The 57,671-nt window shown below is 55.5% G+C and carries 48 protein-coding genes and 1 riboswitch (1 of these 49 only partly in view); of the genes, 26 read left to right on the top strand and 22 right to left on the bottom strand.

Annotated features, from left to right (window positions below):
* The 7 genes from ON16_RS02135 to ON16_RS02105 all read right to left on the bottom strand — a co-directional run.
* A protein-coding gene (locus ON16_RS02135) for an InlB B-repeat-containing protein (protein ID WP_040658998.1) crosses the window boundary here: on the bottom strand, positions 1-112 show its 5' end (the start). 974 nt of this gene lie to the left of the window's left edge; the window shows 112 of its 1,086 coding nt (coding positions 1-112); the start codon lies at positions 110-112; its stop codon lies beyond the left edge, outside the window.
* A 22-nt stretch (positions 113-134) separates the two neighbouring features.
* Positions 135-578, bottom strand: a complete 444-nt coding sequence (locus ON16_RS02130; RefSeq protein WP_040658997.1) for a single-stranded DNA-binding protein — start codon at positions 576-578, stop codon at positions 135-137.
* Between the two features lie 395 nt (positions 579-973).
* Entirely contained in the window at positions 974-2,668 is a 1,695-nt protein-coding gene (locus tag ON16_RS02125; protein WP_144032026.1) for a DUF8193 domain-containing protein, read from the bottom strand.
* Positions 2,669-2,783: 115 nt separating this feature from the next.
* Complete coding sequence (locus ON16_RS14850) at positions 2,784-3,581, bottom strand: hypothetical protein (RefSeq protein WP_051131472.1); 798 nt, start codon at positions 3,579-3,581, stop codon at positions 2,784-2,786.
* A gap of 38 nt (positions 3,582-3,619) precedes the next feature.
* Positions 3,620-3,832, bottom strand: coding sequence for a hypothetical protein (locus tag ON16_RS02115; RefSeq protein ID WP_040658993.1), 213 nt, complete (start codon positions 3,830-3,832; stop codon positions 3,620-3,622).
* A 3-nt stretch (positions 3,833-3,835) separates the two neighbouring features.
* Positions 3,836-4,501 (bottom strand): hypothetical protein, encoded by a 666-nt coding sequence (locus ON16_RS02110; RefSeq protein ID WP_040658991.1) that lies wholly within the window; start codon positions 4,499-4,501, stop codon positions 3,836-3,838.
* Positions 4,502-4,522: 21 nt separating this feature from the next.
* Positions 4,523-5,389, bottom strand: coding sequence for a hypothetical protein (locus tag ON16_RS02105; RefSeq protein WP_144032025.1), 867 nt, complete (start codon positions 5,387-5,389; stop codon positions 4,523-4,525).
* Between the two features lie 659 nt (positions 5,390-6,048).
* On the opposite strand from ON16_RS02105, the gene ON16_RS02100 reads away from it, so the two are divergent.
* The 3 genes from ON16_RS02100 (at position 6,049) to ON16_RS02095 (ending at position 8,951) form a co-directional block, all read left to right on the top strand.
* Positions 6,049-6,471 (top strand): RNA polymerase sigma factor, encoded by a 423-nt coding sequence (locus ON16_RS02100; protein ID WP_040658987.1) that lies wholly within the window; start codon positions 6,049-6,051, stop codon positions 6,469-6,471.
* A gap of 613 nt (positions 6,472-7,084) precedes the next feature.
* Complete coding sequence (locus ON16_RS15895; RefSeq protein ID WP_162829292.1) at positions 7,085-7,246, top strand: hypothetical protein; 162 nt, start codon at positions 7,085-7,087, stop codon at positions 7,244-7,246.
* 55 nt (positions 7,247-7,301) lie between these two features.
* A complete protein-coding gene (locus ON16_RS02095; RefSeq protein ID WP_040658986.1) occupies positions 7,302-8,951 on the top strand; it encodes a recombinase family protein in 1,650 nt (549 codons plus the stop codon).
* Here the strand turns inward: ON16_RS02095 and rlmD are convergent.
* The 3 genes from rlmD to ON16_RS02080 form a co-directional block, all read right to left on the bottom strand.
* Positions 8,888-10,261, bottom strand: a complete 1,374-nt coding sequence (gene rlmD / locus ON16_RS02090) for a 23S rRNA (uracil(1939)-C(5))-methyltransferase RlmD (protein ID WP_051131471.1) — start codon at positions 10,259-10,261, stop codon at positions 8,888-8,890. The two genes, ON16_RS02095 and rlmD, sit on opposite strands and share 64 nt — an antisense overlap.
* A 106-nt stretch (positions 10,262-10,367) precedes the next feature.
* A complete protein-coding gene (locus tag ON16_RS02085; protein WP_040658983.1) occupies positions 10,368-11,969 on the bottom strand; it encodes an MBL fold metallo-hydrolase RNA specificity domain-containing protein in 1,602 nt (533 codons plus the stop codon).
* Positions 11,970-12,047: 78 nt separating this feature from the next.
* Complete coding sequence (locus tag ON16_RS02080) at positions 12,048-12,578, bottom strand: cysteine hydrolase family protein (protein ID WP_040658981.1); 531 nt, start codon at positions 12,576-12,578, stop codon at positions 12,048-12,050.
* A gap of 326 nt (positions 12,579-12,904) precedes the next feature.
* Here ON16_RS02080 and ON16_RS02075 point away from each other — a divergent pair, with 326 nt between their 5' ends.
* From ON16_RS02075 to ON16_RS02050, 6 genes are all read left to right on the top strand, one after another.
* Complete coding sequence (locus ON16_RS02075; protein WP_040658979.1) at positions 12,905-14,044, top strand: BMP family ABC transporter substrate-binding protein; 1,140 nt, start codon at positions 12,905-12,907, stop codon at positions 14,042-14,044.
* A 169-nt stretch (positions 14,045-14,213) separates the two neighbouring features.
* Entirely contained in the window at positions 14,214-15,773 is a 1,560-nt protein-coding gene (locus tag ON16_RS02070; RefSeq protein WP_040658978.1) for an ABC transporter ATP-binding protein, read from the top strand.
* Entirely contained in the window at positions 15,766-16,926 is a 1,161-nt protein-coding gene (locus ON16_RS02065) for an ABC transporter permease (RefSeq protein WP_040658976.1), read from the top strand. The genes ON16_RS02070 and ON16_RS02065 overlap by 8 nt, the downstream gene beginning before the upstream one ends.
* A gap of 1 nt (position 16,927) precedes the next feature.
* The gene (locus ON16_RS02060) at positions 16,928-17,896 is read left to right on the top strand and encodes an ABC transporter permease (protein WP_040658974.1); all 969 of its coding nucleotides are present in this window, start codon (positions 16,928-16,930) and stop codon (positions 17,894-17,896) included.
* 34 nt (positions 17,897-17,930) lie between these two features.
* Positions 17,931-18,887 (top strand): nucleoside hydrolase, encoded by a 957-nt coding sequence (locus ON16_RS02055; protein WP_040658972.1) that lies wholly within the window; start codon positions 17,931-17,933, stop codon positions 18,885-18,887.
* Positions 18,884-19,813 carry a nucleoside hydrolase gene (locus tag ON16_RS02050; protein ID WP_051131470.1) on the top strand — a complete coding sequence of 310 codons (930 nt, stop codon included), beginning with the start codon at positions 18,884-18,886 and terminating at the stop codon, positions 19,811-19,813. The genes ON16_RS02055 and ON16_RS02050 overlap by 4 nt, the downstream gene beginning before the upstream one ends.
* A gap of 107 nt (positions 19,814-19,920) precedes the next feature.
* Here the strand turns inward: ON16_RS02050 and ON16_RS02045 are convergent, their stop codons facing one another.
* Positions 19,921-20,598 carry a TetR/AcrR family transcriptional regulator gene (locus tag ON16_RS02045; RefSeq protein WP_040658970.1) on the bottom strand — a complete coding sequence of 226 codons (678 nt, stop codon included), beginning with the start codon at positions 20,596-20,598 and terminating at the stop codon, positions 19,921-19,923.
* A 196-nt stretch (positions 20,599-20,794) separates the two neighbouring features.
* Between ON16_RS02045 and ON16_RS02040 the strand changes: the two genes are divergently transcribed.
* A complete protein-coding gene (locus ON16_RS02040; RefSeq protein WP_051131469.1) occupies positions 20,795-21,673 on the top strand; it encodes a DMT family transporter in 879 nt (292 codons plus the stop codon).
* A gap of 209 nt (positions 21,674-21,882) precedes the next feature.
* Here ON16_RS02040 and ON16_RS02035 read toward each other — a convergent pair whose 3' ends face one another.
* Both ON16_RS02035 and pepD read right to left on the bottom strand, forming a co-directional pair.
* Entirely contained in the window at positions 21,883-23,298 is a 1,416-nt protein-coding gene (locus ON16_RS02035) for a YfcC family protein (RefSeq protein ID WP_040658968.1), read from the bottom strand.
* Between the two features lie 95 nt (positions 23,299-23,393).
* Positions 23,394-24,848 carry a beta-Ala-His dipeptidase gene (gene pepD, locus ON16_RS02030; protein WP_040658966.1) on the bottom strand — a complete coding sequence of 485 codons (1,455 nt, stop codon included), beginning with the start codon at positions 24,846-24,848 and terminating at the stop codon, positions 23,394-23,396.
* Between the two features lie 385 nt (positions 24,849-25,233).
* On the opposite strand from pepD, the gene ON16_RS02025 reads away from it, so the two are divergent.
* Positions 25,234-25,965, top strand: coding sequence for a MerR family transcriptional regulator (locus tag ON16_RS02025; RefSeq protein WP_040658964.1), 732 nt, complete (start codon positions 25,234-25,236; stop codon positions 25,963-25,965).
* Positions 25,966-26,035: 70 nt separating this feature from the next.
* Here ON16_RS02025 and ON16_RS02020 read toward each other — a convergent pair whose 3' ends face one another.
* Positions 26,036-26,797 (bottom strand): EFR1 family ferrodoxin, encoded by a 762-nt coding sequence (locus tag ON16_RS02020; RefSeq protein WP_040659809.1) that lies wholly within the window; start codon positions 26,795-26,797, stop codon positions 26,036-26,038.
* 97 nt (positions 26,798-26,894) lie between these two features.
* On the bottom strand, positions 26,895-27,533 hold the full coding sequence (locus ON16_RS02015; RefSeq protein WP_040658962.1) for a TetR/AcrR family transcriptional regulator: 639 nt from the start codon (positions 27,531-27,533) through the stop codon (positions 26,895-26,897).
* Positions 27,534-27,909: 376 nt separating this feature from the next.
* On the opposite strand from ON16_RS02015, the gene ftcD (ON16_RS02010) reads away from it, so the two are divergent.
* The 8 genes from ftcD (ON16_RS02010) to ON16_RS01975 all read left to right on the top strand — a co-directional run bounded on the left by ftcD (ON16_RS02010) (position 27,910) and on the right by ON16_RS01975 (position 38,137).
* Positions 27,910-28,821 (top strand): glutamate formimidoyltransferase, encoded by a 912-nt coding sequence (ftcD, locus tag ON16_RS02010; RefSeq protein WP_040658960.1) that lies wholly within the window; start codon positions 27,910-27,912, stop codon positions 28,819-28,821.
* A gap of 10 nt (positions 28,822-28,831) precedes the next feature.
* Positions 28,832-29,458 (top strand): cyclodeaminase/cyclohydrolase family protein, encoded by a 627-nt coding sequence (locus tag ON16_RS02005; RefSeq protein ID WP_040658958.1) that lies wholly within the window; start codon positions 28,832-28,834, stop codon positions 29,456-29,458.
* Positions 29,459-29,501: 43 nt separating this feature from the next.
* Complete coding sequence (locus ON16_RS02000; protein WP_051131468.1) at positions 29,502-30,104, top strand: HutD/Ves family protein; 603 nt, start codon at positions 29,502-29,504, stop codon at positions 30,102-30,104.
* 27 nt (positions 30,105-30,131) lie between these two features.
* Positions 30,132-31,802, top strand: a complete 1,671-nt coding sequence (locus tag ON16_RS01995; protein WP_040658956.1) for a formate--tetrahydrofolate ligase — start codon at positions 30,132-30,134, stop codon at positions 31,800-31,802.
* A gap of 122 nt (positions 31,803-31,924) precedes the next feature.
* The gene (locus tag ON16_RS01990; RefSeq protein WP_040658954.1) at positions 31,925-32,734 is read left to right on the top strand and encodes a formate/nitrite transporter family protein; all 810 of its coding nucleotides are present in this window, start codon (positions 31,925-31,927) and stop codon (positions 32,732-32,734) included.
* Positions 32,735-32,878: 144 nt separating this feature from the next.
* Positions 32,879-32,975, top strand: a riboswitch (THF riboswitch).
* Between the two features lie 96 nt (positions 32,976-33,071).
* Positions 33,072-33,584 carry a folate family ECF transporter S component gene (locus ON16_RS01985; protein WP_040658952.1) on the top strand — a complete coding sequence of 171 codons (513 nt, stop codon included), beginning with the start codon at positions 33,072-33,074 and terminating at the stop codon, positions 33,582-33,584.
* A complete protein-coding gene (locus tag ON16_RS01980; protein ID WP_040658950.1) occupies positions 33,581-34,855 on the top strand; it encodes a bifunctional folylpolyglutamate synthase/dihydrofolate synthase in 1,275 nt (424 codons plus the stop codon). Before ON16_RS01985 ends, ON16_RS01980 begins: the two co-directional genes overlap by 4 nt.
* Positions 34,856-35,059: 204 nt before the next feature.
* Positions 35,060-38,137, top strand: coding sequence for an ATP-binding protein (locus tag ON16_RS01975; RefSeq protein ID WP_040658948.1), 3,078 nt, complete (start codon positions 35,060-35,062; stop codon positions 38,135-38,137).
* Positions 38,138-38,225: 88 nt separating this feature from the next.
* On the opposite strand, the gene hutI is transcribed toward ON16_RS01975, so the two are convergent.
* Positions 38,226-39,464, bottom strand: coding sequence for an imidazolonepropionase (gene hutI / locus ON16_RS01970; protein ID WP_040658946.1), 1,239 nt, complete (start codon positions 39,462-39,464; stop codon positions 38,226-38,228).
* Positions 39,465-39,540: 76 nt separating this feature from the next.
* Positions 39,541-41,568, bottom strand: a complete 2,028-nt coding sequence (gene hutU, locus ON16_RS01965) for a urocanate hydratase (protein ID WP_040658945.1) — start codon at positions 41,566-41,568, stop codon at positions 39,541-39,543.
* Between the two features lie 438 nt (positions 41,569-42,006).
* Between hutU and ftcD (ON16_RS01960) the strand changes: the two genes are divergently transcribed.
* From ftcD (ON16_RS01960) to ON16_RS01950, 3 genes are all read left to right on the top strand, one after another.
* Positions 42,007-42,897, top strand: coding sequence for a glutamate formimidoyltransferase (gene ftcD / locus ON16_RS01960; protein WP_040658943.1), 891 nt, complete (start codon positions 42,007-42,009; stop codon positions 42,895-42,897).
* A 90-nt stretch (positions 42,898-42,987) separates the two neighbouring features.
* Entirely contained in the window at positions 42,988-43,932 is a 945-nt protein-coding gene (locus tag ON16_RS01955) for an agmatinase (RefSeq protein ID WP_040658941.1), read from the top strand.
* Between the two features lie 352 nt (positions 43,933-44,284).
* Positions 44,285-44,860: an ECF transporter S component gene (locus tag ON16_RS01950; RefSeq protein ID WP_040658939.1), complete on the top strand. Its 576-nt coding sequence runs from the start codon at positions 44,285-44,287 to the stop codon at positions 44,858-44,860.
* A gap of 135 nt (positions 44,861-44,995) precedes the next feature.
* Here the strand turns inward: ON16_RS01950 and ON16_RS01945 are convergent, their stop codons facing one another.
* From ON16_RS01945 to ON16_RS01930, 4 genes are read right to left on the bottom strand one after another with little or no spacing between them, the layout of a single operon-like run.
* On the bottom strand, positions 44,996-45,589 hold the full coding sequence (locus tag ON16_RS01945; protein WP_040658937.1) for a TetR/AcrR family transcriptional regulator: 594 nt from the start codon (positions 45,587-45,589) through the stop codon (positions 44,996-44,998).
* A complete protein-coding gene (locus ON16_RS01940) occupies positions 45,573-48,704 on the bottom strand; it encodes an efflux RND transporter permease subunit (RefSeq protein ID WP_040658935.1) in 3,132 nt (1,043 codons plus the stop codon). Before ON16_RS01940 ends, ON16_RS01945 begins: the two co-directional genes overlap by 17 nt.
* Positions 48,701-49,942 carry an efflux RND transporter periplasmic adaptor subunit gene (locus ON16_RS01935; protein WP_040658933.1) on the bottom strand — a complete coding sequence of 414 codons (1,242 nt, stop codon included), beginning with the start codon at positions 49,940-49,942 and terminating at the stop codon, positions 48,701-48,703. The genes ON16_RS01940 and ON16_RS01935 overlap by 4 nt, the downstream gene beginning before the upstream one ends.
* A gap of 26 nt (positions 49,943-49,968) precedes the next feature.
* Entirely contained in the window at positions 49,969-51,318 is a 1,350-nt protein-coding gene (locus ON16_RS01930; protein WP_040658931.1) for a TolC family protein, read from the bottom strand.
* A gap of 556 nt (positions 51,319-51,874) precedes the next feature.
* On the opposite strand from ON16_RS01930, the gene ON16_RS01925 reads away from it, so the two are divergent.
* From ON16_RS01925 to ON16_RS01910, 4 genes are all read left to right on the top strand, one after another.
* Positions 51,875-52,663 carry an ABC transporter permease gene (locus ON16_RS01925; protein WP_040658929.1) on the top strand — a complete coding sequence of 263 codons (789 nt, stop codon included), beginning with the start codon at positions 51,875-51,877 and terminating at the stop codon, positions 52,661-52,663.
* A 2-nt stretch (positions 52,664-52,665) separates the two neighbouring features.
* A complete protein-coding gene (locus ON16_RS01920) occupies positions 52,666-53,457 on the top strand; it encodes an ABC transporter ATP-binding protein (RefSeq protein WP_040659807.1) in 792 nt (263 codons plus the stop codon).
* A 44-nt stretch (positions 53,458-53,501) separates the two neighbouring features.
* The gene (locus ON16_RS01915) at positions 53,502-54,503 is read left to right on the top strand and encodes an ABC transporter substrate-binding protein (RefSeq protein ID WP_051131467.1); all 1,002 of its coding nucleotides are present in this window, start codon (positions 53,502-53,504) and stop codon (positions 54,501-54,503) included.
* 186 nt (positions 54,504-54,689) lie between these two features.
* Positions 54,690-55,775: a DUF4397 domain-containing protein gene (locus ON16_RS01910; protein ID WP_051131466.1), complete on the top strand. Its 1,086-nt coding sequence runs from the start codon at positions 54,690-54,692 to the stop codon at positions 55,773-55,775.
* 273 nt (positions 55,776-56,048) lie between these two features.
* Here ON16_RS01910 and ON16_RS01905 read toward each other — a convergent pair whose 3' ends face one another.
* Positions 56,049-56,909, bottom strand: a complete 861-nt coding sequence (locus ON16_RS01905) for a hypothetical protein (protein WP_040658927.1) — start codon at positions 56,907-56,909, stop codon at positions 56,049-56,051.
* Positions 56,910-57,671 lie beyond the last annotated feature (762 nt).

The raw sequence follows: 57,671 nt of genomic DNA, 5'->3' as shown, positions 1-57,671 counted from the left end.
CGGCTGCATCCGGCATGGTAAAACTGCCATCAGCGATGGTCGCGTCGGAGGTTGACCAGCCGTCAAAATCATAACCGGGCAGTGTGGGCGCGTCGGCTAACACAATAATCACTATAATCTCTCCTTGTCTATTATTAAAATGGTAGCTCTCCATCTCCTTCCTCAATTTCTGCGAACTCGGAATGCGCGTCAACGGGGGTTGGGCTGCCAACTTGGGTAGCACCATATGCAGGAGCGGAAGAATGCCCGTCGCCATCCCGTTTGGAATCTCCGAAGTAGACGTTGTCGGCCACGACCTCCGCCGAGCGGCGCTTCCCGCCATCTTTATCCGTCCAGTCGCGGATCTGTAAACGGCCTTCCACAATGGCCATGCGGCCCTTGGTAAAGTATTTGCTGACAAATTCGGCTGTGGTGCGCCAAGCAACAATGTCGATAAAGTCCGTCTCCTTCTCGCCGCTCTGGGACTTGAAGTCCCGGTCAACGGCTAGGCTAAATGATGTGACTGCCGTGCCGCTGCCAGTGCGGCGCAATTCCGGGTCGCGAGTGAGACGACCCATGAGAATGATCTTGTTGAGCATGGTTCTAACTCCTCTCCAAAATAAAAGCCGCCTTGACAAAGGCGGCAGATTCGCTATAATGGATATAGAAAGGGCGCTGTTGCATGACGGTTAGCCCATACCTCTCAACTAACTTACGCTAGCCGTTCGGGGACCAGCCGAGCGGCTAGCACGCTTTTATGGTCAGTATGTACAGCATCACTGCCACGCACACGAAGATTCGCAGGGCTTTCGCCCAGAACCCGTTTCCCACAATTGCATCACCCCCTTTCTCAAGGGAGTGGCTAACCGCCATTTTTACAACAGCGCCCGCCCTTTTCAGGGCGGTTTTTATTTTACCCTATCTACTATGTCCTGTCAATCTGTGCCGAAAGCTCGGAGCCATCCGAATTTGCTAGCCGCTCGAATGCTCCCCGCTAATCTGTTACATGGATATACCAATCATCCAGCACATCGCCAAAGATATTCAACGTGTCGGTGATGGTGGCGTAGAGCTGCCCGCCGGGTGTCCAAGCGTCAAAGACGCATACCGGCACGGTATAGTCCCCGTCCGGGAACCAGATGGGCGTGTAGTGAATGCGATTTGAGTAGTACGAGTAGGGATTCTGCTTGAAGGACCAGCGCCGCGCGTCTACCTTCTCCAGCAGCCGGTCATACTCCTGATAACTGAACTCCGGGAATGTGGCCACCGCGTTTTGAACCGGCGTCACATCATAGCTTGACACACCGCCGCCATACTGCACCAACGGCTCCACACTGACTTCCACACCATAGCCGGATCGCATGGTGGTCTGTCCATTGCCGATGCGGTAATCCGTCTTGCAGCGCTCGTCCGGCTTCAGGGTGTACTTGTGGATCACCAGCGACGCGCTGTAGGTCACGTACTTCCACCTCCAGCCGATTAAAGCCGGTTCTGCGATCCACTCGCCCCATGTGGTGCTGAGGTTGCTGCCGTAGTCCGGCGCTGGCGGCGGGGTAAAGCCATCGTTGCGGTCATAATAGGTCGGATCGGGTGGTGTTTTTTCTTCCAGCTTCACCACATTGATTCGCAGCGTCACAGAAGAATCCCCACCAAAGGCGGACGCGGTCAGCGTCTGCGGTTCTTTGGGGGTGTGCCATTGCACCCACACAAGCTGCGTGCCGCCTTCTGGGCAGATGAAACTTTTGCGGAAGGTTTTTCCGCCGATAGACATCGTCGCATACGCATTGTTATCCGGCGTGATCGCCTCCCGCGCAGACAACGGAAAGCTGATAATCACATCCGTGTCCGTGCGGAATTCGTAATCATACTCGCCGGGTGTTACCACCGGTGGTTTGGCCTTGAAGGAGACAATGCCCATGCCGAGAAAGTGGATGATGTCGGCGTTGGTCTGCTTGCCACTCTTCGAGCCTGTCCACTTATCCAAGTGCAACTCCTCGTCGGTCTTCTCCAAAAACATGCTCAGAGGAAGATTCTGATGGGTCAGAGACTTCATCCATGCCCGGAGCTGGCCTTTGACCTGCACGTCATACATAGCGGCTTCGGTCGCCGTCATGGCCCACTTGACGCCTTTAAACGTGAAGTAGGCGATTGGTTCCAAAAGTAACCGATACTCGCCGCCGATCAGGTCGTCATAGGGAATGCCAACACCATTGGAAATGGCACGAATAGTATCTTCTTTCGTGAAATATCGCCGGATGGCGGCAATGTTGTTGCCGCCCGCACCACCTACAATCGTGTCCATTTCTAGGGTTTTTGGAAGAACGGTGCTTTTATAGCTGTTGTTGCCGCTGATTATACTCAGACCTGCCCCATGCAAGTAATCCAGCTTGTTTTTGGGAGCAAACGACCTTTTCACGCTGGCGGCTTCCGGCTGATTAGTCCAGTCCATTTGATAGACCTTGCTGTTGTTTTTCAGGATGGTAATGCGGCAGCCGTCCTCGTTGTTCCAATAATTTTGCTTACTGCCTGTCCCCATGCCAGAACCGCCGCTGCCGCTGCCGCTCCCACCTCCGCCAGTGCCGCTGTCAATATTGCCGTCGCCCACGGGGTCTGCCTTGGCCGGTACCGCCAGCAGTGACAGTGCCATGACAGCCGCCAGCAGTCCCGCTGCAATTCTCTTTTTTTGCAAAAAAACACATCCTTTCCAAAAATAAAAACTCCCTGCGTCCATTGGTACGCAAGGAGTTTCCTTTGCTATTCAGTTTTGCCGGTTGGCCGGGACAGATCTTAGCCCATGATAAGAATTAACCAAACACGGCGTTTTCACATGGCCTGTCCCATCTCTCCCAATCCTCGGGTGTGCCAATTGCATCCATGTCGATATAGTCCGTGCCGCCAATGTTGTTGGTGATGTCTACCCAGCCGAAACCGTCCACATATTCTTGCTGTTTGCCATTTTCAGTGCGAATATCACCATCCTGCGGCGTAGAGCTGCCAGAGTTGGAGCCGCCAGAGGGCTTTTCTGTGGTAGAACCGCCCGTGCTGGGCGTGGTCGGCTTCGTGGTCGTCCCGGTGGAGGGCTTGTTCTCCGTGCCGGTGCTGGGCTTGGAAGTGGTGTCGCCGGTGGAGGGCTTTGTGGTAGTTGTGCCGGAACTGCCGGTGGACGGTGTGGTTGTTGCTGCCTGCTCCCCATGATAAGCCCCGTCCGTGCCGGTAATCTTGCCGCCTCCGCTGCCGATGTTGGCGGTAGGCGCGCCGGGAGCCGCCGTGGAAGTGTCCAACTCGCTGGGATCAATATGATCCCACTTCCGGTCAATGGTCACATTGCCATCGGCATCCGTGGTGACCTTGATGCTGTCATCGGCGGTGTTCGTGCCGTTGCCGGAGGAGAGAGCCGTGGGCTGCGTTTCATTGATGTCGAAATTGTATTCCTTGGGCGTTACCACTTCGGCGGCATCCTGTGCGGCCAGCTGCTCCGCAGCAGCTTGACGCTTATCCGGCAGATAGATGTGGTTCACATAGTAGATTGCGCCGAAGACAGCGCCGAACGCCACCACGGTGGCGGTAATGCCTTTCCAGTTCCTTTTCAGAGTCTCTTTCATTTCAAATACCTCCTTGAAAAAGTGTATTCTACTTCTAATTACATGATAGCACAAACGACTGCAAAATGCAATACAAAGTAGCGAAAAGCGTTCATTTTGTGGAAAAGTGCAAAACTTTTTGCTTCAAATTGTTTTTGGTTCTCGTTGGAAGCTGATTTTTCTCTTTTGTGGAAAATTTCAATCCCAAGATGCCGAGGTATAGTCACGCCATGAAAAAATACCAGCCTTTTCAGGCTGGTATTTTTCGGCATGGTTCACAATTCGGCTTCCTCCAAATTCCGAAATGATTTTTCTGATAAATCAGGGCTGAACCTATGCCGAGTTCCTTCTCTGTCCGGGTCTTGTCTCGTCAATTGTGCCTGCAGATTTTTGTTTTCTGTTTTCAATTGCTGATTTTCAGTAAGCAGTTCTTCCCAAAGTCGTGGTATAGCATCCAAACGCCGAATTACATTGACAACTTCACGCTGACTGTCTTTCATTAAATCGTATCCTGCATCTGCACGGGAAGATTGTCTGATAAACTCCACTTTAATAAGTTCCACATCATTTCGGATTAGATCATGCTCTTTTGATAACTGCGCCGTGTTTGGATTCAGAGCTGCCATTTCCGCATTGTGGTTCGTTGTCTCATGGGATAGCCGGTCATTAAGAAGTTGGTTGATTCTACGCTCATTTTCTTCAGGTATGTGTCTCAAAAACTTGAAATATACTGTCACCGTTAAAGCAATGGTTACACCAATACTGGAAAAGACGTTGATCCCAAGGCTGATCCAAGGATTATCAAAAAACGACATATTAGCTTCCTCCAAAACACCCAGAGCATCCATAGAGAATACGATTGACAGGAGTATACCAAAAGTAGCAAATGCCGTCAACTCATGATCACTTACGTGGATTAGCGTGTCTGTTTTTCTTCTCATCGTCGATTCACCTCCTGCATTCTAAAACTCCATTGACCAGCTGCCTTCCTGCTGACGTTTTTTCTTCAAATCGCGCTTTGCCGTCTCGGAGAGGTTTCGATACTTCTCACGCTGGAAGTCTCGTTGGCTATGCAATTGATTCTTGCTCTGACTGCCGCTTCGGAACAGCCGCAGCAGCGCCATTACGACCATGTCCTGCTGCTCCTGCTCCTCATAGCCTTTTTCCTGCCGAACGGTTTCCAGTACCAGCGTGTGCATGGCGCGATAGAGATTTCCGTATTCCTCCTTCCGAATATTCCGGTAACTGTCCGAATCTGCGCCGTGCGCGGCAGCATAGCCCTCTATTAATGTCCTCATGCGCAGGTCGCCAGTCAGCTCACCCATAATCTGCTCCAACTGTTCCTGATACTTTTCCTGCCGCAGCGGCGATTGACGGAGCGGACTTGCCTTCGGCAGCTCATCCATAAGCTGTTGAAAACTTTTGTTTTCCCGGAGAATCTGTGCAGCCAGACGCCGTACTGTCTCATTCAGCTCGTGCGAATCCATCAGGTCACCCGATTCCTGCCGGCTGCCAACCAGCGGTTCCCCGATGGTGTGTCCAATCTCGTCCAAAATGGCTGCGCGCGCTGACTGGTACATTGCGCGGTAGGCCGCAGAACGGTCAGCTTTCGATGCCTGAGATTTTGTCTGCGCGAGAAATCCAACTGTTTTACTGCGGATGCGGATATCCTCCGCCAGCCGCTGTGTAAGTGCATCTACCTTCGTTTTGATCTTCTCATCCTTTAATAATTCAATGGATGGCGTTCCCCATTTGGGGAGCATGTGCAGCAGTTCTTCAAGGGTGGGATCTTCTCGCAATATCCGCCCGGCGGTCCGCCACGTCGCCAAACGCAGCCGCTGCACATCGGCAGGCGGCTCTTTATCTTGATTTTATTTGTTATTGTTATAAAAATAATAGAACCTTTTCTAAAAGGATTTTTTCGTACAGACAATTAAAAGAACTGAGAAAAAGGCATGGAATATCAAATTATCAGACCTCTGCAATAGCGTATGAGGAATGGATAATATTATTTAAGTGCTTTTTACAGTATGTCAGTGACGAAAAGAAATCGCAAGTGATAGGTTCATACAGACAGTATTTGATACAGGAATCACTTCTGAAAAAACAATTTAGGGGAAGAAAATAGACTTGTAATATGAAACTCGCATTTAACGCAAGGCCGCCGTTTTCCTTTTGAAAAATTGGACAAACGGAGGGTGTTGCCCTTTTTTGTAGACACGGCGGTATCAAGGAGGTATCGCTGTGTTTATTTTTAACTCTCATACTCCACCTAATTTCTATTCATCAAAAAAAGCCTACACCCACCAGCGGGAAATTACGGCTTTCAATATGAACACACACATCACCAAGTAAAGGTTAATATTTCCACTTATGCCCGACTGTATTTTCAGTCGGGCATTTTTGCGTTTATAGAGCCTCGCTGCCGTTCTCCACCGCTGTCCTTTCGACTTCAGTAAACCCAAAAATCGAAAGGATGGTAAAAACCATGAAAACAATTAATCTGAAAGATTATTACCCTTACTACACACAAGACACCTTTGTAGAAGTGCCAGATGAGCTATTTGCTATCTTTGAGGAATCTGCAAGAGCTGAAGCGGCATATGAGAGAAAGAAATACCGCTACAAAGCACACTACTCTCTTAACCGTGGGGATGGAATTGAACATGACATCTTGTTTGCTTCTCTCTCACCCGATGAAATCTACGAACGTAAGCTTACAAGCCAGCAACTTCACGCTGCCATTACTTCTCTGCCGGACAAGCAGGCAAAGCGGATCTATGCTCATTATTTTATGGGTATGAGTAAAACAGCCATTGCCAAAGCAGAAGGGGTAAGTGAAAAAGCTGTCCGCATTGGTATAGAAAGAGGTTTACATACCATAGAAAAATATCTAAAAAGTTTTTTCTAAATCATGTTCCGTTCCCTAAGGAAAAAAGTCAGGGTATATAGAGGGAGGTAAAATCCTTTTCTATGTTCCTTGACAACTGAATATACGATATTTTGAGTACGAAACTTATGTGGCTGAAAAGCAAAGCGACATAATGGGCATCGCCATGATGACCGTTGTAACACCCTTGACAAAAAGGAAACCAAATAATTGACGAGAGCCTTTATGAGCATGGGTATTACAGCCGTTGGAGCGATAAATGCAGCCATTAGACCGAACGGTAGCACGTTCGTCGCCATAACACACATAAGGGATAATGATACTTTCTCACGACCTCCCACAGACTTGAGGGGGAGTTCCTGCGGTATGCGTGGCTTTTGGGAGAAGCACATACGGTATTGCGGGACTATGATGCCAAAAGCATATATGCTTTCGCTAACGGCAGCTCAAAATATCCCCTTGCCGGGGTGCGTGGCAAATACGGCAAACTGTTAAAACTAACCGCACCGCATTTTTGTTTTATCAAAATTTGCGGTGTGCTTGGTTTTACTATAAATGAGACAGTGACAAACTTTTCATAAACCGTCGATACGCTTATACTTTATGTAAGCAAGACACTTGGAGGTGATTGCGAATGGAAAATATCAAAAATGCACCTGTTCCTACTGCTACGGCTGCTGCACCGCCTAATTCTTATGAGAAAACCAAAGCATATCAGGATTTTATCAATGTACTTTCTCGGATTATAGAAAAGCATGGTGCAGAGGTTTTAGATGAAATCAATCGTGATGTCTAATAGAGCAGTGCTTATGGATTGATGTTTTCCAATCATTGATTGGAGGTCAACTAATATGAATCGGAGTGGAAAAAAATGTGTACTTTACCCTCGTGTAAGTACCGAAATGCAGGTTGATGGGTTCAGCTTGGATGGGCAGAAAAACAGCTTAAGACGTTTTGCAGACAGAGAAGAAATGGAAATTGTAGATATTTACGAAGATGCTGGTAAATCCGGCAAATCCATAGAAGGCAGACCCGCTTTTAAACAAATGCTGTGTGATATTGAAAATGGGTTAGAGATTGACTACATCTTAGTCTATAAGCTCTCCCGCTTTGGCAGAAATGCAGCCGATATTTTAAATTCTTTGGAACACGTTCAATCCTTTGGTGTAAACTTAATTTGCATTGAGGAAGGAATTGATTCCTCGCAAACAAGCGGAAAGCTTTTGATTTCAGTGTTGTCTGCCGTTGCAGAAATAGAGCGTGAAAATATCATAGAGCAGACAATGAACGGACGAAAAGAAAAAGCTCGTCAAGGTGGATGGAATGGTGGGTTTGCTCCCTATGGTTACTACCTCAAAGACAAACAGCTCTATATCCAAGAAAATGAAGCCGAAGCGATACGAATTATTTTTGACAAATATGTAAACGGCAATATGGGATTTTATAAAATTGCTAACTATCTTAATTTGCAGGGTATCCCAAAAATTAAACGTGCCAACGGTACTCTTTCACAATGGAGTACGCATTTTGTCAGAATGATAATCGACAATCCTGTGTACACTGGAAAAATTGCCTTTGGCAGACGAACAAGAGAAAAGGTCAAGGGCACAAAAAACGAATACCGCCAAGTACACCAGGATGAATACATTATTGCAGACGGTCAGCACGAAGCTATCATAGATGAGACGCTCTGGAATAAGGCACATGTAAAACGAGAATTAACAGGCATTAAATCCCCGTCTAAAATTGGTCGGGACAGAGCGCACTTATTAAGTGGTATTTTAAAATGCCCGAAATGCGGTGGCCCGATGTACACCAACAAACACGCTTGGACAAACAAAGACGGTACATATAAAGAGATTTACTATTATGTGTGCAGTAAGGCTCGCACCGCACGGGGAAAAAGCTGCGACTATAAAGCTATGCTCAAGAAAACTGACATAGAGCCGCTTGTTATTGAGGCAATCAGAGAGTTGATTAAAAATCAAGATTTTGCAACAGAAATCAAATCAAGGATAGGTAAGGAAATTGATACTTCCACTTTAAACAGAGAACTAAGCAATTATGAATCCAAGCTACGGGAGGTTGAGCTTAATAAAACCCGTCTTGAAAATGAAATAGACAGTCTGCCGGAAGATACTCGTTTTAGAGAACGCAAGCTCCACGATATGACCCTTCGCCTTGATGGACTATATGACACCATTGTAGAGCTGGAAGAAAAAATTGAGGATGTAAAGCTGCGCCGCAAAGCTGTGGAGCAAGATGCTATCACACTGGAAAACATCTACACTCTACTGGCAAACTTTGATAAAGTGTATGACAAAATCAGTGATGAAGAGAAAAAATCTCTGATTTCTTCGCTAATCAAAGAAATAGAGATTTTCCCATGTGATGAATCAGAGCTACCTCTGAAGTCCATTTTATTCAATTTTCCTGTTTATAAAGATGGTGGAGATGTTTGTGGGTTTTTGTGGGATAAAAGTACGCACGTCTCCACATGATACGTTCCCGGAAACAGATCCACCGCCACAGCGCGGTGCGCCTGATACCCCAGTTTCCCAAAGTGTTTCAAATCCCGGGCCAGCGTGGCAGGGTCACAGGAGACGTACACCACCCGCTTCGGCTTCATGGCGGCGACAGTTCCAATCACCTCCGGGGCCAAGCCCTTCCGGGGCGGATCAACGGTAATTACATCGGGCCGCAGGCCCTCCCGCTCCAGCTTAGCGGCAATTTCCGACGCATCACCACAGAAAAACTCCGCATTTTGGACGCCGTTGCGCGCGGCGTTCTCCCTTGCGTTTTCAACGGCCTCGGGGACGATCTCCGCACCGATCACCCTTTTTGCCTTTCCGGCCATGGTCAGCGTGATGGTTCCAGCGCCGCAGTATAAATCAAGGACTGTCTCCTCCCCGGTCAATCCGGCGAACTCCACAGCCCTGCCGTACAGTACCTCGGCCTGCTCCCGGTTCACCTGATAAAACGACGGCACCGACAGCTTGAACATCAGGCCGCACAGCTCGTCCATCAAGAAATCCTGTCCCCAGAGTGTTCGATACCGATTCCCCAGAATCACGTTACCCGGACGGGTGTTGCCGTTGAGCACCACGCCAACGGTCTGGGGCGCGGCGACCAAAATCATGGCGGCCAGCTCCGGCTCCCGGGGCGCATTTTTACCGTTGAGCACCACGCAGCAAAGGCTCTCGCCTTTTTTGTTGGTGCGCACGTAAACATGGCGCACCAGTCCCTTCCCCGTCCGCTCATCATAAGCCGGAACACCGTACTTCCGCATCCACGCGGCCACGGCCCCGGCGGTGGCGTCGGCGGCGGGAGCGCAGATTTGGCAGCGCTCCACGGGGATAACCTCGTGGCTCCGCTGGCGGTAAAAGCCAACAGCATTGCCGCCTCCCACCGGGTATTGGGCCTTGTTGCGGTAGTGGAGCGGGTCGTCCGCGCCCAAAATCTCCTCCACCCGCAGATCAAGGCCCCCAATGCGCTCCAGCGCATCCTGCACCTTCTGCTTTTTGGCCCGCAATTCTTCGGCGTAACTCATGTGCCGGTAGACACAGCCGCCGCACTGGCCAAAATACGGGCAGTCCGATTCCACCCGCTCCGGCGAGGCGGTCAAAAGCTCCGCGATCTCCCCCGCGTAGCAGGTTTTCATAACCTTTGTGATGCGGATTTTAACGCGCTCGCCGCGGACGGCGCGGGGTACGAATACCACCGCGCCGTCGATCCGGACGATGCCAAGGCCCTCGCTGGAGTAGCCCTCCACCGTGCCGGTATAGGAATTGTTCAACAACAGACGTTCCATACATGTTTCCTTATTGAAAAAATTGGGCCGAAGACGGCACGGGAAATTTCGCAGGGCTTGTGGAATCGCGTCACCTGCAGCAGAAGACCGAGCCTGTGGGGGCGATTTACGCCTCCCACTTCTCCAGCACCTTTTTCAGCTGATCCGCAAAATTGGCCAGACTTTTGTTGTCCCGGCCCTTGGCGCGCTTGATGGCTTCGACCACCATCTGGCCCACGGACACCAGCCGCTCGTACGCCGGGGAAATCTTGCTTCCTTCCACGGTCTTGACCTTGCGCTCAGGCAGATAGCCCGGCTCCAGCTGAACGTCCGCCGCCAGATCGTAAACCTCGGTGTACTGGGGCGCGTGGGCGGTAAAACCCATGCCCTGAATCGTCTGGGCAAAGAAGGGGGCCACCTCCCTGTCGCCGTGGACCACGAAGACATGCTGCGGCTTTGGCTCCTTGATATCCGCAATCCAGCTGAGCAGATGATCCCGGTCGGCATGGGAAGAAAGGCCGGTGTAGTTCACGATCTGCGCCCGAACATTGATTTCCTCACCGAACATCTTGACGCTTTCCGCGCCGTTGAGCAGGAGCCGCCCCAGCGTTCCCTCCCCCTGATAGCCCACGAAAGCAACGGTACACTCCGGGCGCCATAGATTGTGCTTAAGATGGTGGCGAATGCGGCCCGCGTCGCACATGCCGGAGGCGGAGATGATGACCTTGGGCGTGCGGTCTTCGTTCAGCGCCCGGGATTCGTCCACCGTCTCGGTCATGTGCAGGTTGGAAAAGCTGAACATATGGGTACCGTCCGCCACTAACTCCAGCGCCTGTTCGTCCAGATATCCACGGAGGTCGCCGGTGAAAATCTGGGTGGCCTGCTTGGCAAGGGGAGAGTCGATGTACACAGGAAAGTCCGGATTGGACTTCACCATGTTCTTATCCTTGATCTCCCGGATGAAATACAACAACTCCTGTGTGCGGCCCACGGCAAAGGAGGGGATCACCACGTTGCCGCCCCGGGCCATCGTCTCGTCGATGATTTTCGCCAGATCGTCCGTATAGCTCCACACCTCAGTGTGATTCCGGTCACCGTAGGTGGATTCCATCACCACATAGTCCGCCCCTGTGAAATGAACCGGGTCACGAATGATGGGCTGGTCCACATTGCCGATATCTCCGGAGAAGATGATGGTCTTCTCCACCCCGTTTTCCCGCAGCGTCATCAAAATAGAGGCGGAACCCAGCAGATGGCCCGCATCCGCAAACTGAACGGTCACGCCTTCGCACAGGTCCACCGTTTCCTGATATTCGCAGGTCTGCAAAAACTCGCCCACCTTCTGAGCGTCCTCAATCGTATACAGCGGCTCCACCGGCGCGCGGCCGGCGCGCTCACCCTTGCGGTTTTTCCACTCGGCGTCCTGCTCCTGAATATGGGCAGAGTCCAGCAGCATGATGCGCATCAGGTCCGCGGTGAGGCGGGTGGTGAGAATCTCCCCGTGGAAGCCCTGCCGGATCAGCATGGGAATGCGGCCGGAGTGGTCAATGTGGGCGTGGGTCACCAGCACATAATCCACATTCGCGGGGTTAAATGGAAACTCCCCGTTGGAGACTTCATCCCGCCCCTGCTGCAAACCGCAGTCTATCAGGATGGTTTTACCGTTGATCTCCAGGCAATGGCAGCTGCCGGTGACGCACTGATCGGCGCCGAAAAAGCTGAGTTTCATGGAATATCCTCCCTGTATTGATCATAATTCCGCCCCCGCAGGCTACCCCGCCGGAACGGTTGATTTTTTAATTTTGCATCAGCGGTTCAAAATCTCCGCCTGCAATCCCGCCAGCACATCCAGTGTCTTTTCATGGAGCACCGGGTCAAAACTGTCGGTGAGCCGCGCATCCACGGCGATGCGGGCCTGCGGATAGCGGCTCTGAAGCACCGCCGCGTTGCTGATCAGGCAGATGTTGGAGACCAGTCCGCACAGTTCGATGCGCTCCGCCTCCTTTGGCAAAACAGCCAGCACCGCCGGGTCGCCGAGGTCCATGCCGAAGGCCGCCTTGTCGATGCCCACCGCCCTCACTTCCTCCAGCGCCTTGGCAGTCTCGCCGTAATTTTCCCAGCCGGGCGTACCCTTTACGCAGTGAATCACCGGAAGAAGTTTTCCCTCTCTGGTGTTCAAATAATCCGCAGTGTGGGTATCCCGGGTAAACCAGACGCGGCCCGGACCGTATTCCCGAATCCGCGCGGCGATCCCCCTGTCCAGCTTTTCGGCGCCGGAAAAGCCCAGCGCCCCGTCCACGAAATCCTTTTGATAATCGATGACAAATAAGCAGTCCATGTCGCTCCCCGTCCCTTTCCATCTTCCCGCCTCGGCGGGGCCAATGTGCTCTGATCCTTTATAATTGTACCATTAAATCCCCCAATGTACAATTGAAAAATCCCTCTCCGGCGGGCCGGACGGGAGCGGATATCCCGCTTCTTTTCCGCAAACGATTGCGTTGCCGGAAATACCTGACTTTTTTTGTGAAAAACAGATAAATTTTCTGGTCCAAATTGACATTTGCATGGGGAGTCGCTACAATTATTTCATCTCAAAGTTCCGAACAGCACATGGTTTCATGGTTTCGAGGAACTTTGGGATAAAATATTTTGGAGGTTCTTTACATGAAAAAGTTGTTTGCGCTTGCTCTTGCACTGGCCATGACATTCTCGCTGGCCGCTTGCGGAAGCACCCCCGCCGCGTCCGGCTCGGGTGCTGCTTCCGGTTCCGGTGCGGCTTCCGGCTCCACCGAAGGCGGTAAGGTGTACAATGTGGCATATCTTGTCAACGGCAACCTTGGCGACAAGTCCTTCTTTGACTCGGCAGAGTCGGGCCTTGAGCAGCTGCGCGATGCGGGCCGCATCACCCTGAACACCATTGAGATGGGCGGCTCGGACGAAGACCAGCCCACTTGGCTGTCCACCCTGTACGAGGTATCCGACGCGGGCGAATATGATCTGGTGGTCTGCGGCACCTATCAGATGCCTGAATATCTGAACGAAGTCGCCGCCAAGTATCCCGACCAGCACTATCTGATTTTTGACTCTGAGTCCAGCCAGCCCAACGTGGTCAACATCAACTACAAGCAGAATGATCTGGGCTATCTCATGGGCGTGTTTGCCGCCTGCATGACTACCGACACCAGCGTTGCCAACATTAATGAAGACGCGGTTCTGGGCTTTGTCGGCGGTATGGACAGCCCCGTTATCAACGACTTCCTGTACGGCTTTATTCTGGGCGCACAGAGCATCAACCCCGACGTGAAAATTGATACCCGTTATACCAACGACTACGTGGACACCGCCATCGCCAAGGAATACGGCCTGTCCATGATCAACGACAACAAGTGCGACATCATCTGGGGCGTGGCCGGCAACTCCGGCAACGGCGCCGCCGAGGCCGCTCTGGAAACCGGCAAAGCATGGTTCCTGGGCGTGGACTCCGATCAGGAGCTGACCTTCTCCTCTGACCTTGCCGCCATCACCCTGACCTCCGGCCTGAAGAACATTGGCAACTCTCTGGTTTGGTTCTTCGACCAGTGGGACGCCGGCGAAGATCTGTTCGGCCAGAACATCCTGCTGGGCATTCCCGAGGGCGGCGTTGGCATCGTCACCGACAAGAACTTCACTACATACGCCTCCGACGAGACGAAGGCCGCTCTGGAAGCGGCACAGCAGAGCATTATCGACGGCTCTGTGGTTGTGCCCTCCGCCATCGACGACAACGACGGGGCCATCGCCCTGCGTGAATCCGTCCGTCCGTAAACTTCCCGCTTTGCCGCAAAGAGGGGGCTTTTGCCCCCTCTTTGTCGCTCCCGCCCATGCAGATGGAGAGTGGCGTGCCGCTCCCCATCTGCGTGGACAGGAGAGCGTTTTACCGCAATCCGTCCTAAAAAACCGCACACAGAAAATCACAGGAGGGGGAATCCCGCATATGACAGAGGAATACGTGGTCCAAATGAAAGGGATCACCAAGGTCTACCCCAACGGCATCGCCGCCAATCAGGGCGTGGACCTGAACGTCCGAAAGGGAGAGATTCACGCGCTGATGGGAGAAAACGGCGCTGGAAAATCCACACTTATGAAAATGCTGTTTGGTCTGGAGCAGCCCACAAGCGGCGAAATCTGGGTCAACGGCGAAAAGGTCAACCTGACCTCTCCCACCGTGGCCATAGCCAAGGGCGTGGGCATGGTCCATCAGCACTTTATGCTGGTGCCCAGCCTCACCGTGGCAGAGAACATGGTGCTGGGGATGGTCCCTAAGAAATCCGGACTGTTTATTGACAGCGGCAAGGCCATTGAGATCACAAAGGAATACGCGGAGAAGTTCAATCTCCATGTGGACCCCACCGCCCGGGTCTGCGACATTCCGGTTGGAATGAAGCAGAAGGTGGAAATTTTGAAGGCACTGGTACGGGGTGCGAAAATTTTGATTCTGGACGAGCCTACCGCCGTTTTGACCACACAGGAAACCACAGAGCTTTTCAAAGAGCTGATGAGTCTGAAGGAACAGGGCTACACGATTATTTTCATCTCCCACAAGCTGGCGGAGATCATGCAGATCACCGACCGCATGACCATTCTCCGGGGTGGACGATCCATGGGTGTGTATGAGACGAAAGACGAAAGCCCCGAAAAAATCTCCCGTCTGATGGTGGGCCGGGACGTGGTGCTCAAGGTGGAAAAGGGCAAGGCCCAGCCCGGCGAATCCGTGCTGCGGGTCCGGGACTTGGAGTACATCAACGAGTGGGGCAAAAAAATGCTGGACAAGGTGTCCTTCGATCTCCGTCAGGGCGAGATTTTGGGCATTGCCGGCGTAGAGGGCAACGGGCAGAAAGAGCTGGTGGACATGCTGTTCCACCTGAACACGCCCAACGCCGGGTCTGTGGAGGTAAACGGAGCCAGCGTTCTGGGGCAGTCCCAGCGCAAAATTCGCGAGATGGGCGTATCTCTTGTGCCGGAGGATCGGATGCTCTATGGCATTGCGGATAGCGGCACCATTGAAGAAAACCTGATCTCCGACCGGTGCGGAACAAAACGGCTGAATAAAGGCCCCCTGTTTGACATGAAGGCCATTCATAATGAATGTGACCAGTTGATTGAGGACTATACCGTGCTGTGCAAATCCGGCGCGCAGCAGGTGAAGATGCTCTCCGGCGGCAACATCCAAAAGGTGGTGGTGGCCCGGGAATTTTCCAACAATCCCAAACTCATCATCGCCGATCAGCCCACCCGCGGCATCGACGTGGGCGCCACGGAGTTCATCCGCCGCAAGCTGGTGGAGCTGAGCCGCTCGGGCGTTGCGGTGCTGCTGGTATCCGCCGACCTCAACGAGGTCATGGAGCTGTCCGACAGCTTGATCGTCATGTACGGCGGGCGCATTTCCGCCTATTTTGAAGATACGTCCGACCTGAGCGACGAGGTGATGGGCGAATACATGCTGGGCCTGAAGCAGCAGGCCCCCGAAGAGGTTGGGAGGGTCTGTCATGAATAAGAAGCAAAGCATGCTCTTCGGTCTTGTTCGCGGCGCGGCGGCAATTTTGATCGCCCTGCTGGTAACAACGCTGTTGATCTTTATCTGCGCCGACACACCGGACGGCGCGTCCTTCGGCGCGGCCTTTTCCGCAAAGCTCACCCAAACCGGCGGCGCGCTGCGCCAGCTGCTGATTGGCCCGGCTTTCCGGTCCAATGGCAGCATCAGCACCAAGAATCTCTCCGACGTGCTGGCGTCCATGATCCCCACGATCTTTACCGGCCTTGCCACCTGCGTGATGTTCTCCGCCAACCAGTTCAATCTGGGTGCCGAGGGCGGCATCATGCTGGGCGCTTTTGCGGGCGCGCTGGGCGCCATCTATCTGGATCTGCCCGCCGGAATTCTGCCGGTGGTCTGCGTGCTGATCGCGGCGGCGGCGGTGGGAGCCATGATGCTCATCCCCGCCGTGCTGAAGGCAAAACTGGGGGTCAGCGAGATGGTGAACTCTCTGATGCTGAACTATGTGGTCATGTATCTCATCAAATATCTGCTGAACACCCATCTGGCGGACAAATCCAAGGGTCAGGTTCAGTCCTATCCCTTTCAGGCGGACGCCGCCATTCCCCAGCTGATCGACAACGGTTCCAAGCTCTCTTGGGGCTTTATCGTGGCGCTGGTCTTCGTGGTGCTGACCACGCTGTTCATGTACCGCACCCGCTGGGGCTACGCCATCCGCATGATCGGCATCAATCAGGATTTTGCCATGTATTCCGGTATGAAGGTGGGCGGCATCGTGATTTTGTCGCAGGTACTGGGCGGCGTTCTGGCCGGTATGGGCGGCGGCATTGAGATGCTGGGCCGCTACACCGCGTTTTCTTGGAGCGCTCTGCCCGGATACGGCTGGACGGGCATCACGGTCGCCATCCTCGCCGGAAACAACCCGGCGTTTGTTCCCTTTGCGGCCTTCTTTATGGCATATCTGGACAAGGGCTGCAACCTGATGAGCACCTACTCCGGCGTTCCCGCCCAGCTGATTGATATCATTCAGGCGCTGATCTTCCTGTTCTTCGCGGCGGAGCAGTTCCTGTCCCGCTACCGCCAGCATCTGGTGGTTCGGAACACACAGGAGGAGTTGGCCCAAAAAGCCGCTCAAGCAGAAGGGAGCGTGAAGTAACATGCTGCTGGAACGTATTTTCACCACAGACTTCTTCTTCTCCGTTCTCCGCATCACCGCCCCCATCCTGTTTGCCACGCTGGGCGCGGTCATCGGGGAAAAGGCCGGCATTTCCAACATCGGCCTTGAGGGCATCATGATGATCTCCGCCCTGTTCGGCTCGCTCACCGCCTATTGGACCGGAAGCTGGGCCACGGGCGTTCTGCTGGCTTTGCTGGTGGGCGTCATCGTGGCGCTGTTGATGGGATTTTTCTCCTTCAACCTGAAAACCGACATCATTCTCACCGGCGTCGCGGTCAATATGATCGGCTCCGGCGGCACGCTGTTTTTGGTCAAGGTCATCACGCAGGCGACGGAGGGTTCCGCACTGGCCTCCACCACCTCGCTCATCACGAAAAACCTTCAGGTTCCCGCCGTCAACATTCCGCTGTTGAAGGACATCCCCATTCTGGGCGATATTCTCTCCGGCCACAGCGTTTTGACCTATCTGGCCTTTTTTCTGGTGTTTATAACTTGGGTGCTGCTGTACAAAACCCCTCTGGGACTGAACATCCGCTCCGTGGGCGAAAACCCCAACGCCGCGGCCTCTGTGGGCGTCAGCGTTCTGCGGGTGAAGTACATTGCCATCGGCCTCTCCGGGGCTATGGCGGGCCTTGGCGGGGCATACATGTCCATGTATTACGCCATGGGTTGGTCTTTAGACATGGTGGCGGGCCGCGGCTTCATCGCTTTGGCGGCGCAGGCCATGGGCGCGGGCGAGCCTTTCGGGTCTATGGTGGCGGCGCTGATCTTCGGTCTTGCGCAGGCGCTGGGCATTAAAGTCTCGTCTCTTGGCGCGGACTCCAACCTCGTCTCCCCCATCCCCTATCTTGTGACGATTCTGGGTCTGGTGGTCTTCGCTCTGGTGGGGCGCAGCCGCGCAAAGCAGCGGCACTCCGCCGCCGCTCTGCAAGCCGCTGCGGCGAAATGAACCACCGCAATTTTATCCGGAAAGGAAACCGCGTATGACAACTCTATCCAAACTGCCCGTGATTCTGGATGGCGACCCCGGCCATGACGACGCGATGGCGTGGATGCTGGCAAACGCCAGCCCCATGCTGGACATTCTGGCCGTCACCTCCGTGGCAGGAAATCAGACCATCGAAAAAACCACCTATAACGCAAGGCGCGTGTGCGCCCTGCTGGGCATCGACGCCCCCATTGCCATGGGCCGTCCCGGGCCTCTTCTCTCCGACCCCATCACCGCCGGAAACATCCACGGGCAGACGGGGCTGGACGGCCCCGCCCTCCCTGAGCCGAATGGCCCCCTGTCCCCCATGGGGGCGGTGGAGCTGATGGCAAAAACGCTGCGGGAAAGCCCCGATCCGGTGATCATTATTGCCACCGGGCCGGAGACAAACGTGGCTGCGCTCCTGCTGGCCCATCCGGAACTGAAATCCAAAATCGCGCAAATCTCCGTCATGGGCGGCGGCATCGCCTTCGGTAACTGGACGCCGGCGGCGGAATTCAACATTCTGGTGGACCCGGAGGCGGCACAGCTCGTCTTCTCTTCCGGTATTCCGCTGACCATGTCCGGACTGGACGTAACGGAGCAGGCATTGATCTTCCCGGAGGATTTTGAACGCATCCGCAAGGTGGGCAATCAGGTGGCCGGTGTGGTGGCCGACTGGCTGGAATTTTTCTTCAAGTTCCACCGGGATTTGGGCTATGCCGGCGCGCCGGTTCACGACGCGGTGGCGGTGGCCGCTCTGCTGCGGCCAGAGCTTTTTACCATACAGGAGTTGTACGTGCAAATTGAAACCGCAGGCGAATACTGCCGGGGCGCCACGGTGGGCGACCTCCACGGAAAGCTGGGCCGCGCTCCCAACGCCCGGTGCGTTCTGGGTCTGGATCGAACGGGCTTCGTGGACCTGATGGCGGAAGCGGTGAAAGCCTATGACGGATGGGAGGTGCGGGTATGAACAAAATCCCCATTTGGTTTGACACCGACCTCGGGGTGGACGACGCGGTGGCGCTGCTGTCCATCGGCAAGCTCCCCCAGCTGGAGCTTTTGGGTATCTCCGCCGTAGCGGGCAACGCGGAGCTGCACCATACCTTTGAAAACGCCCGAAACGTCTGCCGTCTGGCGGGCCTGAACGTTCCCGTCTACCCCGGCGCGGAGTACCCGCTGTTTGTCCCCCTGCGCACCGCGCCGCTGGTTCACGGGGAAAACGGCGTGGGCGAGGTGGAGCTTTCCCCGTCCGAAGCGCCCCGGGAAACGACCCTTGCGTGGGACGCGCTCTATAAGGCGGCAAAGGCCGCCAGGGGCGAATTGCAGGTGATTGCCGTGGGGCCCCTGACCAATCTCGCCACCGCGCTGGGAAAGTATCCCGACTTGAAAACGCTGCTCAAGCGCATCCTCCTCATGGGCGGCGCGGCGCAGGGCGGCAACGTCACTCCGGCGGCGGAGTTTAATATCTACGGCGACCCCCACGCCGCGCAGATGGTGTTCAAATCCGGTGTTCCAGTGGTAATGTGCGGATTGGATGTGACCTTGAAAGCCTATCTCACTCCCGAGGAAGTGGATGAGATCGGGAGCCACGATACGCCGGTCTGCCGCTTCGTCCACCAGAGCAATCAGCTGGCATTGGCCTTTAACGAGCGAATCTCGGCCCCCGGTCTTTGCTGCCATGACACCTGCCCCGTTTTGTTTCTGGCCTGTCCGGAGCTGTTTTCCGGTGAGGAGGCAGGGGTCTATGTGGAAACCCGTGGAGAAGTGACGCTGGGCAAAACCGTTACCGATCTCTGGAGCGACAAGCAGTTTGCCGACCGGCACGTCTTCGTGGTTTTGAATGTGGATCGGGAGAAGTTTATCGCAAAGGTACGGGAGCTTCTGCTGTCTTACTGAGTGCAGGCTCATTTCTTAAACAGAAAAATCTTCAAATACCTCAGCCTTATTAAACAGGCTGTGAAAAGCGGCGGTTCGGAAAGCCTTCCGAACCGCCGCTTTTGGTCTTATTTTGCCTGAGCCAAAATGTATTCCAGCATTTCACTGAATTTTTGCTTGTGCGCCTCGCAATCCAGACTGTCCCCGTGAATGCACGCCTCGTAAATAAAGTTCTGGTGTACGGCAACAATCAGCCGCAAGGTGATGTCGGCCTTTTCCGGGGCTACAAAGCCCTCTACCACCATGTCCTGCATCGTGACGCGGTCGCGCTCCAGCATACTGCCGGACAGCATCATCTGCCGCAGCGGGGCGCTGAACCCGGCCAGCTCTTCCGGAAAAAGATCGCTGTAATAAATGTGCAGCACTTCCCCCATCATCTCACTGTGGCGGCCAAAGAACATGTTGTGGAAAATGTCCGGGTGCTGAAATGCAATCTCATTAAAGCACCGATAGATCGTCCGAAACCGGTCCAGCGAGGACATTTCCGGCTTCAGCGATTTGGATAAGGCGATTACGTAATCCCGCAAGTAGCACACGGACCCAAACAGTGTCAAATGCTCCAGATCCCGAAAGTAGTTGTAAATGGTGGCGCTGTTGTAACCAGCCTCATTGGCAATTTTTCGAATAGACAGCCCGTCCACCCCATCGGTCCGGATCAGTTTTTGCGTCGCCTCGATAAAATAAATCATAATCCGCTTCCGCTTTACCGTCAGTGCGCAAGTCTCGTTTCGCTCCTGTTCCGCCATGATGTTCTTTCCTCCTAATTACCGATTGGCCGAGAATGACCGCTCGCCTTAAGTGTATTCCGATTCCCCCAAAAAAGCAAGAGAACGCGGTATTGACAAATGAGGCGGGCTAAATTATAATGATTATATTTCAATCGCGATTATATATAAATCAAGATTATATTTTGGGGTCTAACGCGCGGTGGGAGGGTCTTCAATGCCGAAATTTTGGATGTCCGGCGGGTTTTTTGTCTTTTTAGGGGCTCTGTTTTGGAGTTTAAATGCACCAATTGTAAAATTTCTGACGCTTGATTCCTTTTTGATCTGCGGGCTGCGCTCCATCGTTGCGGCAATTGCCCTGTGCGCCTTCATCCGTCCGAAGCGGCTGAACTGGAACCGGTGGATGCTGCTGTATGTATGTTCTTACGCCGCACTGTGTCTCAGCATTATTTTGGCTCTGACGAAGACATCGGCCCCCGTGGCAATCGGGATGCAGTATACCGCAACGATCTGGCTGTTTCTGGTACATCTGATCCAAACCAAGCGATTCAAACTCAACGCGTTTATTCCGGTCTGTGTGATCTCTGTGGGCGTTCTTTTCTTCATGAGTTCCGGTTCAGACAGCGCCAGCAGCACCGGAAATCTGATTGCGCTGTGCGAGGGTGTGTTTTTTGCCTGTATGACAGTCAGCGCCAAGAAGGCCGCAGGGACAAATCCACTTGGGCTGACGGCCGTGGCAAATATTTTTACAGGTCTGCTGGTTTTTCTGCTGGCTCCCTCTTCCGCGTCAAAAATACCCGCGATGAGCGGTCTGGATTGGGGGATCATGCTGATCTTGGGCGTGGTTCAGGTGGGGCTTGGGTATGCGTTTTACAATCTGGGCGTTCAAAAGATTTCGGCACAGAAGGCCTCCATCATCGCGCTGTGGGAGATGATTCTGGGGCCGGTATGGGTGGCGCTGTTCTTAACGGAATATCCGTCGCTCCCGGTTTTAATCGGATTTGTCATTATCATATTGGGAATGCTGCTGGACGTGAAGCTCTCCGCCGCGCCAAAGGAACCAGCCGACAATCTGCTGGAGAACACAACTTTATAATAATTCCTGCGGATGACGGCCCGCTTCCAATTTGAAGATTGGAAGCGGGCCGTTTCCCGGCCTGAAAGACTGTTTCCCGCCCCCCTTTTCCGGCGAAGCGCTTTCCCCGCCGGCGTTTGATCCGGCAGAGGAGAAAAGCCGACACCCCGCAGAGGCGGCGTCGGCTTTTTCCAAGGAAAGAGGTGTGGGGTATCAGCAATTTGGGTGATTTAGAAGGGGCCGTAGCCGATTTGAACGGCAATGGAGAGGAACACGAACGCAACCACCCACCATGCGATAAACAAAGGAAGCAGATACTTCATCCACTTTTTAAAGGGAACGCCGCCGCACATGGCCAGTGCCGCCAGAATTTCGCCGCCGGTGGGCGCCATCACGTTGGTGAACGCATCGCCCATCTGGAACGCCAGAACCGAGGTCTGCCGGGTGATATTCAGCATATCCGCCAAAGGCGCCATAATGGGCATGGTGATCGCCGCTTGACCGGAGCCAGAGGGAACCAGCACATTGAATAGATCCTGCACCACAAACATGCCGCAGGCGGCCATCGTGGGAGGCAAACCATTCAGCAAACCGGACAGATAGTGGATGATCGGGTCCATGATGCTGGCTTCCTGCAAAAGGATGATTACCGCGTTGGCCAAGCCCACCATAAGGCAGGGGAACAGCATGTTGACGCATCCTTTTTCAAAGTGGTCGCAGATCTCGCTGGGGCGCAGGCCGCCGATCACACCGCCGATGATTCCGATGGCCAAAAAGATGGCGGCCAGCTCATCAATGTAATACCCTTGGGTGACAATGCCCCAAACGGTAAAAGCGATTCCTGCAATGAACACCACAAGGACCAGCTTCTGCCGCCCATTCAGCCGCTCCACGTTGTCCACGTCCAGCGCAACATTCTGTGCGGTAATCCGGTCAATCTCGTAAGTAGAGCTGAGATGGGGATCTCTCTTCACTCGCCGCGCGTGCCACATGACATACGTGATGCTCACGGCCAACAACACCACGAACACAGCCACCCGCAGGCCCATTCCCGAGAACATGGGAAGACCTGCGATGCTTTGTGCCACGCCGGTGGTGAACGCGTTTGTAACCGCACCCGCATAGCCGGACGCAGCGGCGCAGAAGATAATTCCCACCGCCGTCAGCGAGTCAAAACCCATGGTCAGGCAGCAGGCCAAAACCAGCGGCACAAATGCCAGAAATTCCTCAAAGTTGGCGCAGAAGGCGGAGCCGCAGCCAAAAACAACCATACACACAGGAATCATCAGCAGCTCTTTTCCCCTCATCGCCCGCACCACATTGGACATTCCGGCGTTGATCGCGCCGGTGCCGTTTAAAATGGCGAACATGCCGCCGATAATCAGCAGGAAGAAAATGATATACGCGGCGTTTTGCATACCCAGCGTCACGGACATGAGCAGGCTGAAGATGGAGATTGGGTTTTTATCCACCAGATGATAACTGCCCGGGTCCACCACACTGCGATCCGCCACCGCATCGTAAACACGGTCATAAGACCCGGCAGGAACAATATAGGATGCAATTGCGACGATCACGATGATCGCCACCAAAAACAGCATGGGATTGATCGCTTTGAGTTCTCTCTTTTCTTTGATCCTATCCATAAATGACTCCCTTATATTTAGTTTTTTCCCTCCTGCGTCATGCGCTGCAAGAACCTGTATTTACAATTGAGACGACGTACATGCAGGTTCTATATTCAGCCCATGGAAGCAAGCGCACTGCACAGGCAGCTGTAAACATTCTTCACAGACGAGATGCGAAGAGACTCTGTGGGCGAATGAAAGTCCCAACAGTCCGGGCCGATGGAAATGGCATCAAGCAGCGGCTTTGTTTGGAAGAAATATCCGACCTCCAGTCCCGCGTGGACGGTGAGGAAGGTTGGCGCGTTCCCACGCAGCGCCGTGTAGGCGTCCGCATAAATTTGGCGGAGCTTGGACGCGGGACGGAAATCCCAGCTGGGATAGACAACGCTCCACCGGCAGCTCCCTCCCAATGTATGAGCCAGCCGCTCCATCCGCCGGAACAGATACTCCCCCAGGCTCGTTTGCGCGGACCGGATTTCCAGCACCAGATGGAGCTCTTCCCGGTTCAAGTCTAAATACACCTCGCCCAGATTGTCCGAGGTGTCCACCAAGCCGGTGAGGACTTCGTTCATCTGCTGAATCCCATCCGGTATTAAAACCAAAGCAGTGATGATTCCGTCCGGCTTGGCTCCAAGACGAACAGCCGAAGCGGCGGTTAACTCCACCTTCACAAGCTCGGCAGTGGCGGGCAGTTCGGCGCGAAACGCCGCTTCCAAGGCAGCAAACCGTGTCTGTACCTCGGCAAGACGGGATGCGTCCAGCCAGAGAACCGCTTCGGCATCCCGGGGAATGGCCAGCCGGAAGCTGCCGCCCCGAATGCTGGTCAGATAGAATGCGCAGCATTCTTCCGCCGCCATCAGCAGCCGCGCCAGCAGAATGTTGGCGTTTCCGCGGCCGCGGTGAATGTCTTCGCCGGAATGTCCGCCCTGCAGCCCGGATACGCACAGGCGATAAGCGCTCCAGCCTGCGGGTACTTGTTCGGCTTTGACAGGAAGATGAAAGTCCACCTGCATCCCCCCGCAGCTGCCGCACACGATCACCGATTCGTCCGTGTTGTCAAGGTTAATCAAGCGGGACGCCTCCATGCGGGCGGTGTCAAACCCCTCCGCGCCGGAAAAATCCGCCTCCTCGCAGGAGGTAAACAGCACCTCCAGCGCGGGATGCCGCAAATCCGCATCCTCTAAAACCGCCATGGCCAGCGCCACGCCGATGCCATCGTCAGCCCCCAGCGTGGTTTTTCCGCCGGTAGAGAGAACGTCGCCCTCGATCACCCAGTTAATGGGGTCCTTCAAAAAGTCGTGCGTGACTCCCTCCGCTTTTTCGCAGACCATGTCCAGATGCGCCTGCAGCATCACGGTGGGCGCGCCTTCAAACCCAGACGTGGCCGCCTTGCGGATCAGCACGTTGCGGTGAACGTCCTGCTCCGCGTCCAGTCCCAGCCCATTGGCCCAGCCAAGAATATAATCGCTCAGTTCCTTCTCGTTTCCGCTTCCGCGCGGAATGTCGCAGATTTGCTTGAAATGGTAAAAAACCCGGTGTTTGCACAGGGTTTTTATTCCGTTGCTCACAATTCCCCTCCTCACTTCGCGAAGCCTGATTCTCTTTTTCTTATTTCGGCAGAGCGTGCTATGCAATCGCGATTTTAATATAATCATGATTATAATATCAATTGGAAAATGTGTCAATCCGCAATTTAATTTACACGTTATTTTTGGAAATTTACACGATATTTACACAGGGCTTTTGACATTTCTGCGGGTTAAGCACCTGAATGCAGGCGATTGCGGTGAATATAGTTGCTCGCTGAAAGAACAAAGCACCGTCTACTCTTGGTGGAAATTTTTGCATGGCAGCAAACACAAAAAAGATTTGATTTTTGCTTGACTCTGACATAACGTAATAGTGTAAATTCATTCTTGTGGTCCAAAGGGCACAGGAAAGGAGGCTGTATCCATGAAAATCAACGAGGTGGCAAAGCGCACCGGTATTACCGTGCGGACACTGCATTATTACGATCAAATCGGATTGCTGAAGCCCAGCCGGATCACCGAGGCGGGCTATCGCCTCTACGACCGGGAGTCGCTGGCGGTGTTGCAGCAGATTTTGTTTTTCCGGGAGCTGGACTTTCCGCTTCAGGAAATTCGGGAGATCATGGAAAAACCCGGCTATAACCGGCAGGAGGCTCTGGAAAAGCACCGGGAGCTGCTTGTAAAAAAACGGGAGCGTTTGAACGGGCTGATCGGACTGGTGGACAAAACCTTAAAAGGAGAAAGTGAAATGAGTTTTCAGGAATTTGATAAAACGGAAATTGAGACGATGCGCGAGCAGTATACGAAAGAGGTTCGGGAGCGCTGGGGAGATACCCCGGCCTTTCGAGAGGAGCAGAAAAAGACGGCCCGGTATGACGGCGCCAAGTGGAACGCCGTCAACGACGAGGGCGCGGCACTGATGCGGGCATTTGCGGAGCATCGGGACGAATCGCCGTCCGGCGACGCCGCGCAGGAATTGGTTCGGCAGTGGAGAGAGTATATCACAGAAAACTTTTACCACTGCACCGATGAAATTCTGGCAGGACTTGGCGCGATGTATGTGAGCGACCCGCGCTTTACGGAGAACATCGACAAAAACGGCCCGGGAACCGCGGCGTTCATGGCAAAGGCTATTGAGGCCCACTGCCGCAAGTGAACGGCGGGCAAACTTTCCCAAGCGTAAAAAGAACCGCGCGGTACAGTTCAACTGTGCCGCGCGGCTTTCTCTATACCCGATAGGATTCAAAGCGGCACTGCTCAACCACCGCTTTCCCCAGCAGCGTGATTGCCTTTTGGGGGCAGGAACTGACGCAGCGGTAGCACATGGTGCAGTGACCACCGGGGACGGGCCGTCCCCTCTCCATGCGCAGATTCCCCATGGGACACTGCTTGGCGCACAGACCACAGCCGATACAGCTGTCGTGAATGTTCAGCTGCCGTGAATAGTGAAGGGTCTTCCCGTAAAACCAGAGCCGCTGACCCAGAAGCCCCGCGAGATGGTCGACCAGCCGCAGCCCCTCCTGCGGATAGACGCCTTTTTTTATGCTTTCGGCGGCGGCTTCTATTTTCCCATCCGCCATTGCCACAATCTCACGGTTCTCCGCCAAGCTCTTTTTCAGCGCCTTGCTATCGCAGACCGCGTCCGGCATCCGAATTTGAAGCCCGCCAACCACGTCCGCTCCTCTTTTTTTCAAGAGCCTTGCCGTGCAGCCGGTGCCGTCTCCACTGAAAAGCCCCATGGTGGTCAGGCAGAAAACCTTTTTCCCCTGCCACAGGGCAGCATGGGTCTTGATAAAATCCCGAACGAAGATCGGCGCGTTGGAAAACTGAGTGGGATAGGCCAGCAGAATCCATTCCTCCCCTTGAATCGCCTCCACCGCCGACGGGCTCTCCAATGGGACGGCCCGGGCGCTTTCATCCAGCAGGGACAGCAGCTTTTTCACGCAGTGCCGGGTGTTCCCCGTGCCGCTGAGATAAACGCCTGTCATATGACATCGCTCCTTTTTGCAGTATCCCCGGACAGGCCCGCCATCCAGAGAATTTTTATTGCTGAAAAACACCCACGGCTCAAAACGATCCTCACGCTCAGGCCTCCTTTTTCACAGAGGCAAGCATCATCTGAAAGCCGTACTGCAAAAATTCCTCCCGGCTCAGGCCCATTTGCTCCGCAAGATACGCTTCCTTGCTCCCTGCCATTTCAATGAGGCTCCCGAGAGCGGCCCAGAGCGTAAAGACAGTGGGTCCGACCGAAAGTCCCCGGCGGAGCACTCCTTCGTCCATTCCCCGCTGAAACAGAAGCGCCATGGCAGCATTGATCTCCTCGCCAACGTCGTAAATGCGCCGCAAAATCTCGCTCTCCGCCAAGGCCTGCGCATCAACGGGGATTTTTCCTGTGATACTGGAAAAATACAGCGGGTAGCGGTCGTAAAGCTCCGTCAGGCTCCGGCAGATGGAAAAATAGCAGGCGGTGAAGTCCACCGTTGTCTCCAGGCAGGAATTCGCGGCGTCCCGCAGGGTGCACATATGGGTGTAAATAATCCAATCGTAAATCTCGTCTTTGCTCTTGAAGTAGACATAGACGGTGGACTTACTATAATCCGCCGCTTTTGCGATGTCGTCCATAGTGGTCTGCCGAACGCCTTTTTCCGCAAACAGCCGCTCCGCCGCCTCTAAAATGTTCTGACGATTGAACCGGACCAGCCGGTTCTCTTTTTTTTGCGCCATAGATACCTCCCGAAACCCAACTCTAATTATAAACATCGTACTACTAGTTCGATAATAAGTCAATGGGTTTGAAATGCTTTCGCAGTCAAAAAGTTAGACGCTTTTTTTGCAACCTTCCTCATTTGATCTATTGCATTTTTTCAAAAGTTTGGCACAAGTTTAAACTTTTTCAAGTTTTTTGACGCTGTGTCGAAAATTAGACGTGTTTTGGATGGAGGCTTGCTATACTGACAGCGTGATCGGGCGAGGCCCGTTTGAAATGTCTGTGCGGAATTTCTCAAAAGGGAAAATGCCGCTGTTTCCACCCTTGCAATGGATACATATCTCTGCATCATTCCGTCATCTACAAAATTAAAACAATCAGGAGGAAATTGAAATGGCAAAGCTCGTAGAGTGCATCCCCAATTTCAGCGTCAGCAAAGAAAAGGACGAGGTTGTTTTCCAAGGTCTGGTTGACGTGGCCAACTCTGTTCCCGGCTGCACGGTGATGGACGTTCAGTCCGACGGCACCCACAACCGCTGCGTGTTCACGTTGGTCGGCTCTCCGGCCGGCATTGAGGAAGTGGCTTTCCAGCTGTGCAAAAAGGCCACTGAGACTATTGACCTGACCAAGCACGAGGGCGCGCATCCCCGCATGGGCGCCACAGACGTGATCCCCTTCGTCCCCACCATGGACATCACGGTGGACGAGTGCATCGAGATCAGCAAGCGCGTCGCCCAGCGCATCTGGGAAGAACTGAAGGTTCCCAGTTTCCTGTATGAGGACTCCGCCTCTTCCCCCGACCGGGTGAATCTGGCAAAGGTCCGCAAGGGCCAGTTCGAGGGTATGCCCGAAAAGCTGCTGCAGCCCGAGTGGGCTCCCGACTTCGGCGAGCGGAAGATTCATCCCACCGCCGGTATCACCGCCATCGGCGCCCGGATGCCTCTGGTTGCCTTCAACGTGAATCTGGACACCGACAATGTGGAAGTGGCCAAGGCGATCGCCAAGGCGATCCGCGGCTCTTCCGGCGGCTTCAAGTACTGCAAGGCCATCGGCCTGCTGCTGGAAGACCGGAACATTGCGCAGGTTTCCATGAACATGGTGAACTACGAGGGCACTCCCCTGTACTTCACCTATGAGATGGTCCGCGCGCTGGCCGACCGCTGGGGCGTGAAGATTCTCGGCACCGAAGTCGTGGGCCTGACCCCCGCCAAGGCACTGATCGACTGCGCCGAGTATTACCTGAAGATCGAAAACTTCGACTGCCGCAAGCAGGTGATGGAATATCACCTGATCGACATGGAATAAGGAGGCCGACATGAAACTGGCTGACCAGACCGTTACATCCTTTGTGGACCTGATGGGTTCCGACGCGCCGGCCCCCGGCGGCGGCTCCGCCGCTGCGCTGGAGGGTGCGCTGGGCGCAGCTTTGACCGCCATGGTCTGCGCGCTGACGCAGGGCAAGAAAAAGTACGCCGAGTTCGCGGAGTTGACCGCCGGCGTGGGTGAAAAGGCGCAGGCGCTGAAAGCCCAGTATGTAGATGTGATCGACCGGGATACCGAGGCGTTCAACGCCGTCTCCGCCGTGTTTTCCATGCCCAAGGAAACCGACGAGGAGAAGGCTGCCCGTTCCGCCGCCATGCAGGAGGCGTTGAAGGGCTGCACCAAGACTCCGTTTGAGATGATGGAGCTGGCCGTGAAGGCTCTGGAGCTGACCGACAGCATCGTGGGCAAGTCCAACACCAGCGCTGCCAGCGATTTGGGCTGTGCGGCTCTAAGCCTGAAGGCCGCCATTCAGGGCGCATGGCTGAACGTACTCATTAACATCGGCGGGCTGAAGGATCAGGCTTTTGCCGACCAGTATCGCAAGAATGGCGAGGCTCTGCTGGCAAAGGCCCTGCCTCTGGCCGATTCGATTTACGAAAAAGTTTTAGCATCCCTGTAAAAGAGTTAGATATCAGATTGAATGCACGGAAAAGTGTGATATAATGAATGCTACTATTCGGCAAATCGTCTCCGCAGACTATGACACCACCCGCTGGAGCGGCGGAACCACCACGCAGATCGCCATTTCCCCTGCCGGAGCGTGCTATCCGGACCGGGACTTTCTCTGGCGCGTCAGCTCCGCCACTGTGGAGCTGGACGCCTCGGACTTCACCCCGCTTCCGGACTATGAGCGCTTTTTGTCCACGCTGCAAGGTTCGATTCTTGTCTCCCATGACGGCGGAACGCCTTTGACGCTCACGCCGGGGAACATCCACCGGTTCGACGGCGGCGCGGCCACCCGTTCGGAAGGGATCTGCACGGACTTCAACCTGATGCTTCGCAAGGGGAAGTGCAGCGGAGAAATGCGCTGCCTGCACCTTGGCGAACACGGCGCGGCGAAATTGAGCCGCACCGTGGCGCTGGAGCGCGAACGGTATTCCTTCCTCGTTTACTGCGTGGAAGGAGACGGCGAACTCTCCTTGGACGGCGAGACGGTTCGCTTTTCCAAGGGCGAGGCCGTTCTGGCGCAAAAGGGTGAACCGCTGCTGCGCAGCGGCGGAGCGTCTGTATTTATGCTGTGCGAGATGACGGAGACGGAAAGCTGAACAATTATTTTAAGGAGGAGATCACTCATGGGTTTGAAAAGCGATATCGAGATTGCCCAGGAATCCACTATGCTGCCTATCGAAGAGATTGCCGCAAAGCTGGGTGTGGGTCAGGAAACTCTGGAGCCCTATGGTCACTATAAGGCGAAGCTGGATATCCACGCACTGAAGGACCTGCCCCGCAAGGCCAAGCTGGTGCTGGTGACGGCCATCAGCCCCACCCCCGCCGGTGAGGGCAAGACCACCACGTCCGTCGGCCTTGCCGACGCACTGAACCGCTTGGGCAAAAAGACGGTCGTCTGCCTGCGGGAGCCCTCTCTCGGCCCCGTGTTCGGCGTCAAGGGCGGCGCGGCTGGCGGCGGCTATGCACAGGTGGTTCCCATGGAGGACATCAACCTCCACTTCACCGGCGATTTCCACGCCATCGGCGCGGCCAACAACCTGATGTCCGCTCTGATTGACAACCACATCCAGCAGGGCAACGCGCTGGATATCGACGTGCGTAAGATCGTTTGGAAGCGCGTGGTGGACATGAACGACCGCCAGCTGCGCCACATTGTCTGCGGCATGGGCGGCAAAGCCAGCGGCGTTCCCCGTGAGGATGGGTTCGACATCACCGTGGCCTCTGAGATCATGGCGGTTTTGTGCCTTTCCAGCGACCTTGCGGACATGAAGGCCCGCCTCGCCCGCATGGTGGTGGCTTACAGCCGGGACGACAAGCCCGTCACTGCCCATGACCTGCACGCCGAGGGCGCCATGACCGCCCTTTTGAAGGACGCCATTAAGCCCAACTTGGTTCAAACGCTGGAGCATACGCCCGCTCTGATCCACGGCGGCCCCTTCGCCAACATTGCTCACGGCTGCAACTCCATTCAGGCTACGGAAACCGCTTTGAAGCTCAGTGACTACACCGTGACGGAGGCCGGCTTCGCCGCCGACCTTGGCGCGGAGAAGTTCTTGGACATCAAGTGCCGTGCCGGCGGATTCCATCCCGACGCGGTGGTGGTGGTCGCCACGGTCCGCGCGCTGAAGTATCATGGCGGCGTCGCCAAGGCCGACTTGAACAACGAAAATCTGGAGGCTCTGGAAAAGGGTCTGCCCAACCTGCTCCAGCATGTGGAAAACGTGACGAAGGTTTACGGTCTGCCCTGCGTGGTGGCTGTCAACGCCTTCCCCACCGACACCGCCGCAGAGTTGAAGCTGGTGGAGGACAAGTGCAAGGATCTGGGCGTCAACGTGGCTCTTTCCGAAGTTTGGGCCAAGGGCGGCGAAGGCGGTCAGGCGCTGGCCGAAGAAGTTCTGCGCCTGTGCGAGCAGCCCAACCACTTCCAGTTCTGCTACGATGTGAACGATTCCATCGAAAAGAAGCTCAACGACATTGCCACCAAGGTCTATCATGCCGACGGCGTGTCGATTGTTCCGGCCGCAAAGAAACAGCTCCAGCAGCTCACGGAGCTGGGCTTTGACAAGCTGCCCATCTGCATGGCAAAAACCCAGTTCTCCTTCTCTGACGACGCGACCAAGCTGGGCGCGCCCAGAGGCTTCAAGATCACCGTCCGCGAGTTGAAGGTCAACGCAGGCGCGGGCTTCCTGGTGGCCAAGACCGGTGACATCATGACCATGCCCGGCCTTCCCAAGGTTCCCGCCGCCGACAAGATCGACGTGGACGAGAACGGAAAGATCACCGGCCTGTTCTAAGCGTTTTTACAATTTCCCGGCGGGACGGAACGTCCCGCCGGGGACTCGTACCGTTTGCACCCGGCAACATTCTGAAAGTCTCCCGTTTCATATGCAGTGGGAGCGAGGGGAGAAAGAGAACTATGCTGAGTTCCGCCGAGTTTTTGGATAGCTATGTCGGAATTGGTGAAAAAAAGGCCGGTGCAACTACGTTGAAGCTGCTTTTGCTGGGGATTCTATCGGGCTTTGCCATCGGGATGGGCGCTGCGGTCACAAGCGCGGCGACGTTTGCCATTGACAATCCGTCCGCCGCAAAGATCATCAGCGGCACGCTGTTTCCGCTGGGCCTTATCATGGTGCTGTTCACCGGCGCGGAGTTGTTCACCGGAAACTGCCTGATGACGATTTCTCTTTTGGAGCGGCGCATCCGTTTGAATGGAATGCTCCGAAACCTGATTATCGTTTACTTTGGCAACTTTGTGGGCAGTATTTTGCTTGCCGCTGCCATCGTGTATTGCGCCGGACCGGGCATGGCAACGGGGCTGGTGGTGAAAACAGTGTCTGTCGCCGCGGCAAAATGCACCCTTCCCTTTGGAAAAGCCGTGATTTTAGGAATCCTGTGCAACATTCTGGTGTGCATCGCCGTGATGATGGCCCTGTGCTCTAAGGACGCGGTGGGCCGCGCTGTGGGAGCCTTTGGCCCCATCTGCTGCTTTGTTATCTGCGGCTTTGAGCACTGCGTGGCGAATATGTATTACATCCCCGCAGGACTTTTGACGATGAACATCCCCGCCTGTGCACAGGCGGCTGCGGCCGCCGGTTTGGATACCACCGCCCTGACTTGGGGAAACTTTTTTCTCCACAATCTGCTACCGGTAACGATCGGAAATATCCTTGGCGGCTGCGGATTTGCCGCCCTGCTTTGGGCCGCAAACCGCAAGCCCCGCGCATAACCATACGCGTATTCCCTATTCCCGCATCCCGCATCTCCCGTCCCAGCCCGCAAAAATACATTGTATTTTTACGGAGAGGAGGGGCAACGAAACGAACGAACTTTGGTCAAAGGCCAAAGCAAGGGATATGGAATTTGCCCCGACGACAGAGTAGGGCCAGCGCGTCAAGTGCCGACGGATGGGAAGTCGCCGTCGGACGAAGAGGTGAAAACCTCGCGTTGCTGTACCCGCATCCGCTGCCACAAAGAAGGAATTACTTCCTCCCAAGTGGCAACTGCCAAGCTGGATTTTTTAAAGTAACTTTGGCCGTTCTAACACACTAAGGAGGATTTTTATAATGAAGAAGCAAAAAATTTCTATTTCTATGCTGGTGACATTGGGTATGCTGGTCGCCATTGAGATCGTCCTGTCCCGGTTCTGCTCCATTTCCGCGTGGAATATCAAGATCGGTTTCAGCTTTGTACCCGTCGCCGTGGCGGCGGTGCTGTATGGAGCCGCTCCGGCTGCGGCTGTGGCCGCGCTGGGAGACTTTGTAGGCGCAATCCTGTTCCCCATCGGGGCCTATTTCCCCGGTTTTACCCTGACTGCGGCCCTGACCGGCGTGGTGCTCGGTCTGTTCCTGCACAAGGGGCAGAATATGGCCCGCATTGCCGGTGCAGTGGCAGTGAACCAACTGATATTGAGTCTTCTGCTGAACACGCTGTGGATTTCCGTGCTGTACGGTTCGCCTTACGGGCCGCTGTTTGTGACCCGCATTGTGCAGACCATGGTGATGATCCCGGTGCAGTTCATTATGATCGGCTTGATGACAAAAGCCTTGGGCCGCTATGGAAAGCGGGCGATTGCATGAACTTTTCGGAGGCGCTGGATTTTATCCACGCCACTTCTTGGCAGGGCAGCCGTCTTGGTCTTGCGCGCATTGAGGAGCTGATGACCCTGTTGGGCAATCCTCAGAAACAGCTGCGGTTCATCCATGTGGCGGGGACCAACGGGAAAGGCTCCGTGTGCGCCATGCTTTCCGAAATTCTGGCTCGGGCAGGATATACAACGGGACTTTATACCTCCCCTCACCTCTTTCGCGTCAACGAGCGGATGAAGGTGAACGGGGCGGACATTTCTGACGAGGAGCTGACTCATCTTGCGGAGCAAGTGGCTCCGGTGGTGGCGCAGATGGAGGACTCTCCCACGGAGTTTGAGCGCATCACGGCCATGGCCCTGCTGTATTTCCAGAAAAAGCACTGCGACGTGGTGGTTTTAGAGGTGGGTCTGGGCGGTCGTCTGGACTCGACCAATGTGATCGACGCGCCGGATGCGGCAATCATTACCAACATTGCACTGGAGCACACAGAAGTGCTGGGAGACACGCTGACAAAGATTGCCGGCGAGAAATCCGGAATCATCAAGCCCGGAGCGGACGTAATCCTCTCTGCCCAGTCGGCGGAGGTGGAGGCCGTGGTGCGCCGGACCTGCGAGGAGCGGGGCTGCGCTCTGCGCGTGACGGACCCGGACGCGGAAAAACTGAACGCCTGCGATCTCTCTGGGCAGACGCTGGATTACCGGGATCGAAAGGAACTGCGGCTGCGGCTTTTGGGAGACTATCAGTATAAAAATGTCTCCGTGGCGCTGGACACCGTAGACGTGCTGAACGCGCGGGGATACAAGATTCCGGAATCCGCCGTGCGGGCGGGACTGTCCGAGGTTCTTTGGCCCGGCCGGTTTGAGGTCTTGCAGCAAAATCCGTTGGTTTTGGTGGACGGCGCCCACAATCCGGACGGTGTGTCCGAGCTGGTCCGCTGCCTGAGCGCCTATCTGCCCCACCGCAAAATGACGCTGGTAATGGGCGTGATGGCGGACAAGGACTACGCCGACATGATCCGCATGATGGCGCCCTTCGCCACGGAATTTGTGGCGGTAACGCCGGAGAGCGAGCGTGCGCTTCCGGCAGAGGACCTGCGAACAAAAATTGAGACACTGACCGGCGTTCCCGCCCGTTGCGGCGGCGACGTAAAGAGCGGCCTTGCCCTTGCGATGAGTGGAAAAGGCCCGGAGGACATTGTCTGCGCTTTCGGTTCGCTCTATCAGGTGGGAGAAATCCGGGCATACTTTGGGCGGACCACCTGAAAAGCACCCTGAGGAATCACGGCGGCATTTTAGCTGGAAAGGCGCTTTTGCCCTTTTTTCAGCTTTGGGCGGGTATCCAAAAGATACCTGCCCCCTTTTTATCCCTAAGACAAAAAGATCGTAAATATGGCTGGCGTTGAGCCGCGGAGCCGTGTATAATTAAGATAGAACAAACGATTTCAGAGGAGAGGAAGGGGCAAATCGATGGCAAAGATTGAAGTACAGCTGTTTCAGATACCTTGCGTGAAGCTGGACGGGAAAGAGGTGTCCTTCCCTTTCAAGCGGGTTGACGCGCTGTTTTATTATCTGATCTGCCAAAAAACCGCTACTCGTCAGGAGCTGGTGGATCTTCTCTGGGAGGATTGCGCGGAAGAGGTAGGCTATAAAAATCTGCGGCACACCATCTATACGCTGCGCAAATCGCTGGGGGCCGATTTGATTTTGACCGTTCCGAAAACGGAGGTACGCCTGAATCCGGAGCGGGAGCTGATCTCCGACTTTGACCAGTGCAACAGCGAGGAGACTGCGGACACGGAGCAGTTTCTGCGGGGCTTCACAGTGAAAAACGCGCCCAGTTTCAACGCTTGGGTGGATCAGGTACGCGAGCGGATGGCCGCCCGGACACTGAGTGACCTTTTCACCGGCGCGGCGCAGGCTCAGGAAAAGGGCGATCTGGCGCAGGCGGAGCGGCTGAGTCTGGAATATTTGAACCGGGACGGACTGGATGAAAAAATGGTCATGTTCCTGATGAAGCTCTATCAACAGGACGGACGATATTACAAGGCCGCCAATCTCTATCAAAAGCTGAAAGACCGGCTGGCGGAGGAGCTGGGCATTGCCCCGCTTCACGAAACCGCCGCACTGTACTATGACATTGTGAACCAGTGGAACGAGACAACAGCGGAAGAGGCCGGCGGGGCCGCCCCCGCGCTGACGGGAAGCCGGGGCTGTCTGCTGCAAAAAATGCAGGATCGGTATCAGGCGTTTCAAAACGAGTATCAAACCCCTTCCCTGTTGTTTTACGGGGAATCCGGCTGCGGCAAGAGCTATCTTTTCCAGCACTTCCTTCGGGGCGGCGACTTTTCGGACACGCTGGTGCTGACGGGCCTTTGCTCCCAAATGCAGGCGGGGGTGTATCTGGAATCTTGGAAAAATGTGATGTTGGCGGTGGCAGAGGAAGCGGCACGGCAAAATCTGCCCATCCCCGCCGCCACCCGGCGGACTATCGCAAGAGTGTTCCCGGTGTTTTCTGATGAGGCAGAGGAGCCGCGGGAGACCTGTAAATTCAAGCAGAACCGCTGCGGCGCACTGGTGACAGACGCGGTGGCCCTGCTGCTTTCCATGGCGGCGGGACGGCGGAAGATTCTGCTGGTGTTTGAAGATCTCCAGTGGATGGACCCGGCCAGTCAGGATCTTTTATGTCAGGTGGTGCGTCGGCTGGGCGGGAGCCAGCTGCTGCTGCTTGCCTCCAGCTGGACGCTGAATGTAGATGTAAATTTTCTTCTGGACGAGTCGGCGCTGGAGCGCGTCCATGTTCCCTGTCTCACCCGGGAGGAAACTGACCGGTATCTGGATGGGGCACTGGGCGTGGATCTGCCTGCCGCAGTCCGCACCCGCATCTTTGAAGCCACGGGGGGAAATCCCCGTCTGCTGGCCGGGGCTGTGGAGAATCTGCGGGGCAAGGAGCCGACGGAGGACACCCTGCCGGACGCCAACGGCATCCTGCATCAGCGCATGGCGGGATTGAGCGTGCAGGCGCTGAACCTTGCCAACGTGCTCTCCCTTTTCCCGGATCAGACGCCCTGCCAGCTTCTTTCGGAGATCACGGGTTATCAGCCCACGCAGCTTTACGCCTTGTCTGTGGAACTGGAAGAGCACTCCCTGATCGGGGAGTGCTGCATCGGGTCAGAGAGCTATTTGGGATTTCTTCAGCCCCATATGCGGGAGGCCATTTATCAGGCGCAATCGTATTTTCAGCGCCAGCCTCTTCACCTGCAAATTGCCGACCGTCTTGAAAAGAACCAGCGCGAGGGGGACGTGGACGCTTTGGCCCGGGTGGCATACCATTGCCGGGCGGCAGGCGACAGTCTTCGGGCTTTTCGGTGTGAGGTCACCGGACTGTACTGGCGGACACGGTGGACTTGTGAAATTCCGCCTCTGGTTCCTGCGGAAGACGACCCTCCCTCGCCGCTGCCCAAAGGAGTGACGCTGGAAGACTATATCCGGGGACTGGAGCAAGAGCTGGATCGGCTGCGCCGTTTGTTCCCTTCGGGCGCACAAAGCGAAGAGCTGAACCGGGCCGAACGGATGCTCCTGTGCGCAAAGGCGCGGACGCTGATCTATACCGGCCAGTATCAGGAGGGACTGGGCGTCACAGAGATGCTTCTTCGCTCTATGACTCCCTGCGCCGCAGAGGACACAGATCTGCTGCTGTGGGTCTTGCGTCAGCGGATTGCATACAGCATTCAAACAGATCAGCCCGAGCCGGAATTCATTGTCCGGGGGCTGGAAATTGCGGAGGAATCCGGTCTGAAGCGCCAGCGAGCCTGCTATTTGCTGCTGCGGGGCATTGATTTCTGCAAAGAGGGAAGCTATAAAAGCAGTGATTACTTTTTCCGTCAGGCACTGGAGCTGTTTGACCACCCGGAGCACTATCCCCTGTTCTGCGCGTATATCCGAACGTGGCAGGGCGAATGGAAGCGCCGCCAGCAGGACTTTGACGGAGCCTGCGAGATTTATCAGCTGGCTGTGGAACAGACCGAGGGCCTGCCCCCTTGGCCGGGCTGCGGCTTCCTCTTCACCGGCTATGGTCGGGCGGCCATGGCCGCAGGAGACGACAAAAAGGCCCGTCAGATGTTTGCCCGGGCCTTGGAGGCATTTGAGAAGACCCGCGAATTGCCGGGGCGGTGTTTGGCAGAAGCCTACTCCGCCTACTATGCCGCGCAGGATGAGAAATACGCCGAGGCAGCGGAGCTGCTGGCAGTTTCTTGGGACTCCGCCAGCAAACTCAGTTCTCTGGTGGAGCAAGGGATTCGGGACAGCGTTCTGGCGCGGCTGCGCCGGGAGCTGGATCAAAACCGCACGCTGGACAACGAATTGGACCACTATCTCTACCGTCCACTGGATATCTACTGTCACCGCGGAATGCAGCGTCTACGCGGCGTGAAGGGCGCGTATGAATATGACCAGCTGGAGGACTGTCTGCGGTACAGCGTCCGGCAGGCAAAGCCTTTGACGGTCAAAAACCTTTACAGCAAAAACAAGAACTTTATGACAGAATGAACGCGCAAAAAGGCGGTTGAAAGTCCCCAGGGACTTTCGACCGCCTTTTCCTGGTCAATCTTCCGCTCGCCGCAAAGGCTCACGTTTCTTAAATGTGGACGATCTCGCCCTTTTTGATCACGGTGTCCACCAGATTCGCGCCGAAGCGATAGCAGATATAATCCAAATCCGGCGCATCCCAGATCAGCAGGTCGCCCTGCTTGCCCACTTCCACAGAGCCAACCTTGTCAGCCCGGCGGATGCCTGCCGCGCCGTTCAGCGTGGCGGCGGTGAGAACCTCCTCCGGCGTCAGGCGGTACTTGAGGCAGGCGATGTTCATGGCCATCTGCAGGTTGGAACTGGGGCAGGAGCCGGGGTTATAATCCGTTGCCACGGCAACGGCAACACCCGCATCAATCATGTCCCGGGCGGGAGCGAAGGTGGCCCCCAGATAGAAGCTGGTCGCGGGCAGCAGGCAGGCAATGGTGCCGCCCTTTGCCATGCTGGCAATGCCATCGGCCGGGCAGACGATCAGGTGCTCGGCGGTGATGGCCCCAATCTCTCCGGCAAGCTGCGACCCACCGATGGGATCAATCTCGTCGGCGTGAATCTTGGGAGACAGACCGTACTTTTTACCCGCCTCCAAAATGACGCGGGATTCCTCGGCGGTAAACACGCCGGACTCGCAGAACACGTCGCAGAATTCGGCCAGATTCTCCTTTGCGACAGTGGGGATCATCTCCTCGCACAGCAGGCGGATATAAGCCTCCCGGTCGTTCTTGTACTCCTCCGGCACGGCATGGGCGCCCAGAAACGTGGGGACCAGTTCCACCGGCTGTGTCTCGTTCAGCCGACGGATCGCCCGCAGCTGCTTATACTCGTCCTCCGGGGCAAGGCCATATCCGCTCTTGGCTTCGCAGGTGGTGGTGCCCATGGCCAGCATGGCTTTCAGTTCTTTTGCGGCCTTGTCGGCCAGCTCCTCCTCCGACGCGGCACGGGTAGAGCGGACGGTGGAGAGAATTCCGCCGCCTTGGGCGAGAATTTCCAGATAAGTCACGCCGTGGAGCTTCAGCCCCAGTTCATTTTGCCGCCAGCCGCCAAAGATCAGGTGCGTATGGGCATCCACCAGTCCGGGGGTGACCAAACGTCCCTTTGCATCCACGACCTCCGCATTTTCCAGATACTCCGCGGGGACTTCCCCGCTGCCCACAGCGGAGATCACGCCGTCCCGCACCAGCACATAGGCATTTTTCAAAAGGGTGATTTCTCCCTGCGCCTTGCCACGCTTGGCGTCGGAGCCGGTGGGGGTGGCCAGCAGGCCAATGTTTTTCAGCAGCAGACTTGCCATAATCGATCCTCCCAAATCAAAATGTCGGAAAAGGGGCCTCGCTTTGAGGCCCCTTTTTGTGTGTAAAAAGCAGTTCTTATTTCACGCTTTTCAGCGCGTCGCTGACCAACTGATCGTCGTTCTCCGCCACGTAAGGCAGGGTGATGTGATCCTGGCCCTTGTACATCTCGTTGTATTCCACCACAGTGGAAACCGCGTGCTCGTTCCGTGCCCATGCGCGGCGGGAAACGCCCACCATGGTATCCCAAGGCATGGACATACGCAGGATGGTATCCACGCGCTCAGAGCCGTCCAGCACCATGCCGAAGCCGCCGTTGATGGCCTTGCCGATGCCGGTGCCGCCGCCGTTGTGCAGGGCGATCAGGCTCATGCCGCGGGCCGCGTTGCCCGCATAGCACTGGGTGGCCATTTCGGCCATGATGTTGGAGCCGTCCTTGATGTTGGAAGTCTCGCGGAAGGGGGAGTCGGTTCCGCCGGTGTCGTGGTGGTCGCGGCCCAGCATAACGGGACCGATCTCTCCGTTGCGAACCATCTCGTTGAACTTCAGAGCAATGTTCATGCGGCCCATGGCGTCCTGATACAGGATGCGGCACTGAGTGCCGACCACCATCTTGTTTTTCTTCGCGTCGCGGACCCAGACATAGTTGTCGTAGTCCTGATAGCGGCGGTTATGCGCCTGAATATACTCAGCGGCAGCAGCGTCGGTCTTGTCCAGATCGTCGGGGTTGCGGCTCAGGCAGCACCAGCGGAAGGGACCGTAGCCATAGTCGAACAGATGGGGCCCCAGAATGTCTTCCACGTAGGAGGGGAAGATGAAGCCGTCCAGATCGTTCTCGCCGTTCTTGCAGATGGAAGTCTCGCCCGCATCGTACACGGCCTTGAGGAAGCTGTTGCCGTAATCGAAGAAGTAAGTGCCCTGCTCGTGGAGCTTGCAGATCAGTTCATAGTGATGGCGCAGAGTCTTGTCCACCAGCTTGCAGAAGCCCTCGGGGTCCTTGTCCAGCATCTCGGTGCGCTGCTCGAAGGTCAGACCCTGCGGGCAGTAGCCTCCGTCGTAGGGGACATGGCAGCTGGTCTGGTCGCTGAGCAGGTCCACATGCACGTTCTTCTCCAGCAGGTACTCCAGCAGATCCACCACGTTGCCGTGGTAAGCGATGGCGCAAGGCTCCTTGGAGGCCATCTTCTTCTGGGCGATGGACAGCGCCTCATCCAGACTTCCGGTCTTCTCGCTGACCCAGCCCTGCGTATAGCGGGTCATGATGCGGGACTCGTCCACCTCGGCGATGATGGACACGGCTCCGGCAATTTCGGCAGCCTTGCCCTGTGCGCCGGACATGCCGCCAAGGCCTGCGGTCACGAACAGGCGGCCTGCCAGATTGCCGTCTTCGGGGATACCCAGCTTCAGTCTGCCCGCATTTAGCAGGGTGTTAAACGTGCCGTGGACAATGCCCTGAGGCCCAATGTACATCCAGCCGCCGGCGGTCATCTGCCCGTAGTTGGCAACACCCAGCGCCGCAGCGCGGTTAAAGTCTTTCTGGTTGTCATACATGCCCACCATCAAGCCGTTGGAAATGATGCAGCGGGGTGCGGTGGGATGGCTGTGGAACAGGCCCAGAGGATGGCCGCTCATGACCACCAGAGTCTGCTCGTTGGTCATGACCTCCAGATACTTCTTGATAAGACGATACTGCATCCAGTTCTGGCAGACCTGACCGGTTTCGCCGTAGGTCACCAGTTCGTAGGGATACAGAGCCACGTCAAAGTCCAGATTGTTCTCAATCATTACCTGAAACGCCTTGCCCTCAACGCAGTTGCTCTTGTACTCATTGATAGGTTTGCCGGTCAGGCGGCCCTGAGGACGGAAACGGTATCCGTAAATCCGGCCGTGCTCCTCCAGCTCCTGAGCAAACTCCTTGGCCATCTGGGCGTGATGGTCGGGATGGATGTAGCGCAGGGCATTTTTGATTGCCAGTTCCTTGTCAGCCTGCGTCAGATGGGACTCCCGGCGGGGAGCGCGGCGGATCCCTTCCTCAAATGTGGGATACTCCGGTAGATCATAGTCCAGCTTTACCGTCATAGCCTTATCAACATCAAAATTCGCCATGGTCGTTCCTCCTGAAAATTGGATTCTGCCGACCGGACTCAGTCCGGCAGGACAGTCTAAGGGTTTCCTCTTTGAAAAACATCTTATCACGCGGAATCAGGAAAATCAACAAAATATCCAAAATAATTCAGAATTATTTAGTTGTTTTTACCAAATTAATTCGCTATTGCATCATCCCATTGCTCCGGCAGCACATCAGTCTGGAAAAGTGTATTTTTTTGCCGTCAAAGCCATGCGCACGATGCATCCGCGCCGATTTGCAAATTCTATTATAGAGGGCCTGCGTTGAATCTGCGTCAAATAATTTGACGAACGGGAAAAAGTTCTCAGAAAAACGGTTGCGGAAATATTATTTTTTTGCTATGGTACAAGTGTTATAGAAAAGGTGCGCCAACGCGCGCCGCAAACGTGGCGGAATGTGTAAAGGAGCGAGCAAGCATGGATCAGATCATGGAGTGTATCCCGAACTTCAGCGAGGGGCGGGACCTTGAAAAGGTGGAGAAAATTGCAGGCGCTTTTCGGGCGAAGGAACGAGTCAAGCTGCTGGATTACAGCACAGACAAGGACCACAACCGCTGCGTGATTACCGCCGTAGGCGAGCCGGAAGCCCTGCGGGACGCGGTGATTGAAGCCGTGGGCACGGCGACGGCGCTGATCGACATGACACGGCACGACGGGCAGCATCCCCGCATGGGTGCAACCGACGTGGTCCCCTTCGTCCCGGTGCGGGGCTGCACGCTGGATGACGCGGACCGCATTGCGAAAGAAACGGCCGCCGCCATCGCGGAGCGGTTCGGCGTACCTGTCTTCCTGTACGAAAAGTCCGCTACCGCGCCCCACCGGGAAAATCTTGCCAATATCCGCAAGGGCCAGTTCGAGGGAATGATGGAAAAGATGAAGGACCCCATGTGGCGTCCCGATTTCGGCCCTGACACGATCCATCCTACCGCGGGCGTCACCGCGGTGGGCGCTCGGATGCCGTTGGTGGCGTTTAACATCAACCTGAACACCTCCGACCTTCGCATCGCCGACGAAATTGCCCACCGCATCCGCTATATCAACGGCGGGTTTCGGTTTGTAAAGTCCATGGGCGTGCTGCTGGAAGACCGCAACATCGCGCAGGTTTCCATCAATATGACGGATTACACGAAAACGTCCCTCTACCGGGTGTTTGAGACTGTGAAGATGGAGGCGCAGCGCTGGGGGGTCAACGTGATAGGCAGCGAGATCATCGGTCTGACGCCCATGGCGGCGCTGGTGGACTGCGCGGAGTATTATTTGCGCATTGAAAACTTCCGCCAAGATCAGATTTTGGAAACCCGTCTTTAAGAAGTGCTTTCCGGGACTTCCCCGAAAACAAATATTAAAACCGGAGGAGACAAACCGCCCCCTCCCCATATAAAAAAGGAGATTTTACGCATGCGTCCTGAATTGATCAGCCAGCCCATCACGGGCATTTGTTCCTTTGGCCGGTATCCCATCTGTCTCGATCTTGATGATCTTCACGCGGACTTTGGCGTCCTTGGCATTCCCTATGACATGGGCGTTGGCTTCCTCAGCGGAGCCCGGCTTGGCCCCCGCCGTATCCGGGAGGCTTCCACCCAGTATGGCCGCGGCAAAGCCGGCTATTACGATTATGAAACCGACGAGCAGATGCTGGCCGAGCCCATCACCATCGCCGACTGCGGCGACGCCGACGTCCTTCAGGGCGACCGGGAGTATTCCTTCAAGTGCGTGGAACGAGCCGTCCGCCGCATCATCAAGGCGGGGAGCATCCCCATTCTCATGGGCGGCGACCACTCTGTTTCCATTCCCGTGGGCCGGGCACTGGAGGAATACGGCAAAAAGATCTGCGTCATTCAGTTTGACGCGCATCTGGACTGGACCAGCCATGTTGGCCCCCAGTTTCAAGGCAACGGCAGCCCCATGCGGCGCTTGAGTGAGATGGATCACATCGGCCAGATGGTTCAGATCGGTCTGCGGGGCATGGGCAGCGGCAAGAAGCAGGACTATGACGACGCCCGGGCCTATGGCAGCAAGCTGATCTCCGCCCGGCAGCTGCACGAAAAGGGAACCGCATGGGTATTGGAGCAGATTCCCGAGGCGGAAGCCTATTACATCACCTTTGATATCGACGGCTACGATATGCCGCTGGCTCCCGGCGCGGCGTCTCCCCTGCCCGGCGGACTGCAGTATGACGAGAGCATGGACATGCTCTCCGCCATCTGCCGCACCGGCAAGGTGGTGTGCATGGATCTGGTGGAGGTCGCGCCGCAGTATGACCCCACCGGCTGCACGGAGCGTCTGGCAGCACTGACGATGCTGCATGTAATCGCCGAGGTGGGAAAGGCGCTCCACCGCTGAGCCTTCCTGCGGAACGATTTCTATGCGCAATCCGCGCCGACCGCCCCGCAGCAGGCGCGCTTGTTGAGAACAGGGGCGAATTGCAGCAAAAACCGCAGGTTGTCTCAAGATAACCTGCGGTTTTGTTGGTGGGATGCGTTGTCTCATGTTTTCCATTTTCCCGCAAAACAGAAGTCAGCGCCGTGCAGCTTTAGAATCTGGTAGGAATTCCCCGTGCCGCCTTAGATTTGATAAAAACGGATTACAGCAGCAAGCAGTTACTTTATACGGTTTGCACAGTTTGCGGAGAAGCCAAAAAATGTTGCAGGAGGCAGCCTCCGCCATCACATGATTTTTTAAAGGAGAATCCACCATGAAGCAGACCACCATTAAAAAACACATCCAGCGTCTGGTGCTGGCGGCCATGTTTTTGGCCCTTGGCATCGTCCTCCCCTTTTTGACCGGGCAGATCCCTCAGGTGGGCAGTATGCTGCTGCCCATGCACCTGCCGGTGCTTTTGTGCGGCCTGATCTGCGGGTGGAAGTACGGCGGGGCGGTAGGCTTGGTTCTGCCCCTGCTGCGGTATGTGATGTTTGGGATGCCCCCCATATTCCCCACCGGAATCGCCATGACCTTTGAGCTGGCGGCCTACGGGGCCATTGCCGGATTTCTCTATAACCGCTCCAAGTGGCAGTGCGTATTCGCACTGTATCGGTCCCTGTTGATCGCCATGGCAGGCGGACGAATCATCTGGGGCGTGGTCCGGGTGCTGCTCACCGGCGTGGCCGGCGAGGCGTTCACTTGGCAGATGTTTATGGCCGGGGCCTTTTTGAATGCCATTCCCGGCATTGTGCTTCAGCTGGTTTTCATTCCCGTGCTGATGGTGGCGCTGGACCGCACCGGAATGGTGCGCTTTTCCCACTCCCACACACAAATTGCCGAGAATTGAGTTTTCTCCGGCGCGGCCCTCCGCGCACAAGGGAAGAATCGTATCCGGTCCCATAAAACGCAAAAAGCCCGGCGGAGTCCTCAGGACTCCGCCGGGCTTTTATCATCAAGCATTTTCGGATTAGGCGCGTGGGCTTCAGTTCTTCGTTTTTTCACGGTCCGCTTTGATTCCCCGAAGGGCCATTTCCACCATCGCCTTCACCGGGTTTTCCCTGCCCAGCCGCCGCATCCGCAAGATGAGGTGCGGATTCGGAAGGCCCAGCAGGTATGCCGCCGTGATCGCAACATCCAAGTCGGCAACCAGCTCTCCTCTGGCCTGCGCCCGGCGGATAGCCTGTTCCGTCGCGTCGGCAACATTGTCGCCCAATTCCTCCATGGCCAATTGCAGTTCTTGGATGGAGGTATTTGTGAACACCCGGAGGACTTCGTTGAAATCGACCCCCTGCGCCAAATCCTGCATCATATTGACGTAGGCCTCCAACTGCTGGGAAAAGGGAAGTTCGGTTGCGAAAATGGATTGCATCTGCTCGTTAATCTGCCCTATTTTCGCCTTGCACGACGCGATAAACAGGTCTGTCTTCGAGGGAAAATACTCATAGATTGTAGACTTGCCGATTCCCGCCCGTGCGGCAATTTCCGACATAGAGGCCCCTTCGATCCCCCGGAGGCCGAACTCCGTCAGCGCGGCGCTCAAAATATCCGCGCGACGCCGTTCACTGATCCTCGACATTGGGGAGTTCCTCCTTTCCACAAAGCGCTGGTTTTCCCTTCTTCGCCATACGTTTATCCGCAAAGTTTTGACTGAAGCTGTCCAGCACACTGTAATACACCGGGGTGAACAGCAGCGTTACGACGGTGGAGATCAGCATACCCGTAATCATCGCGATGGCCATGGGCTTCATCATCTCCGATCCTTCGCCCATGCCGATTGCCATGGGCAAAAGGCCCAGAACTGTTGTCAGCATCGTCATCATCACTGGCCGGACACGGCGTGGGCAGGCGTTGAGAATGGCCTCGTCTTTCTCCTCGTGGCGCAGGCGGCGGGTCTTGATATAGTCCACCAGCACGATGGAGGAGTTGACCACCACGCCTGCCAGCATGATAACGCCCACGAAGGAGACAATGGAAATCTTCATGCCAAAGAGGAACTGGGTGCTCAAGGAACCCAGAAGGCTCACCGGCAGAATCATCATAACGATAACCGGCATCAGGAAGGACTCAAACTGCGAGGCCAGCACGAAGTACACAAGGCCCAGCGCAACGATCAAGGCGTTTCCAAGGCTCTGGAAGGAATCCATCATCTCGCTGCTCTCACCGCCCATGTCCACAATGACACTGTCCGGGGCCTGATAATTGTCAAGCACCGTCTGGACGGATTTGGCGATGCCCACCGCGTCGTCGGTGCGGCTGTTGCCGGTGATGGTGATGGTACGGCTCTGGTTTTGGCGGGTAATGGTCTGGGGGGCCATCACCACATCCACATTGGCGACCATGCTCAGGGGGATGGAACTGCCCATCGGCGTGGTGATGGGCATGGATTTCAGCGCGTCCAAACTTTTGCCCGCGTCCGCCTCGCCCCGAACCACCACGTCAATCTCCTCGCCGTTGACTTTCAAAACGGTGGCGGTGGAGCCGGTGAGCTGGCTGCGAACGGCAGAACCAATGGTCGCGGCGGTGAGGCCATACTGCGCCGCCACATCGCGCCGCAGCGTCACATCCACCTCCGGCACCTGATCGCTGGCACTGGACGAGACGTCAATCGCGTCCGGAATGGCAGAAATCTGCCCCACCAGATCGTTCGTGGCGGCTTTCAGCTCGTCATAATTGTCGCCGGAGAGGGTGATGCTGATAGGGGTGCCGGTCATGGCGGACATATCCATCATGCCCGCAGAGGAAACGGAAATATCTGCTCCGGCAATATTTTGCAGATCCTCACGCAATTGGTTTCCAATCTCTTCTGCGGAGCGGTCGCGCTCGCTGATGGGAACCAGATTCAGCGTGACGGAGGTGGAATTATCGCCGGTCATGCTGCTCATGGTCCCGCCGCCGGTGGTATAGTAAATATCCTTGATCTCTGGCACGGTGTCCATGGCAATGTCCACCACCTGCTCGGCAACGTGCTGGGCTTCCTCTGTTTCTGTGCCTACGGGGAGGCCCACAGTGACGCTGACGCTGCTCTGGTCCATGGAGGGCATCATTTCAAAGCCCGAAATGGCAATGACGCCGATAAAGACCACGATCATGGCAAGGCTGGCCAGCATGGCCCGCTTGCGGTGATGGATAAAGTAGTCCAGCTTCTTCACATACCAGCTCATCAGGCGGCCGCTCTTCTTTGCCTTGGCGGCTTCCATGGCCTGCGCGTTGGTTTTCAGGTCCTTGCCGCTGCGGCCCAGCAGCATATAACTCAATAGCGGCACGATCGTCAGGGCCACCACCAGAGACATGCCGATCAGGGTACAGATGGTCAGGCAGAAGTCATAGAACATCATGCCCACGATGCCGCCGGTCAAGCCCAGCGGCAGGAACACGGCCACGGTGGTCAGTGTGGAGGCCACAATGGCCAGCGCCACCTCGCCGGTTCCCCGCGTACAGGCAGAGTAATTGTCATGTCCATCGGCTCGGTATCGGAAGATGTTTTCCAGCACCACGATGGAGTTATCCACAATCATACCCACACCCATGGCCACGCCGCCCAGACTCATCATGTTCAGGGTGATGTTCAACACCTTCATCAGCAGGAACACCGCCACGATACAAAGGGGCATCGCCACAGAAATGACCAGCGTGGCGCCCCAGTCCCGCAGGAACACGAACAGCACCAGTGCCGCCAGCAGCACGCCCAGAATGATATTGCTGATGGCACTATCGACGGACAGATTGATATAGTCGCTCTGGTCCATCAGCACGGACCAGTTCAAAGACGGGTTCTCCGCCGCGATCTCCTTGATAGCCTTCTGCACACTTTGGGCAGTGGCCGCGGTGTTTACATCGGACTGCTTGTTGACAGACAGAACCACGCAGTCCTCTCCGTCCACGCGGGCAATGGCGGTGCGCTCTTGGGGCTTAAGGTATACGTTTGCCACCTCGCCCAGCCGCACACTGCCGCCGGTGCTCAGGGGAATCAGGCAGTTTGCCACATCTTCGGCAGAGGCAAATTGTCCATCCGTTCGGACAGAGAGCGTGTTTGCCCCGTTATCCACGCTTCCGGCGGGAATCGCCACGTTCTCCGCTGACAAAATCTGAGCGATATAACTCAGGGACAGTCCGTAGCCCGCCAGTTTTTCCGTGTAAGTCTCCACGGCAATCTCATTTTCAAAGCCGCCCTGTACGTCCACGGAGGCCACACCCTCAATGCGCTCCAGCGCGGGAGAGATCGTGTCTTCCGCGACGGTCTGAAGCGACGCGAGGTCCGAGCCTTTCAGGCCGATGACCATAACGGGCATGGCGTCCATGTCCAAAGCCATAATAACCGGGTCGCTGGCCTCGTCGGGCAGGGTGCTTTTCATCATGTCGATCTTGTCCCGCAGGTCCGTCATGGCGGTGTCCAGATTGGTGTTGTCGGTAAAGGTCACCATGACCAAGGACATGTTCTCAACGGAGAAGGACTGAATCTCATCCATGCCCGCCACAGACGCGCACGCGTTTTCCAGCGGGACGGTAATCAGATTTTCGACTTCCTGCGGTCCGGCCTGATAAGTGGAGTACATCATTACCATCGGAAGCTCGATGTCCGGCAGCAGCGCCAAGGGCAGCTGGGTAAAGCCCATCACGCCGAAGATCGCCACCATGACGCAGGCCATGATGGTGGTCACCCGGTGGCGGATGCAGAATGTGACCATCTTCATTCCTTTGCGCCCTCCGCTCCGTCAGCCGCCGCACCGCTGGCTGCCGCCGAGCTTCCCGCCGCAGCGGAAGAAGACGCGGCAGAAGACGCGGCAGAAGACGATGCGTCGCCGCTTCCATCCCCAGTGGATACCGCCGGGGCGTTGGTCACGCGAACAGGTGCGCCATCGCTCAAATAGCTCTGTCCGCGGGTTACCAGCTGCTCACCCCCGTGAAGACCGGAGGTAATCTCCGTCTGCGTCTCGTTCACAAGGCCGGTGGTGATCTTCACCTGATAGGCCGTATCGCCGTCCACGATGTAGACGGACTGCTGTCCGTCCTCTCCGGTCAGAATGGACTCCGTGGGAATCAGCACGGTTCCCGTCCGGGAGTCGGTGTGGAAGGTGGCCCGGGCAAACATGCCGATGGAAACCTTCAGATCTTTGGGTAGGTCGATATGTACCTCATACAGCGCGGAACTCTGGCTGACGGCGGAGGCCACGGAGGCCACCGTCCCCTGAATCGTCTCGTCGCCAATAGAGGGGATGGTCACATCCACCACATCGCCCACGCTGATGGAGGGCTGCAGTGTCTCGGAGACATTCACCACCACCTGCGGCCGACCAATTTCAGCCACCACCACGGCGGCGGTGTTGGGGGCCAAGCTGACCCCGGCGGTGATGCTGACGCTGGCAATCGTGCCGGAAATCGGGGATGTGACCGTGGGATTATTCAGCGCATCCCACACGTCGTCCAACCCCATCTGGGTCAGCGTACTGGTCCGGGCGTTTTCCGCCTGCATCAGCCCCAGCTTGGCCTGATCCAGCTGGTTCTGGCTCACTGCCCCCAGCTCAAAAAGGGCCTGAAGATTGTTGTAGCTCTCCCGTGCCTGACGCACCTGTTCGTCCAGCAGCTCACGGCTGCCGGTGTAAGTGGTCAGGGCGCTGCCGTATGTATCCTGCAAATCGGAGGTATCCAGCGTATACAGCGGATCGCCCGCCTTCACCGTGTCGCCTGCTTTCACCTTCACGCTTTTGACCTCGCAGGCCACCTTGCTCAGTACCGGGACGTTGCGGTTGGCGGTGACGCTGCCTGTGACGGTATTCTCCGTGGCAATATCGCCGGTGGCCACCGTCTGGACTTCCACGGCGGTGCCCTTGACTTCCGGCTCTGCGGAAGAATCGCCGCTCTGACCGCAGGCTGCCAGCCCAAGAGTCATCAGCGCCGCCGTCAGCAGCGCGAAAAGAGATTGCTTTTTCATGGTATTCTCCTCTTCTTCAATCTTTCTCAAACAATGCCGTACTGGGTGGCCCAGACATAGCTGCGGTAGGCGCTGAACAGATTGCGCTGGGCGGTGCGCAGATCATCCTTCGCGCTCTCCAAATCGTTTTGCGCGGAGAGATAGTCCTCGTGAGACGACATGCCCAGCTCATATTTTTTCGCGGCAATAGCAAAGGTCCGCTGTTGGAAGTCCACGGTCTTCTGGGCCGCATTCACCAGCCGGACATTTTCCGGCACTGCCAAACAAACACCCTTGAAGCTGGAGGCAAAGCTGTTTTGCGCCGCGGTGCGGGCCTTGCTGTTCACGGGACCGGAATCCTCACCGAAGGCAATCTCCGCGTTTGCCACATCCACATTTTTGGCGGCGGCGGTGCTTAGCATCTTATCGTAGCTCACGGAGTCCAGCTCCGCCTGCGTGGGCATGGGCAGATCGCCCAGCTTCACGGTTCCGCTCAGTTCCATGTCGCACATGCCCTCTAGGAGAAGTTTGTTCGAGGTCACCTGATAATTCAATGCCTCCAGCTGGCTGGCAACCTGCGCGCGCTGGTGACGAATGCTCTCCACATCGTAGGCAGAGGCCATGCCCAGCTCCTGCTGCTTTTCCAGAATTGCCACGGCCCGATCCAAGGAATCCAATCCCCGCTGAACGGCGGGGAGCGCGTCTTCAATGGCAATTACACCCATGTAAACCTGCTCTGCGCCGCAGATAACCTTTTCAATGGCGTTGTTCAACGTGTTTTTCGTAGTTGCAACGGTATTTTCAACGTTAATAACCTGAGAAAAATTCTGTGCATACGCACTTTGCAGAGACATCACATTTGCGCCGAGAGCAACACTGAGCGCCTGATAGACCTTCTTAAGGTCCTCGTCGTCAGTTTCAGCACTTTTCACCGTTTCCAAAGCCTCAGTAGTTTTGGACAACATTTCGCGTAGAGTTCCGTTGGCATTCCACAGACTGTCCTGCGTCATACCGTTTACGTCCATGATCTGGGCCTGAAGCGATTGAATCGTGGGGTTGTAGTTCAGCATAGCACCCCGCAGATTTTCAAAGCTGATGGACTTGGCGGAGTTCTTTGGGTTCAGCTGGAGATTCTGCACGCTGCTGGCGGACAAAGAATCCATGCTGGAAGAAGCCGCCGCATCTTCCGATCCCACAGGCGCGGATGCGTCCGGAGCAGCCTCCACGCCCATCTCCGATTCCTCGGAGGAGGGAGCGGACGCAGCCGCCGATTCTGATGATCCAGCCGGGCTGGAAGCAGCCTCCGACGGGGCTTGAACGCGGTCATCCGCCAGCACCGGCAATGCAACAGCCAGCGTCAGTACAACCGACAGGAGCAGCGCTAAGGTTCGTTTCATATCAGGACTCCTTTTTTCTGCGCAGCGCGCAAAGTTTACAGAAATCAAAATCCCGACCGAATGGTCGGTCGGGATTTTTATTATAGGCGCGGGACACCTGCCTGTCAAGGGAAATTTTCCAAATTTCACACCTTATTTACAAAGAGCGTAAAATGAAAAACCATGTCGAACACAACGCGCATTTGTCAACCAGTGCGGCGCACCTTTGACAGCGCCATCCGTCCGTAACGGTGCTGTCCAAAGCCCCCGCCTTGCACCCGTTTTCCCACCACAGTAGGGGCGGCAGAGCACGCCGCGCAGCGTTTTTTGCCACTTTTCTGACTGCATATTTTCATACTCCCCGCCATCCCGAAACTCTGTCATCATTTTTTGCCGTCGTCCTTCCGGTATGAATTTTCTCATCTGTGCAGATTGTATTGGAAAAATGCAGGAAAAAGTGCCGTTTCAGTCAAAGTGCCAAATTTTCTGCAACGATTGCATTTGGGCCTTTTCTATACTATAATAATCTGGCACGTTAGCTTGTTAACACGATAGTATTTTAAAGAGGAAGATGTTCATGTCCGAAAAAAACCGGCGTCCCCACAGGCATCTCGCATACAAAACGATTTCCATTCTGTCCTTTTGCGTCATCATCGCGCTGTGGTGCCTGCTGACCTATGGCGGCATGGTTACCGAACTGTTCGTCCCCTCCCCCACCAAGGTCCTGTCCACCACCGTGGACATGGCGCGGGACGGCTCCTTATGGATCAACTGCTGGATGAGCGTCAAGCGCGTTATGGTCGGCTGGTTCTGGTCCGCCGTGGCGGCACTGCCCATCGGCATGGTCATGGCTCGGTCCAAGGCATTCAGCGCCGTGATCCAGCCCATTATCGAATTTGCCCGCTATCTGCCCGTGGTGGCGCTGGTTCCGCTGACTATTTTATATCTGGGCATTGACGAGACGCAGAAGTACGTTATTATCTGGCTGGGCACCTTTTTTCAGTTGGTTTTGATGGTTTGCGACACGGTGGGCAGTGTGGACAAAAACATGATTAATGCCGCCCGAACCTTGGGGGCCAACCGCTGGCAGGTCTACAAGGAAGTGATCTTTCCGGCGGCGCTGCCCGGACTGATGGACGATTTCCGTTTGACCATCGGCTGGGCATGGACCTATCTGGTGGTTGCGGAGATGGTGGCCGCCAGCAACGGTCTGGGGTACATCATTCTAAAATCCCAGCGCTTTTTAGCCACCGATGTGATTTTCTCCGGCCTGATTACCATCGGTATCATCGGTCTTTTGACCGACTTTGCCGTCAAAATTCTCACGCGGGCCATTGTGCCTTGGCACGAAAGGTTGGGTGAATGAGCATGAAAGAAAAACTGCTCGTTTCCGGCGTGAGCAAAATCTTTCCCGGAAAGAAGAAAAACGCCGCCGATGTAACTGCTCTGAAGGAAATTAATTTGAGCGTGCGGGATGGTGAATTTGTTGTCATCGTGGGTCCTTCCGGCTGCGGAAAATCCACACTGTTGAATATCATCGGCGGTCTGGAAACAGCCACCTCCGGCTCCGTTATAGTGGAGGGCCGAGCCGTGTCCGCTCCCGGTGCAGACCGGGGCATGGTCTTTCAGGGATACAGCCTTTTTCCGTGGCTGAGTGTGCGCAAAAACGTGGAATTCGGCCTGAAAATGCAGGGCGTGGCCGGGTTGGAGCGGGAGAAGGCCGCTCTGGAATTCATCCGTTTGGTTGGTCTGTCCGGCTTTGAAAACGCTCTGCCCAATGAGCTTTCCGGCGGCATGAAACAGCGCGTCGCCATTGCGCGGACTCTGGCGGCAAAGCCGGAGGTCCTGTTGATGGACGAACCCTTCGGCGCGCTGGACGCCCAGACCCGCGTGGTCATGCAGGAGCTGCTGGCAGCGGTGAGCCGGGAGACAAAGAGCACGGTTCTCTTTATCACTCACGACATTGACGAGGCCATTCTGCTGGCAAACCGCATTTATGTCATGTCCCGCCGCCCCGGCACGATCCGAGAGGTACTGGATGTGGACCTGCCCTGCGCACGGAGTCACAACGCTCTGGTCACCGAGGAATTTCTGGCGCTGAAGCGCAAAATCATGGATATGCTCTGGCGGGAAAGTCAGGACGCAGCCATGAACCGCTGAGTGCCGTTCATTCATTTATTTACATATTTCAGGAGGAAAAACTCATGAAAAGATTTCTTGCACGGATCGCCGCCGCAGCCCTTTCCGCCGTCATCCTGTCCGGCTGCGGTAATTCCGCCGCGTCCTCTTCCGCCCCGTCCGCCGCCGGAAGCGGTCAAGCGCTCACCCCCATTAATGTGGCCTTCTGCACTTGGGTGGGCTATGCGCCGCTGTACATTGCACAGGCGCAGGGCTATTTTCAGCAATACGGCTACGAGCCGAATCTTATCATCATGGAGGACGAATCCACCTATGGCTCCGCGCTGGTTTCTGGCAGCATTGACGCGCTGGGTCAGGTGCTGGACCGGGACATCATCCAGTACAGCGCCGGTGCGCCGGAGCAGTATGTCTGCACCATGGACGCCTCCACCGGCGGCGACGGTCTGGTTGCCACCGGCGATATCCAAAGCGTGGACGATCTGATGGGAAAGACGGTGGCGCTGGACAAATCCGCCACCTCTTACTTCTTCTTTTTGCAGGTTCTGGCGGATAGCAATATTACCGAAGACGACATTAACACCGTGGAGATGAGCAACGACGCCGCCGGCGAGGCCTTCATTGCCGGCAGCGTGGACGCGGCCGTGACTTGGGAGCCGCAGTTGAGCAACTGTTCCCAGCGGGAAGGCGGGCACATCCTCGTCTCCTCCGCCGACTATCCCAAGGCCATTATCGACGTGCTGACCGTTAACTCTGTCTTTTTAGCCGATCATCCCTCCGCCGCGCAGGATCTGGCGGAGATCTGGAATCTCTCCATTGATTATCTCAACAAAAATTATGACGACGGCTGCCAGATCATGGCCGACGGCCTAGGGCTGAACATTGAGGAAGTCAAAGACAGCTGCAGCGGCGTCACCTACTACGACCGGGACATGAACACCGAGTTTGTCAGCCCTGATACGGAGTTCAACGTTATGGACGTGGCCAACGAGGCGGCTGCCTTCTGGCTGGAGCGTGGGTACATCAAAAATGGCGACCTGAGCGGGTTTTTCGCCGCCGTCGCGCAGTAAAAGGCCCGTTAAGAAACACAACCGCGCCTCCAAAGTCAGACAAGCTGAACTTTGAAGGCGCGGTTTTCTTGTCTGCCCGGAGTGCCTTCGCGATAGCGCGCACCCCGCCCTCTCCTCTGGAATATACTGGACTACACACAGACTGAGAGGAGGAATACCGGAACCTCTGTTCCGGTCAAATATCATATGGAACGAACAACTTCAAATACTCCCGTGGCCCCGCTTCCCAATCCCGGAGAGGGCGGGCCCGTTTATAATGGCGGTGGCACCTCCACTGGGCCGCTTCCCCTGCCCATGCCCGAGGTAACCCCCCCTTCCAACAACAGCAATATTCCCGTCATTCCCCTGCCCAATCCCGGAGAAGGCGGTCCTGTTGATAATGGCGGCGGCATCCCTGTTATTCCACTGCCCAATCCTGGGGAGGGCGGTCCTGTTGGGAATGGCGGCGGCATCCCCGTTATTCCACTGCCCAATCCCGGAGAGGGCGGTCCTGTTGGGAATGGCGGCGGCATCCCTGTTATTCCACTGCCCAATCCCGGAGAGGGCGGCCCCGTCTTTGGCGGCGGCATTGTCATCGTGAACCGTTCCCCCGTGCGGTTTTTAAATGCTGCCTTCGGTTATCCGCCCTTCCGCGTCCTCATCCGTAACACGCGGGTGGTAAACTGGCTGAACTACGCTTCTATCTCCGGTTACAGCCGTATCCCCGCAGGCTATCAAACCATCACCGTCACCGGACCCGACGGCTATATCTACATTCAGAAAACCATGCTCTTCCAAAGTGGAACGCCGACCACCGTCGCCATCATCAACACGCCCAGCGGGTTGGACTTGCTGCAGATCACGGATAACTGCTGCTCTAACAACACCGGCGTGTCCAATTTCCGCGTTAGCAATCTGGCGCTGAACAGCAACCCGCTGGATGTTCTGCTGGGCGACGGGCGGGTGGTCTACGCCGACGTGCGCTACAAGGAGACGACCGCTTTCAAGCGCATTGCTCCCGGCGCATATCAGTTCTTCTTCGCCGAGACCAGCCTCACGCCCATGCCCACTTGGATGGATATCGAGACGCTGGACAGCGCATGGATCGGTATGTACCCTGTCTCAAATACGGTGGCCTCTTTGTATCTGGACGTAGCCATCAATACCACGTATACGGTCTTTTTGCTCAGCAGCGGAACCACCACCAACGCCATTCAGACGATGGTGGTGATACTCCATTCGGTTGAAGTAAACGGTACACGATTTGCTGTTACGGCGGGGCTTTCTTTTTGATCCCTTATTTTTCACCGTTAAGAAGCTGCGGCAAATTGATTGCCCGGCGCGGCAATTGCCTCATCTCTGCTGCATCTCGTACTCTACTCCCATAAAGTACGAGATGAGACAGCCTTTTTCTCTCTGGTGCAAACTTTTGTGGATGCAATACTCGTGTTTAAGAGGGCTTGACAGGCCGTTTAATCGGTACTGATTCACGCAGCATCAGCAGCAGACAGATCCACCGTCTACGGGAACCGTGGTTCCCGTCATATTGCCGCCCCTGCGTTCCCATTAAAACAGAGCTGGGTCTATCCCATATACCTGCACAATTTCAATTTTGTCACTTTTCAAAATATCCATTGGGGTCACTAAACGTCCGCCGTCGCCATCCAAATCAATGCCAAATTGATTCCATGCATACCAAGGCAAATATGCACACTGGCTGCCAAAGAATGTGCTGCTTGCATCTGCGGCCTTCTCTCCCAGCAACCCCGCCGTCAGGCGGTATGGGATATTCTGCAGAGATTCTCTGGCGTACTCCGCTACTTTATGCCGCAATTTATTCGGTGCATTTTTGACTCGTACAATGACATAGTTGGCATAGTACCGCCACGAGTCCACCTCAGACAGGGCAGAATTTTCACCCAGCACTCGGCTTTCCAGCAGCACCTGATGATCCAGTGCAATGGCGGCATGGCCGTGGGTCCATCCCAATGAATGGGTGGATAATGTCAAAAGAATATCCCCAGGTTGCAGTGTGGGGATAGGGGGACCTATCGCCTGATTATGCGCTGAATCGATTAGAATGTCCTCTCGGGTAAACCACCAAAGGAGCGGAGTGCACTTTACTTGATATTCCTTAAAGAACCAGCGTTGGCTATTTAAAATTTGCTGCTTTCCTTCCTCGCCTCGGCCTAGAAGTTCATCAATGGCGCACCGCCCGAAGCCCGTTTGTTCAAAGAGCAGCGCATAATCTTCTTGGCTCATTACGTCCTTTTTTAGCACAGCTTCAATAGGCACCGGTATCTCCTGCGAATGATAGTACCAGATTCGATGGGACCATACCGTTTGGAGCAGATACAGCCCTATGATTGCCATGAGCAGAATTCTGAACACGATCTTTCTTTTTTCGTATTTTCTCTTTTCTCCCACGGAATTGTTCCTTCCTTTTGCTTGTATAAAACAGTTCTTACGCGGCTGCACGGGTATCATCCCTGAACAATTCAATCAATGTCGGACATTGATATAGATGCTACAAGTAAATTATATTTCTGTTATCTTAATTGAACCTGAGCGTATTTAGCATTTTTATCATTTGTGTTTTTTGAAATTACATGTAAGAATCTGTTTCTCTGTAAATTGTTTCTTCATTTTCATTAAGCCCATTTTCGATAATTCCCGTAGGGAAGAACTTTGCCCTTGGGACGGTTTTTCAAGATCAAGTCCGGAAGGAATTACCGTCCACAGCCCCGTTCCTATCGTCGTTTTACGAACTGCGCACCGAATATCACATGGGTTACAGACTGTTATCTTGATGAAAAGCATCAGAAAAACGAGCAGAAACTCACCGATGTATTCAATTACATACTGTCGCTGGCCCCGCACGATGACGGGCTGAGTCAAATCCGCGCAAGCCGCCGCGACACGCTGACTAAGGATATCCGAGATATTGAATGCGAATAGGGCAATAGGACTCTGGCGCAAAAGAGCCGTCTGGCAGAACTTTTGACTTCCTCTGTTCATGTTTTTCAGGATGGACTAGACGTTGAATGGAAGTATCCCGTTTGCTCCAGCGCAGCAATTACTTCTCCCGGTACCAATGAGGTACAGGATCACTGAACATCCCGCGTCTCAGCATTTTAAGCAGAAACGCTCAACAGACAAAAAACGCCGGGAACCTGATTCAATCAGGCT

Source organism: Oscillibacter ruminantium GH1 (genome assembly GCF_000307265.1).
Taxonomy (GTDB): domain Bacteria; phylum Bacillota; class Clostridia; order Oscillospirales; family Oscillospiraceae; genus Oscillibacter; species Oscillibacter ruminantium.
The sequence above is the reverse complement of the archived record's forward strand: the minus strand, read 5'-3'. Positions and strand labels throughout refer to the sequence as shown.

Bases quoted from the DNA above. Each gene is read 5' to 3' on its own strand.
- ON16_RS01940 (WP_040658935.1), bottom strand. From the start codon at position 48,704: ATGAAGATGGTCACATTCTGCATCCGCCACCGGGTGACCACCATCATG.
- ON16_RS02000 (WP_051131468.1), top strand. From the start codon at position 29,502: ATGAATGCTACTATTCGGCAAATCGTCTCCGCAGACTATGACACCACC.
- ON16_RS02055 (WP_040658972.1), top strand. From the start codon at position 17,931: ATGACAACTCTATCCAAACTGCCCGTGATTCTGGATGGCGACCCCGGC.
- ON16_RS01910 (WP_051131466.1), top strand. From the start codon at position 54,690: ATGGAACGAACAACTTCAAATACTCCCGTGGCCCCGCTTCCCAATCCC.
- ON16_RS02115 (WP_040658993.1), bottom strand. From the start codon at position 3,832: ATGCCGAAAAATACCAGCCTGAAAAGGCTGGTATTTTTTCATGGCGTG.
- ON16_RS01995 (WP_040658956.1), top strand. From the start codon at position 30,132: ATGGGTTTGAAAAGCGATATCGAGATTGCCCAGGAATCCACTATGCTG.
- ON16_RS14850 (WP_051131472.1), bottom strand. From the start codon at position 3,581: ATGAAAGAGACTCTGAAAAGGAACTGGAAAGGCATTACCGCCACCGTG.
- rlmD (WP_051131471.1), bottom strand. From the start codon at position 10,261: ATGGAACGTCTGTTGTTGAACAATTCCTATACCGGCACGGTGGAGGGC.
- ON16_RS02065 (WP_040658976.1), top strand. From the start codon at position 15,766: ATGAATAAGAAGCAAAGCATGCTCTTCGGTCTTGTTCGCGGCGCGGCG.
- ON16_RS01925 (WP_040658929.1), top strand. From the start codon at position 51,875: ATGTCCGAAAAAAACCGGCGTCCCCACAGGCATCTCGCATACAAAACG.
- ON16_RS02085 (WP_040658983.1), bottom strand. From the start codon at position 11,969: ATGAAACTCAGCTTTTTCGGCGCCGATCAGTGCGTCACCGGCAGCTGC.
- ON16_RS02025 (WP_040658964.1), top strand. From the start codon at position 25,234: ATGAAAATCAACGAGGTGGCAAAGCGCACCGGTATTACCGTGCGGACA.
- ON16_RS01915 (WP_051131467.1), top strand. From the start codon at position 53,502: ATGAAAAGATTTCTTGCACGGATCGCCGCCGCAGCCCTTTCCGCCGTC.
- ON16_RS02015 (WP_040658962.1), bottom strand. From the start codon at position 27,533: ATGGCGCAAAAAAAAGAGAACCGGCTGGTCCGGTTCAATCGTCAGAAC.
- ON16_RS01985 (WP_040658952.1), top strand. From the start codon at position 33,072: ATGAAGAAGCAAAAAATTTCTATTTCTATGCTGGTGACATTGGGTATG.
- ftcD (WP_040658943.1), top strand. From the start codon at position 42,007: ATGGATCAGATCATGGAGTGTATCCCGAACTTCAGCGAGGGGCGGGAC.
- ON16_RS02035 (WP_040658968.1), bottom strand. From the start codon at position 23,298: ATGGATAGGATCAAAGAAAAGAGAGAACTCAAAGCGATCAATCCCATG.
- ON16_RS01980 (WP_040658950.1), top strand. From the start codon at position 33,581: ATGAACTTTTCGGAGGCGCTGGATTTTATCCACGCCACTTCTTGGCAG.
- ON16_RS02130 (WP_040658997.1), bottom strand. From the start codon at position 578: ATGCTCAACAAGATCATTCTCATGGGTCGTCTCACTCGCGACCCGGAA.
- hutU (WP_040658945.1), bottom strand. From the start codon at position 41,568: ATGGCGAATTTTGATGTTGATAAGGCTATGACGGTAAAGCTGGACTAT.
- ON16_RS02050 (WP_051131470.1), top strand. From the start codon at position 18,884: ATGAACAAAATCCCCATTTGGTTTGACACCGACCTCGGGGTGGACGAC.
- ON16_RS01955 (WP_040658941.1), top strand. From the start codon at position 42,988: ATGCGTCCTGAATTGATCAGCCAGCCCATCACGGGCATTTGTTCCTTT.
- ON16_RS01935 (WP_040658933.1), bottom strand. From the start codon at position 49,942: ATGAAAAAGCAATCTCTTTTCGCGCTGCTGACGGCGGCGCTGATGACT.
- ON16_RS02070 (WP_040658978.1), top strand. From the start codon at position 14,214: ATGACAGAGGAATACGTGGTCCAAATGAAAGGGATCACCAAGGTCTAC.
- ftcD (WP_040658960.1), top strand. From the start codon at position 27,910: ATGGCAAAGCTCGTAGAGTGCATCCCCAATTTCAGCGTCAGCAAAGAA.
- ON16_RS01945 (WP_040658937.1), bottom strand. From the start codon at position 45,589: ATGTCGAGGATCAGTGAACGGCGTCGCGCGGATATTTTGAGCGCCGCG.
- ON16_RS01975 (WP_040658948.1), top strand. From the start codon at position 35,060: ATGGCAAAGATTGAAGTACAGCTGTTTCAGATACCTTGCGTGAAGCTG.
- ON16_RS02060 (WP_040658974.1), top strand. From the start codon at position 16,928: ATGCTGCTGGAACGTATTTTCACCACAGACTTCTTCTTCTCCGTTCTC.
- ON16_RS02110 (WP_040658991.1), bottom strand. From the start codon at position 4,501: ATGAGAAGAAAAACAGACACGCTAATCCACGTAAGTGATCATGAGTTG.
- ON16_RS02075 (WP_040658979.1), top strand. From the start codon at position 12,905: ATGAAAAAGTTGTTTGCGCTTGCTCTTGCACTGGCCATGACATTCTCG.
- ON16_RS02080 (WP_040658981.1), bottom strand. From the start codon at position 12,578: ATGGACTGCTTATTTGTCATCGATTATCAAAAGGATTTCGTGGACGGG.
- ON16_RS02040 (WP_051131469.1), top strand. From the start codon at position 20,795: ATGCCGAAATTTTGGATGTCCGGCGGGTTTTTTGTCTTTTTAGGGGCT.
- ON16_RS01920 (WP_040659807.1), top strand. From the start codon at position 52,666: ATGAAAGAAAAACTGCTCGTTTCCGGCGTGAGCAAAATCTTTCCCGGA.
- ON16_RS01950 (WP_040658939.1), top strand. From the start codon at position 44,285: ATGAAGCAGACCACCATTAAAAAACACATCCAGCGTCTGGTGCTGGCG.
- ON16_RS01990 (WP_040658954.1), top strand. From the start codon at position 31,925: ATGCTGAGTTCCGCCGAGTTTTTGGATAGCTATGTCGGAATTGGTGAA.
- ON16_RS02095 (WP_040658986.1), top strand. From the start codon at position 7,302: ATGAATCGGAGTGGAAAAAAATGTGTACTTTACCCTCGTGTAAGTACC.
- ON16_RS02005 (WP_040658958.1), top strand. From the start codon at position 28,832: ATGAAACTGGCTGACCAGACCGTTACATCCTTTGTGGACCTGATGGGT.
- ON16_RS01930 (WP_040658931.1), bottom strand. From the start codon at position 51,318: ATGAAACGAACCTTAGCGCTGCTCCTGTCGGTTGTACTGACGCTGGCT.
- hutI (WP_040658946.1), bottom strand. From the start codon at position 39,464: ATGGCAAGTCTGCTGCTGAAAAACATTGGCCTGCTGGCCACCCCCACC.
- ON16_RS15895 (WP_162829292.1), top strand. From the start codon at position 7,085: ATGGAAAATATCAAAAATGCACCTGTTCCTACTGCTACGGCTGCTGCA.
- ON16_RS02100 (WP_040658987.1), top strand. From the start codon at position 6,049: ATGAAAACAATTAATCTGAAAGATTATTACCCTTACTACACACAAGAC.
- ON16_RS02045 (WP_040658970.1), bottom strand. From the start codon at position 20,598: ATGGCGGAACAGGAGCGAAACGAGACTTGCGCACTGACGGTAAAGCGG.
- ON16_RS02020 (WP_040659809.1), bottom strand. From the start codon at position 26,797: ATGACAGGCGTTTATCTCAGCGGCACGGGGAACACCCGGCACTGCGTG.